The sequence below is a fragment of the Vibrio sp. ZF 223 genome, from assembly GCF_003050585.1.
Taxonomy (GTDB): domain Bacteria; phylum Pseudomonadota; class Gammaproteobacteria; order Enterobacterales; family Vibrionaceae; genus Vibrio; species Vibrio crassostreae.
The window spans coordinates 1-54,976 of sequence record NZ_PIGB01000014.1 but is presented as its reverse complement, the minus strand read 5'-3'; the positions used below and the strand labels follow the sequence as shown (position 1 = coordinate 54,976).

The 54,976-nt window shown below is 45.2% G+C and carries 68 protein-coding genes, 1 pseudogene and 1 riboswitch (1 of these 70 cut by a window edge); of the genes and pseudogenes, 24 read left to right on the top strand and 45 right to left on the bottom strand.

Annotation, left to right across the window (positions count from 1 at the left end; all coding sequences use genetic code 11):
• On the top strand, positions 1-505 hold the end of the coding sequence (mgtE, locus tag CWO13_RS21260) for a magnesium transporter (protein WP_048605905.1). It extends 851 nt beyond the left edge of the window; 505 of the gene's 1,356 nt are visible here — the last part of the coding sequence; its start codon lies off the left edge, out of view; its stop codon occupies positions 503-505.
• Between the two features lie 96 nt (positions 506-601).
• Here the strand turns inward: mgtE and pmbA are convergent, their stop codons facing one another.
• Positions 602-1,945 (bottom strand): metalloprotease PmbA, encoded by a 1,344-nt coding sequence (gene pmbA, locus CWO13_RS21255; protein ID WP_102432494.1) that lies wholly within the window; start codon positions 1,943-1,945, stop codon positions 602-604.
• Between the two features lie 118 nt (positions 1,946-2,063).
• Between pmbA and yjgA the strand changes: the two genes are divergently transcribed.
• The gene (yjgA, locus tag CWO13_RS21250) at positions 2,064-2,588 is read left to right on the top strand and encodes a ribosome biogenesis factor YjgA (protein ID WP_017058909.1); all 525 of its coding nucleotides are present in this window, start codon (positions 2,064-2,066) and stop codon (positions 2,586-2,588) included.
• 108 nt (positions 2,589-2,696) lie between these two features.
• Here yjgA and thiQ read toward each other — a convergent pair whose 3' ends face one another.
• From thiQ to mpl, 5 genes are all read right to left on the bottom strand, one after another.
• Positions 2,697-3,401, bottom strand: a complete 705-nt coding sequence (gene thiQ / locus CWO13_RS21245; protein ID WP_102432493.1) for a thiamine ABC transporter ATP-binding protein — start codon at positions 3,399-3,401, stop codon at positions 2,697-2,699.
• A 10-nt stretch (positions 3,402-3,411) separates the two neighbouring features.
• Positions 3,412-5,007, bottom strand: a complete 1,596-nt coding sequence (thiP, locus tag CWO13_RS21240) for a thiamine/thiamine pyrophosphate ABC transporter permease ThiP (RefSeq protein WP_170960880.1) — start codon at positions 5,005-5,007, stop codon at positions 3,412-3,414.
• Between the two features lie 82 nt (positions 5,008-5,089).
• Positions 5,090-6,082 carry a thiamine ABC transporter substrate binding subunit gene (thiB, locus tag CWO13_RS21235; RefSeq protein ID WP_108083453.1) on the bottom strand — a complete coding sequence of 331 codons (993 nt, stop codon included), beginning with the start codon at positions 6,080-6,082 and terminating at the stop codon, positions 5,090-5,092.
• A 53-nt stretch (positions 6,083-6,135) separates the two neighbouring features.
• Positions 6,136-6,255, bottom strand: a riboswitch (TPP riboswitch).
• 43 nt (positions 6,256-6,298) lie between these two features.
• A complete protein-coding gene (locus tag CWO13_RS21230) occupies positions 6,299-6,922 on the bottom strand; it encodes a flavin prenyltransferase UbiX (RefSeq protein ID WP_102432491.1) in 624 nt (207 codons plus the stop codon).
• Positions 6,923-6,960: 38 nt separating this feature from the next.
• Positions 6,961-8,319, bottom strand: a complete 1,359-nt coding sequence (gene mpl, locus CWO13_RS21225; protein WP_108083452.1) for a UDP-N-acetylmuramate:L-alanyl-gamma-D-glutamyl-meso-diaminopimelate ligase — start codon at positions 8,317-8,319, stop codon at positions 6,961-6,963.
• 270 nt (positions 8,320-8,589) lie between these two features.
• On the opposite strand from mpl, the gene fbp reads away from it, so the two are divergent.
• Positions 8,590-9,600, top strand: a complete 1,011-nt coding sequence (gene fbp / locus CWO13_RS21220) for a class 1 fructose-bisphosphatase (RefSeq protein ID WP_048659276.1) — start codon at positions 8,590-8,592, stop codon at positions 9,598-9,600.
• 92 nt (positions 9,601-9,692) lie between these two features.
• On the opposite strand, the gene CWO13_RS21215 is transcribed toward fbp, so the two are convergent.
• From CWO13_RS21215 to tamA, 4 genes are all read right to left on the bottom strand, one after another.
• Positions 9,693-10,049, bottom strand: coding sequence for a DUF2799 domain-containing protein (locus CWO13_RS21215; RefSeq protein ID WP_048659277.1), 357 nt, complete (start codon positions 10,047-10,049; stop codon positions 9,693-9,695).
• Positions 10,050-10,130: 81 nt separating this feature from the next.
• The gene (locus CWO13_RS21210; protein ID WP_048659278.1) at positions 10,131-10,487 is read right to left on the bottom strand and encodes a gamma-glutamylcyclotransferase family protein; all 357 of its coding nucleotides are present in this window, start codon (positions 10,485-10,487) and stop codon (positions 10,131-10,133) included.
• A 48-nt stretch (positions 10,488-10,535) separates the two neighbouring features.
• Positions 10,536-14,294: an autotransporter assembly complex protein TamB gene (tamB, locus tag CWO13_RS21205; protein WP_108083451.1), complete on the bottom strand. Its 3,759-nt coding sequence runs from the start codon at positions 14,292-14,294 to the stop codon at positions 10,536-10,538.
• Complete coding sequence (tamA, locus tag CWO13_RS21200; protein WP_048659280.1) at positions 14,291-16,003, bottom strand: autotransporter assembly complex protein TamA; 1,713 nt, start codon at positions 16,001-16,003, stop codon at positions 14,291-14,293. The genes tamB and tamA overlap by 4 nt, the downstream gene beginning before the upstream one ends.
• A gap of 195 nt (positions 16,004-16,198) precedes the next feature.
• Here tamA and msrA point away from each other — a divergent pair, with 195 nt between their 5' ends.
• Complete coding sequence (gene msrA / locus CWO13_RS21195; RefSeq protein WP_048662151.1) at positions 16,199-16,828, top strand: peptide-methionine (S)-S-oxide reductase MsrA; 630 nt, start codon at positions 16,199-16,201, stop codon at positions 16,826-16,828.
• A gap of 109 nt (positions 16,829-16,937) precedes the next feature.
• Here msrA and CWO13_RS21190 read toward each other — a convergent pair whose 3' ends face one another.
• On the bottom strand, positions 16,938-17,138 hold the full coding sequence (locus CWO13_RS21190) for a DUF1107 family protein (protein WP_019821424.1): 201 nt from the start codon (positions 17,136-17,138) through the stop codon (positions 16,938-16,940).
• A 252-nt stretch (positions 17,139-17,390) separates the two neighbouring features.
• Between CWO13_RS21190 and CWO13_RS21185 the strand changes: the two genes are divergently transcribed.
• The 7 genes from CWO13_RS21185 to CWO13_RS21155 all read left to right on the top strand — a co-directional run bounded on the left by CWO13_RS21185 (position 17,391) and on the right by CWO13_RS21155 (position 23,051).
• The gene (locus CWO13_RS21185; protein WP_048659282.1) at positions 17,391-17,942 is read left to right on the top strand and encodes a YtfJ family protein; all 552 of its coding nucleotides are present in this window, start codon (positions 17,391-17,393) and stop codon (positions 17,940-17,942) included.
• A 90-nt stretch (positions 17,943-18,032) separates the two neighbouring features.
• Positions 18,033-18,323: a DUF2607 family protein gene (locus tag CWO13_RS21180; RefSeq protein ID WP_102432487.1), complete on the top strand. Its 291-nt coding sequence runs from the start codon at positions 18,033-18,035 to the stop codon at positions 18,321-18,323.
• Positions 18,324-18,365: 42 nt separating this feature from the next.
• Positions 18,366-19,148, top strand: a complete 783-nt coding sequence (zrgA, locus tag CWO13_RS21175) for a zinc uptake protein ZrgA (protein WP_108083450.1) — start codon at positions 18,366-18,368, stop codon at positions 19,146-19,148.
• 140 nt (positions 19,149-19,288) lie between these two features.
• On the top strand, positions 19,289-20,005 hold the full coding sequence (locus CWO13_RS21170) for an ABC transporter ATP-binding protein (RefSeq protein WP_048659285.1): 717 nt from the start codon (positions 19,289-19,291) through the stop codon (positions 20,003-20,005).
• The gene (locus tag CWO13_RS21165; protein WP_048659286.1) at positions 20,002-21,261 is read left to right on the top strand and encodes an ABC transporter permease; all 1,260 of its coding nucleotides are present in this window, start codon (positions 20,002-20,004) and stop codon (positions 21,259-21,261) included. The genes CWO13_RS21170 and CWO13_RS21165 overlap by 4 nt, the downstream gene beginning before the upstream one ends.
• Before the next feature lie 14 nt (positions 21,262-21,275).
• Complete coding sequence (locus CWO13_RS21160) at positions 21,276-21,791, top strand: DUF3299 domain-containing protein (protein WP_017058892.1); 516 nt, start codon at positions 21,276-21,278, stop codon at positions 21,789-21,791.
• Between the two features lie 351 nt (positions 21,792-22,142).
• On the top strand, positions 22,143-23,051 hold the full coding sequence (locus tag CWO13_RS21155) for a TIGR03899 family protein (RefSeq protein ID WP_048659288.1): 909 nt from the start codon (positions 22,143-22,145) through the stop codon (positions 23,049-23,051).
• 164 nt (positions 23,052-23,215) lie between these two features.
• Here the strand turns inward: CWO13_RS21155 and cysC are convergent, their stop codons facing one another.
• The 4 genes from cysC to cysD all read right to left on the bottom strand — a co-directional run bounded on the left by cysC (position 23,216) and on the right by cysD (position 28,044).
• Positions 23,216-23,836, bottom strand: coding sequence for an adenylyl-sulfate kinase (gene cysC, locus CWO13_RS21150; protein WP_102433644.1), 621 nt, complete (start codon positions 23,834-23,836; stop codon positions 23,216-23,218).
• A gap of 24 nt (positions 23,837-23,860) precedes the next feature.
• Positions 23,861-25,585, bottom strand: a complete 1,725-nt coding sequence (locus CWO13_RS21145) for an SLC13 family permease (protein WP_048659290.1) — start codon at positions 25,583-25,585, stop codon at positions 23,861-23,863.
• A 65-nt stretch (positions 25,586-25,650) separates the two neighbouring features.
• Positions 25,651-27,081: a sulfate adenylyltransferase subunit CysN gene (gene cysN / locus CWO13_RS21140; protein ID WP_048662155.1), complete on the bottom strand. Its 1,431-nt coding sequence runs from the start codon at positions 27,079-27,081 to the stop codon at positions 25,651-25,653.
• Between the two features lie 18 nt (positions 27,082-27,099).
• Positions 27,100-28,044 carry a sulfate adenylyltransferase subunit CysD gene (cysD, locus tag CWO13_RS21135; protein ID WP_226088532.1) on the bottom strand — a complete coding sequence of 315 codons (945 nt, stop codon included), beginning with the start codon at positions 28,042-28,044 and terminating at the stop codon, positions 27,100-27,102.
• Between the two features lie 414 nt (positions 28,045-28,458).
• Between cysD and CWO13_RS21130 the strand changes: the two genes are divergently transcribed.
• The 11 genes from CWO13_RS21130 (at position 28,459) to CWO13_RS21080 (ending at position 38,419) form a co-directional block, all read left to right on the top strand.
• Positions 28,459-30,435 carry a bifunctional 2',3'-cyclic-nucleotide 2'-phosphodiesterase/3'-nucleotidase gene (locus CWO13_RS21130; protein ID WP_107899427.1) on the top strand — a complete coding sequence of 659 codons (1,977 nt, stop codon included), beginning with the start codon at positions 28,459-28,461 and terminating at the stop codon, positions 30,433-30,435.
• Between the two features lie 285 nt (positions 30,436-30,720).
• On the top strand, positions 30,721-31,308 hold the full coding sequence (locus CWO13_RS21125; protein ID WP_102433642.1) for a DedA family protein: 588 nt from the start codon (positions 30,721-30,723) through the stop codon (positions 31,306-31,308).
• A complete protein-coding gene (locus CWO13_RS21120; RefSeq protein WP_102433641.1) occupies positions 31,305-32,438 on the top strand; it encodes an ATP-grasp domain-containing protein in 1,134 nt (377 codons plus the stop codon). The genes CWO13_RS21125 and CWO13_RS21120 overlap by 4 nt, the downstream gene beginning before the upstream one ends.
• 19 nt (positions 32,439-32,457) lie before the next feature.
• A complete protein-coding gene (locus CWO13_RS21115) occupies positions 32,458-33,000 on the top strand; it encodes a hypothetical protein (RefSeq protein ID WP_102433640.1) in 543 nt (180 codons plus the stop codon).
• 2 nt (positions 33,001-33,002) lie between these two features.
• Positions 33,003-33,752: an NRDE family protein gene (locus CWO13_RS21110; RefSeq protein WP_102433639.1), complete on the top strand. Its 750-nt coding sequence runs from the start codon at positions 33,003-33,005 to the stop codon at positions 33,750-33,752.
• Between the two features lie 12 nt (positions 33,753-33,764).
• Positions 33,765-34,202, top strand: a complete 438-nt coding sequence (locus CWO13_RS21105) for a YHS domain-containing (seleno)protein (protein WP_102433638.1) — start codon at positions 33,765-33,767, stop codon at positions 34,200-34,202.
• Between the two features lie 10 nt (positions 34,203-34,212).
• Positions 34,213-34,656 (top strand): hypothetical protein, encoded by a 444-nt coding sequence (locus tag CWO13_RS21100; RefSeq protein ID WP_055319933.1) that lies wholly within the window; start codon positions 34,213-34,215, stop codon positions 34,654-34,656.
• A gap of 12 nt (positions 34,657-34,668) precedes the next feature.
• Positions 34,669-36,423, top strand: coding sequence for a lysophospholipid acyltransferase family protein (locus CWO13_RS21095; protein WP_102433637.1), 1,755 nt, complete (start codon positions 34,669-34,671; stop codon positions 36,421-36,423).
• Positions 36,424-36,494: 71 nt separating this feature from the next.
• Positions 36,495-37,061: a Crp/Fnr family transcriptional regulator gene (locus CWO13_RS21090; RefSeq protein WP_048659300.1), complete on the top strand. Its 567-nt coding sequence runs from the start codon at positions 36,495-36,497 to the stop codon at positions 37,059-37,061.
• A gap of 57 nt (positions 37,062-37,118) precedes the next feature.
• The gene (locus CWO13_RS21085; protein ID WP_048659301.1) at positions 37,119-37,571 is read left to right on the top strand and encodes a GNAT family N-acetyltransferase; all 453 of its coding nucleotides are present in this window, start codon (positions 37,119-37,121) and stop codon (positions 37,569-37,571) included.
• Positions 37,571-38,419: a DMT family transporter gene (locus tag CWO13_RS21080; RefSeq protein ID WP_102433636.1), complete on the top strand. Its 849-nt coding sequence runs from the start codon at positions 37,571-37,573 to the stop codon at positions 38,417-38,419. The genes CWO13_RS21085 and CWO13_RS21080 overlap by 1 nt, the downstream gene beginning before the upstream one ends.
• A 43-nt stretch (positions 38,420-38,462) precedes the next feature.
• Here the strand turns inward: CWO13_RS21080 and CWO13_RS21075 are convergent, their stop codons facing one another.
• Complete coding sequence (locus CWO13_RS21075) at positions 38,463-39,047, bottom strand: LysM-like peptidoglycan-binding domain-containing protein (protein ID WP_102433635.1); 585 nt, start codon at positions 39,045-39,047, stop codon at positions 38,463-38,465.
• A 213-nt stretch (positions 39,048-39,260) separates the two neighbouring features.
• Here CWO13_RS21075 and CWO13_RS21070 point away from each other — a divergent pair, with 213 nt between their 5' ends.
• Positions 39,261-39,881, top strand: coding sequence for an FKBP-type peptidyl-prolyl cis-trans isomerase (locus CWO13_RS21070; protein ID WP_008220519.1), 621 nt, complete (start codon positions 39,261-39,263; stop codon positions 39,879-39,881).
• Between the two features lie 134 nt (positions 39,882-40,015).
• Positions 40,016-40,510, top strand: a complete 495-nt coding sequence (locus CWO13_RS21065; protein ID WP_102433634.1) for a DUF2780 domain-containing protein — start codon at positions 40,016-40,018, stop codon at positions 40,508-40,510.
• A 273-nt stretch (positions 40,511-40,783) separates the two neighbouring features.
• Here the strand turns inward: CWO13_RS21065 and rplQ are convergent, their stop codons facing one another.
• From rplQ to CWO13_RS20920, 29 genes and pseudogenes are all read right to left on the bottom strand, one after another.
• Positions 40,784-41,164 (bottom strand): 50S ribosomal protein L17, encoded by a 381-nt coding sequence (gene rplQ / locus CWO13_RS21060; protein WP_004729812.1) that lies wholly within the window; start codon positions 41,162-41,164, stop codon positions 40,784-40,786.
• 24 nt (positions 41,165-41,188) lie between these two features.
• Positions 41,189-42,181: a DNA-directed RNA polymerase subunit alpha gene (locus CWO13_RS21055; RefSeq protein WP_004729813.1), complete on the bottom strand. Its 993-nt coding sequence runs from the start codon at positions 42,179-42,181 to the stop codon at positions 41,189-41,191.
• Positions 42,182-42,203: 22 nt separating this feature from the next.
• Positions 42,204-42,824 (bottom strand): 30S ribosomal protein S4, encoded by a 621-nt coding sequence (rpsD, locus tag CWO13_RS21050; protein ID WP_004738777.1) that lies wholly within the window; start codon positions 42,822-42,824, stop codon positions 42,204-42,206.
• A gap of 31 nt (positions 42,825-42,855) precedes the next feature.
• On the bottom strand, positions 42,856-43,245 hold the full coding sequence (rpsK, locus tag CWO13_RS21045; RefSeq protein ID WP_004738778.1) for a 30S ribosomal protein S11: 390 nt from the start codon (positions 43,243-43,245) through the stop codon (positions 42,856-42,858).
• Between the two features lie 19 nt (positions 43,246-43,264).
• Positions 43,265-43,621, bottom strand: a complete 357-nt coding sequence (rpsM, locus tag CWO13_RS21040; RefSeq protein ID WP_004738779.1) for a 30S ribosomal protein S13 — start codon at positions 43,619-43,621, stop codon at positions 43,265-43,267.
• Positions 43,622-43,769: 148 nt separating this feature from the next.
• Positions 43,770-43,883 (bottom strand): 50S ribosomal protein L36, encoded by a 114-nt coding sequence (rpmJ, locus tag CWO13_RS21035; protein ID WP_000868186.1) that lies wholly within the window; start codon positions 43,881-43,883, stop codon positions 43,770-43,772.
• Positions 43,884-43,924: 41 nt separating this feature from the next.
• Complete coding sequence (secY, locus tag CWO13_RS21030) at positions 43,925-45,259, bottom strand: preprotein translocase subunit SecY (protein WP_004738781.1); 1,335 nt, start codon at positions 45,257-45,259, stop codon at positions 43,925-43,927.
• A gap of 20 nt (positions 45,260-45,279) precedes the next feature.
• Positions 45,280-45,714, bottom strand: coding sequence for a 50S ribosomal protein L15 (rplO, locus tag CWO13_RS21025; protein ID WP_108083449.1), 435 nt, complete (start codon positions 45,712-45,714; stop codon positions 45,280-45,282).
• Between the two features lie 5 nt (positions 45,715-45,719).
• On the bottom strand, positions 45,720-45,896 hold the full coding sequence (gene rpmD / locus CWO13_RS21020; protein WP_004736756.1) for a 50S ribosomal protein L30: 177 nt from the start codon (positions 45,894-45,896) through the stop codon (positions 45,720-45,722).
• A gap of 7 nt (positions 45,897-45,903) precedes the next feature.
• The gene (gene rpsE / locus CWO13_RS21015; protein WP_017061307.1) at positions 45,904-46,404 is read right to left on the bottom strand and encodes a 30S ribosomal protein S5; all 501 of its coding nucleotides are present in this window, start codon (positions 46,402-46,404) and stop codon (positions 45,904-45,906) included.
• Between the two features lie 14 nt (positions 46,405-46,418).
• Positions 46,419-46,772 carry a 50S ribosomal protein L18 gene (rplR, locus tag CWO13_RS21010; protein WP_004738784.1) on the bottom strand — a complete coding sequence of 118 codons (354 nt, stop codon included), beginning with the start codon at positions 46,770-46,772 and terminating at the stop codon, positions 46,419-46,421.
• Positions 46,773-46,781: 9 nt separating this feature from the next.
• Positions 46,782-47,315: a 50S ribosomal protein L6 gene (gene rplF, locus CWO13_RS21005; protein WP_017061308.1), complete on the bottom strand. Its 534-nt coding sequence runs from the start codon at positions 47,313-47,315 to the stop codon at positions 46,782-46,784.
• A 10-nt stretch (positions 47,316-47,325) separates the two neighbouring features.
• Positions 47,326-47,718 (bottom strand): 30S ribosomal protein S8, encoded by a 393-nt coding sequence (rpsH, locus tag CWO13_RS21000; RefSeq protein WP_017061309.1) that lies wholly within the window; start codon positions 47,716-47,718, stop codon positions 47,326-47,328.
• Positions 47,719-47,747: 29 nt separating this feature from the next.
• Positions 47,748-48,053, bottom strand: a complete 306-nt coding sequence (rpsN, locus tag CWO13_RS20995; protein WP_004738789.1) for a 30S ribosomal protein S14 — start codon at positions 48,051-48,053, stop codon at positions 47,748-47,750.
• Positions 48,054-48,069: 16 nt separating this feature from the next.
• Entirely contained in the window at positions 48,070-48,609 is a 540-nt protein-coding gene (rplE, locus tag CWO13_RS20990; RefSeq protein WP_004738790.1) for a 50S ribosomal protein L5, read from the bottom strand.
• Between the two features lie 24 nt (positions 48,610-48,633).
• Positions 48,634-48,951 carry a 50S ribosomal protein L24 gene (rplX, locus tag CWO13_RS20985; protein WP_004738792.1) on the bottom strand — a complete coding sequence of 106 codons (318 nt, stop codon included), beginning with the start codon at positions 48,949-48,951 and terminating at the stop codon, positions 48,634-48,636.
• An 11-nt stretch (positions 48,952-48,962) separates the two neighbouring features.
• A complete protein-coding gene (gene rplN / locus CWO13_RS20980) occupies positions 48,963-49,334 on the bottom strand; it encodes a 50S ribosomal protein L14 (protein WP_004736740.1) in 372 nt (123 codons plus the stop codon).
• 162 nt (positions 49,335-49,496) lie between these two features.
• Entirely contained in the window at positions 49,497-49,751 is a 255-nt protein-coding gene (gene rpsQ, locus CWO13_RS20975; protein WP_004736739.1) for a 30S ribosomal protein S17, read from the bottom strand.
• Entirely contained in the window at positions 49,751-49,942 is a 192-nt protein-coding gene (gene rpmC / locus CWO13_RS20970; RefSeq protein WP_004736737.1) for a 50S ribosomal protein L29, read from the bottom strand. The genes rpsQ and rpmC overlap by 1 nt, the downstream gene beginning before the upstream one ends.
• Complete coding sequence (gene rplP / locus CWO13_RS20965; RefSeq protein ID WP_004736736.1) at positions 49,942-50,352, bottom strand: 50S ribosomal protein L16; 411 nt, start codon at positions 50,350-50,352, stop codon at positions 49,942-49,944. The genes rpmC and rplP overlap by 1 nt, the downstream gene beginning before the upstream one ends.
• An 11-nt stretch (positions 50,353-50,363) precedes the next feature.
• Positions 50,364-51,062 (bottom strand): 30S ribosomal protein S3, encoded by a 699-nt coding sequence (gene rpsC, locus CWO13_RS20960; RefSeq protein WP_004736734.1) that lies wholly within the window; start codon positions 51,060-51,062, stop codon positions 50,364-50,366.
• A gap of 18 nt (positions 51,063-51,080) precedes the next feature.
• Positions 51,081-51,413 carry a 50S ribosomal protein L22 gene (gene rplV / locus CWO13_RS20955; RefSeq protein WP_004736732.1) on the bottom strand — a complete coding sequence of 111 codons (333 nt, stop codon included), beginning with the start codon at positions 51,411-51,413 and terminating at the stop codon, positions 51,081-51,083.
• A 10-nt stretch (positions 51,414-51,423) separates the two neighbouring features.
• Positions 51,424-51,702 (bottom strand): 30S ribosomal protein S19, encoded by a 279-nt coding sequence (rpsS, locus tag CWO13_RS20950; RefSeq protein WP_004736729.1) that lies wholly within the window; start codon positions 51,700-51,702, stop codon positions 51,424-51,426.
• Positions 51,703-51,721: 19 nt separating this feature from the next.
• Positions 51,722-52,546 carry a 50S ribosomal protein L2 gene (gene rplB / locus CWO13_RS20945; protein ID WP_010435149.1) on the bottom strand — a complete coding sequence of 275 codons (825 nt, stop codon included), beginning with the start codon at positions 52,544-52,546 and terminating at the stop codon, positions 51,722-51,724.
• Positions 52,547-52,560: 14 nt separating this feature from the next.
• The gene (rplW, locus tag CWO13_RS20940; RefSeq protein WP_004736765.1) at positions 52,561-52,863 is read right to left on the bottom strand and encodes a 50S ribosomal protein L23; all 303 of its coding nucleotides are present in this window, start codon (positions 52,861-52,863) and stop codon (positions 52,561-52,563) included.
• Positions 52,860-53,462 (bottom strand): 50S ribosomal protein L4, encoded by a 603-nt coding sequence (gene rplD / locus CWO13_RS20935; RefSeq protein WP_004738803.1) that lies wholly within the window; start codon positions 53,460-53,462, stop codon positions 52,860-52,862. The genes rplW and rplD overlap by 4 nt, the downstream gene beginning before the upstream one ends.
• Positions 53,463-53,478: 16 nt before the next feature.
• Positions 53,479-54,108: a 50S ribosomal protein L3 gene (rplC, locus tag CWO13_RS20930; RefSeq protein WP_004736763.1), complete on the bottom strand. Its 630-nt coding sequence runs from the start codon at positions 54,106-54,108 to the stop codon at positions 53,479-53,481.
• Between the two features lie 14 nt (positions 54,109-54,122).
• Positions 54,123-54,434, bottom strand: a complete 312-nt coding sequence (gene rpsJ, locus CWO13_RS20925; RefSeq protein WP_004736761.1) for a 30S ribosomal protein S10 — start codon at positions 54,432-54,434, stop codon at positions 54,123-54,125.
• A 447-nt stretch (positions 54,435-54,881) separates the two neighbouring features.
• Positions 54,882-54,976 (bottom strand): annotated as a pseudogene (locus CWO13_RS20920) (elongation factor Tu); the annotation flags it as partial.

Here is a 54,976-nt window from a genome sequence, read left to right as displayed (position 1 = left end):
CGCTCGTCGTCGTAGTGTGTGGCTTGGTGCTAACGTACTCGCGGCACTTGCTGCAGCATCGGTATCGAATATGTTTGAAGCAACGCTCGACCAAATGGCAGCGATAGCAGTACTGATGACTATCGTACCTTCAATGGGTGGTGTTGCCGGTAACCAAACCGTTGCTTTAGTGATTCGTGGTTTGGCACTCGGTCATATCGGTGACAGTAACAAACGCGAACTGTTACTCAAAGAGGCGGCAATCGGCTTCCTAAACGGCGTTCTATGGGCCGTTATCATTGGCGGTATCGTGGTCGCTTGGAAAGGTAACTGGATACTGGGAGGCATCATCTCAGCAGCGATGATGACCAACTTGATAGTGGCTGGTATTGCCGGTGTAACCATCCCGGTGATGCTGAAGAAAATGAATATCGATCCAGCCCTTGCTGGCGGTATGGCACTGACCACCGTAACCGATGTTATTGGCCTATCTGTGTTCTTAGGCTTAGCCACCATACTGATCTAGTTAGCAGAAGCAGCTAGCCAATTTTTGGCGACATACAGAAAACAAAAAGGGAGCCATTGGCTCCCTTTTTTAATTCATCAATTAGTGTTAATTGAATTACTCACCTGCGACTTTCATTGACTCAAGCAAGATAGAACCCGTTTGAATCTGAGAACGTGTTTCTACGTCGTTGCCGACTGCAACAATCTGAGTAAACATGTCTTTTAGGTTACCCGCAATCGTCACTTCCGATACTGGGTATTGGATCTCTCCGTTCTCAACCCAGAAACCTGCAGCGCCACGTGAATAATCACCCGTTACGGTGTTTACGCCTTGGCCCATCACTTCAGTGACTAGGAAGCCAGTCCCTAACTCTTTTAGCATCTGCTCAAAGTTTTGGCCGGTCGATTTAACAAACCAGTTATGAATACCACCCGCATGGCCTGTTGGTGTCATGTCCATTTTACGTGCGGCATAGCTCGTTAGTAAGTAAGTAGCTAGCACACCGTCAGTGATGATTTCACGATCTTGAGTGAACACACCTTCGCTATCAAACGGGCTTGAAGCCAAACCTCGCAGGATATGTGGTCGCTCAGAAATATTAAACCAGTCCGGTAGGATTTTCTGACCTAGATGATCCAATAGGAATGACGACTTGCGGTAAAGGTTACCGCCACTGATCGCCATCACAAGGTGACCGATCAGGCCAGTAGCTACATCGTTAGCAAACATAATTGGGTATTGGCCTGTTGGTAGCTTTTTCGCATCCAAACGGCTAATGGTCTTTTCTGCTGCTTCTTGACCTACGCGCTCAGGCGTCCATAGCTCATCACGGTGACGTGCAACGGTGTAGCTGTAGTCTCGTTCCATTTCACCGTTAGCGCCTTCTCCAATCACACAGCAGCTCGTGCTATGGCGACTTGAAGCGTAGCTTGCTAGTAAGCCATGGCTGTTACCATAAACCTTAACGCCATAATGGCTGTCGTAGCTTGCGCCATCACTCTGCTTAATCTTGTCGCTATAAGCTAACGCTTGCTTCTCAGCAGCAATCGCAATCTCAGCAGCATAATCAGGGTTTGGTTCATCAGGGTGGAAAAGATCCAAATCTGGAATTTCTCTTACCATGTATTCTTTTGCTGCAGGACCTGCAAATGGGTCTTCAGAAGTGTACTGAGCGATATCAAGCGCAGCCGCTACTGTTTGAGCAATGGCCTTTTCACTCAGATCAGATGTAGATGCGCTGCCTTTTTTCTGGCCGCGATAAACAGTAATACCTAGCGCACCATCACTATTAAATTCAACGTTTTCCACTTCACACATACGTGTTGAAACACTTAAACCCGTTGACTTAGTAATAGCGACCTCAGCTGCGTCTGCACTCACTGATGCCATATCCAACGCTTTAGCTACTGCGGCTTCTAGCTCAACTCTTTGCTGGGCGACTTGCTGTTTTACATCCATATCTATTCTAATTTTTTAGGTCAATATTACGTAGGATAACAAGAATTTCGCTTTCTCCCCAAGATTCTTGCTAAAATAGGCAATATATTCGTTTGAGATAGTGACATAGGCAGAAAAGATGGCTCGCAAAAACCAAAAAGCCCCATGGGAACCAGAAGAAGAAATCATCTGGGTAAGTAAGACAGAAATGAAAACGGACATGGATGCCCTGCAAAAGCTGGGAGAAGAGCTTGTTGGTCTAAAGCCTTCTGTATTAGACAAATTTCCGCTGTCTGAAGATTTGGCACAAGCGATTAAAGATGCACAACGCTTTAAAAATGAAGCGAAGCGTCGTCAACTTCAATACATTGGTAAAGTAATGCGCAATGTCGATCCTGAGCCAATTCAAGCGGCTTTGGATAAAGTACGCAACAAACACTCACAAGCAACAGCTGAGCTACATAAGCTTGAGCAACTGCGTGACCGTGTTGTTGCTGAAGGTGATGCGGCTATTTCAGAAGTCATGGAAATGTACCCTGAAGCAGACCGCCAGCGTCTTCGTCAGCTAGCTCGCCAAGCTAACAAAGAGAAATCTGCGAACAAACCTGCGAAGTCTTCTCGTGAGATCTTCCAAATCTTAAAAGAGCTAAAGCTAGAAGACTAATCGTTATCTCGCTTTACTTATAGAGTGAATAAAAGACCTAGCGCATGCTAGGTCTTTTTGTTTTCTACGTACTCAATATTAAAGATATCCAACAAAAGTGATAAATCGTCACTCACCCGCTTTAACAAATGAGCTTAATTCTGGCTGTGGATGCTCCGCCGTCAGTACCTCTATCGAGTCTTCAACCAAAACCTTACCTAGCGCCACAAAAACAAACTTATTTGCAATGCTGCGTGCATCTCCTAAATGGTGTGTCACCATCAAGACGGTAATATTGCGCTCTGCCGCTAATCGCTTTACCAAGCTCAGCATCTCTTCCCGCAGCACAGGGTCAAGCGCAGAAAAAGGTTCATCAAGCAGCCAAATGTCGTGTGGTTGAACAAAACAACGCGCTAGTGCGACACGCTGGCGTTGACCGCCTGATAAGTGCTCAGGCAATCTATCCAAATACTCAGCAACACCCACTTGTGCTGCGGCTTGTTCCACAGATTGCTTTTGGGTTACGGTAAGCTTTAACCCTGGATGTAAGCCTAATCCAATATTTTCACGCACCGTGAGGTGAGAAAATAGGTTGTGTTCTTGGAACAACATCGCCAATGGGCGCTGATGTGCTTCTTTGCCAATAAGCGACTGGCCAGCCACTGAGATCTCACCCGATGTAGGCTCGATAAACCCAGCAACCAATGCGAGTAGCGTTGATTTACCCGCACCACTTGGCCCCATCAGAGCAACAATATCACCCTGCTCGGCTTGGAAATCAAAACTAAACAACTCTTGGTGATAGTGGTAATCCACATCTTTCATCACTAACATCATCGGTTCCTTAACTCTTTAGCTTTGAGCTTCGAGTAAACAAAAATTCAATCAGGCTAAAACTGCCCACACTCAACAACAGTAAACTCACTGACACCACAGCCGCCGCTTCCATTTGATAGCTGCCTAACAATTGGAATAGATACAAAGGCAGAGTTCTAAAATCTTGGCTACCAAACAAGGCAATCGCACTTAAGTCGCCCATCGCCAGCATAAAGCTGATTGAGAATGCTTGTGCCATAGGTTTACGTAATGCGCGCCACTCCACCAACCTAAAGCGAGTGAACCCTGTCATTCCTAAGCTTGCACACACATACTGGTACTGCTGAGACAAATGCAGCATAGGTTGAGCTAAGGTTTTAATTACGTAAGGCAGCGCCATCAAACTGTTTACGGCAATCACAATAAAGAAAGCTAAGCTGAACACATCGGTAAATGAACGTAGCAATAAGAAGAGGCCAGTACTAATCACCAAGCCCGGTGTCACCAAAATAATAGTGCCAATCAGCTCAATCTTATCCGCTCTAAAGTTCTTGTTCTGCAAACGCCATGCGCGACTGGTTAGAAGGATCGTGATACCAATACCAACAGCGATGATACTTGCGAGGGCAGCAACACGAACCGAGGTCATTAACGCAGCCCAAAATGGCTCGCTGCTCAGTACAGTGAGCGCCTGAGAGTTAATACCACTTAAAATAACCATCGCTAAGGGCGGCAATACCAGCATTGAGACTATGATGATCCAAAAGCTATCCCAAGCTTTTGACCACCAGCTGTCCTTGACCAAATACTTCTCTTCCGACAGCTGACTAGCCGTCACAGATATAGGCTTAGACAAACGCTGAATACTCACAGCTAATACGCCACACAACAGCATTTGCCATATCGCGAGCAACGCGCCAGCTTGCAGGTCAAAGTCGAATTTGATTGCTTGATAGATGGCTAGCTCAATGGTGGTTGATTTCGGACCACCACCCAACGCCATCACGGTAGCAAAGCTGGTGAAACACAACATGAAGACTAAGCCACACACATGAGGCAATTGCTGTCTTAGCCTCGGCCATTCAACCCATTTAAATTTATTCCAATGGCTCATGCCTAAGTGAGCACAGAGTTTATGCTGCTCGGCAGGCACGGTATCTAACGCTTGCAGAAGTAAACGGCTGGCATAAGGCAGGTTGAAGAAAACGTGCGCCAACAAAATACCATTCAAGCCATAAATCGAGAATGGTAGCTCAATGTCGAAGTTCGCCAAGAACTTAGCTAACCAACCACTGTTGCCGTAAATCGCCAGCAAGCCAAATACTCCGACCAACACAGGCAGAACCAAGGTCGACGCGAACAACCTTAATAACAAGGCTCGTCCAAAAAATTGTCTACGACACAAAGCATGCGCAATAGGTATAGCAAAACCAACACTCAGCACTGTTGAGAATGTCGCTTGATAAAAGCTGAATTTCGTTACATGCCAATAGTAAGGATCTGACCATACTTGGCTGATATCAAGAGAAGGGGCATTGCTAAGCAATGCCCCAACTGCTGAAACCACGAAGGCGGTAATGAGTATCGCAACCCAGATCCCGACCTTAGGTGTTTTCTTTATCATAGATTGATTTTTACCGTAAATGGCTCACTCAATTGATGTCGAATGAATCTTTAAATACAGAAAGCTAATTTTTAAAAGTACGTTAGAAAGTAAGTGCACTATGCCATTCACGAATCCAAGGCTTGCGCTTCTCGGCGATCTCTTCAGAGCTAAAGCTCAGCGCCTTCTGCGGTACAGTTAACTGCTCAAAACCTTTTGGTAGCTCGACACCCGTTACTGGATACATCCAGTTACCTGTAGGCATCGCCGATTGGAATTCATCACTTAGGATAAAGGCCATAAACTCATCAGCAAGCTTTTCGTTGTTACTGCCTTTAACCTTAGCGGCCACTTCAACTTGAGTGTAATGCCCTTCTTCGAAGCTCGCTGCTGCGTACTTAGAATCGCTCTCTGCAATGATATGGTAAGCCGGAGACGTTGTGTAAGACAGAACCAAGTCAGACTCACCTTCTAGGAACATAGAGTAAGCTTCAGACCAACCTTTGGTTACCGTAACGGTTTTCTGAGCTAGCTTCTTCCAAGCTGCCGTTGCTTCATCACCGTAAACAGATTTCATCCATAACATCATGCCTTGTCCAGGTGTTGAAGTACGTGGATCTTGGTAGATAACCTTCAGATCATCACGCTGCTCAACCAACTCTTTTAGGCTTTTAGGCGGGTTTGCGAGTTTCTCTGTGTTATATACAAAGGCAAAGTAACCAAAGTCATAAGGTACAAAGGTGCTGTCATCCCAACCATTAGGCAGTGTTACTGATGAAGTATCAACGTTGTGCTCAGCCAATAAACCCGTTGCTTTCGCTTCAGCCATTAGGTTGTTGTCTAGACCTAACACGATGTCAGCTTTGCTGTTACCGCCTTCAAGACGCAAACGGTTAAGAATAGACACGCCATCTTCAAGCGCGACAAAGTTCACATCACAACCACACTTCTCTTCAAATGCTTTTTCAACGGCAGGACGAGGGCCCCAATCCGCAGCAAAAGAGTCATAGGTATATACAGTCAAAGTGTTGTCTGCAGCGAAGGCAGAAAAAGAGATCGCTGTAGTTACAGCAAGGGTAGTTAATGTGATTTTCACTGGACGCTCTCCATGGTCTGAGCGGCACAGGTTTGAGGGAGGAGAACGGTAGAGGTTGTTCCTAACTCAATTCCTACGCCAGCATTATCTGGTTCAGGTTTACGGGTCCCAAGCGTATGCTTGATCTCAGCTCGCATTCATTATTTGAATGGTTCGCTCCCCGATGAGTGTTCAGAATTGTAATTCGAATTTTAACAATAAGCTATCAAGTTTGGATCAATTACGTTGATCGTAACCCCAACGTGGCACTAAACCTTGCTCGATACCAAGATGGTCCAGAATGCGCGCCACCATAAAATCGACCAGATCTTCGATCGACTTAGGTTGGTGATAAAAACCCGGAGCAGCAGGCATGATCGTCACGCCCATGGTTGAGAGTTTGTGCATGTTCTCTAAATGAAGCGTCGAAAATGGCGTCTCACGAACCACCAACAACAATTGGCCTCGCTCTTTCATGACCACATCTGCCGCTCGCTCAATCAAGTTATCCGACAAGCCATGTGCAATTGAAGCCAAGCTTCCTGCAGAACATGGACACACCACCATCTGCTTCGGCGCTGCTGATCCAGAGGCAACCGGCGAGAACCAGTCATCTTTGCCACACACCACCAGCTTTTCGGGGTCACACCCAAGATGTTTAACCAAAGCTTGTTTCGCCGCATCCGGCCCAGCAGGTAGCTTGAGTTCATGCTCGGCCGCCAATACCACTCGTGCTGCCGATGAAATCAGCAAGTAGACCTGATAATCGGCCGCCAAAAGGCATTCAAGTAAACGCAAGCCATAAGGCGCACCGGATGCGCCAGTAAAAGCAAGAGTTATCGCTTTATCGTGTTTTGTCATGTTCTCAATTACTTCAAATTATAAGGTCGTGAACGCCATTAGCCTTTGAGTGCCAACCCATCCAACAGTTTTTGGTGAATACCACCAAAACCGCCATTACTCATTACCAAGATTTGGTCGCCCGCTTGTGCCTCTGAGACAATTTTAGCAACGAATGCATCCATGTCACCACTCACGTGTGCCGGTTGGTGACAAGCGTCCGCAACATCTTGTACCGACCAACCAATGTTTTCCGGTTGGAATAAGTAGTTAGAATCCGCTTGCTTCAACGAATCAGCCAGGGTTTCTTTATGCACACCACGTTTCATGGTGGCAGAACGAGGCTCTAGCACGGCAATGATTTTCTTCGTGTCGACCTTATTACGTAAGCCGCCCAGCGTAAGTTCAATTGCCGTTGGGTGATGTGCAAAATCGTCATAGACAGAAACGCCTGCCACTTCGCCTTTAAACTCTAGACGACGTTTGGTGTTGATGAACTTCGCCAACGATTCACACGCTAAATCAGGTGTCACCCCTACATGTCGCGCAGCTGCAATCGCCATCAAAGCATTATTGACGTTATGGTCGCCAACCAAATCCCAGTCGACAGTTCCAACGCATTCGCCTTGGAAGTAAACCTCAAATTTAGAGCCGTCTTTAACCAGCTTCTTCGCATCCCAATCACCGAGTTCACCACTCGATTCAGTCTCACTCCAACAGCCACGAGATAGAACGTCTTGAATAGCCGTATCTTGCTTAGGTGAGAAAATACGGCCATTGCTTGGCACAGTGCGCACTAAGTGATGAAACTGACGTTTAATTGCCTCAAGATCATCGAAGATGTCCGCATGATCGAACTCTAGGTTATTCATCACCAAGGTTCTTGGGTGGTAATGGACGAACTTAGATCGTTTATCAAAAAAAGCACTGTCGTATTCGTCGGCTTCTACCACGAAGAACATGCTTTCACCAAGACGAGCAGAAATACCAAAGTTACCCAACACACCACCAACTAAAAAGCCTGGTGCATAGCCACAGTCCTCTAAGACCCAAGCCAGCATGCTCGATGTTGTTGTCTTGCCATGCGTACCCGATACCGCCAATACCCAACGGTCATGCAGTAAGAACTCTTGCAACCATTGCGGGCCTGAGGTGTATCTAAGGTTGTTATCCAATACATACTCAACACACGGGTTGCCACGACTCATCGCATTGCCAATCACCACGAGATCCGGCCTTGGTTCTAATTGGCTTGGGTCGAACCCTTCAATAATTTCAATCCCTTGAGATTCCAACAAAGTGCTCATTGGTGGGTACACATTCGCGTCACTACCGGTAACCTTGTGACCTAATTGACGAGCCAATACCGCAGCACCTCCCATGAAGGTGCCACAAATTCCTAAGATATGAATATGCATAAATTGCTTCCAAACGCTTGGCTAAATAAACGATGCCTAATTAAAACGGCTAGCACTCATTATCATTAAATGACGATTAAAAGCGAGTGACAATGCAAAACAAATTTAGTCGACATAGTAAGTGAGATCTGCGTCGCTTAGTTCATTACCATTAAAAAGATCTAGCCTTTAGAATTTAGGTAAGCGTCTAGATGAATAAAGCCCGTACAAGAGGCAAATTCAATAGTGCTCAAATCCCCCCTAATATTCAGAGAAGTTTAAGGAAATAACATGTCTGAGATGCGCACCCTTGGTGAGTTCATTGTTGCAAAACAAAATGACTTCCCCCATGCAAGCGGTGATCTATCATCCCTTTTGTCATCAATTCGCCTTGCTGCAAAAATTGTTAACCGCGAAATTAACAAAGCAGGTCTTGTCGACATTACTGGCGCTGTTGGTACAGACAACGTGCAAGGTGAAGAGCAACAAAAGCTAGACCTGTATGCTAACGACAAATTTAAAGCCGCACTTGAAGCTCGAGATCAAGTTTGTGGCGTCGCGAGTGAAGAAGAAGACGAAGCCGTTGCCTTCAATAAAGAGCTCAACAAAAACGCAAAATACGTTGTACTGATGGATCCACTTGATGGTTCTTCAAACATCGATGTGAATGTATCGGTTGGTACCATTTTCTCTATCTACCGTCGAGTATCACCGATTGGAACTCCACCAACGCAAGAAGACTTCCTACAACCTGGACATAAGCAGGTGGCCGCAGGTTACGTAATTTACGGTTCTTCAACCATGCTTGTATACACAACTGGTGCAGGCGTAAATGGCTTCACCTACGACCCATCATTGGGTACCTTCTGTCTGTCTCATGAAAATATGATGATCCCTGACGAAGGTAAAATTTACTCAATCAACGAAGGTAACTACATTCGTTTCCCTACAGGTGTTAAGAAGTACATAAAATACTGTCAGGAAAGCGAACCAAGTGATAATCGCCCTTACACTTCTCGCTACATTGGTTCTCTTGTATCTGATTTTCACCGTAACCTGCTTAAAGGCGGCATCTACCTGTACCCAAGTACAGAAAGCCACCCTCAAGGTAAGCTACGTTTATTGTATGAATGTAACCCAATAGCCTTCATCATGGAGCAGGCGGGTGGCATCGCATCCGATGGTGCCCAACGCATCATGGATATCAAACCAACAGAGCTACACCAACGCGTACCTTTCTTTGTCGGTTCGAAGAACATGGTGAAAAAAGTAGAAGAATTTCTTGAGCTTAACCCAGACTAAGCCATTCGTTTATTTATTAAATTAACGTCATTAAAAAAGCCAGCATTCACATGCTGGCTTTTTGTTGTTCGCTGCGTTAAACAATCACCGAATTATTGAACGCTATACTTTGATTCAGCACCACGTTCGTAGTTAAAACGGAACCATTTATCGACGTCGTCACAAATCCCAAGGTAAGTCTCACCACGGCGACCTAGCGCTCTCGGGTTTTGAGAACAATACTGAGTTTTACCCATTTCATAACCTTGACCATAAGCGGCATATAAGTCTGCATCAATGGATGGTGAAGACGCGGCTTCAGCCAAGCTTGCTTCAGTCTGCTTGGTTTTTCCTTTTAGCGCCATTTCTTCGCCAAAGCTCTGCCAATCGGCTGTGTTCATTGACGTTGGTGGCGGAGTTTGCGCACAACCAAATAACATTACTGATAGCACCAATAATAGATATTTCATAATTTCCTCCTAGTGGAAAAGACTAGCCTGTACATTGAGACTTTTAGCTATTGCGTCAGAATGCTTCCAGTAGTTCATTCACTATAGCGGGTTGTTCCGCTTACACCAGTTACCCGAAAGTATTTCTTTATTAGCTGTTAGATCAAGCTGATACAAATATACCCATGCTAATCCAAATATAGTCTCTATTTGCTCGCGACGATACTCAACAGGAACATCTTCTAGCCGATCGAGCGACTCTAAAATTTCGTCGTTAATGATATAGACCTCACCAGCGACACTTTTCTTTCCAAGAATCATCGCCGGATAGGCACCTAAATCAAAAAGTGCGTATTCCTCTGGTGTGTCAAACCTTCCTAAACACTCACACTGTTTTAAATAGTAGTGGTTCGATTGATCTTTTCTCAATGTCCCATAAACAAAAACGAGGTGCTGCATACCCACTCCCTAGTATTCGTCATCCGCTAGTCAATCCCGCTCAAAGTGTTACTCGAACTCAAATTGATAAAGAAGGTCTACTGCACTGTCTAGGCCAGATACAGCTTCGACATAGAGATCCTGCATCAATCGATAACGAACGGTAAACTCACCCAACGAGTTGAAGATACCCACACCATACTTCACCTGTAAGCCTGGCAAAATGTAACCACTTACCGTTACTTGTGAGTCATCACCAGAACCTGCGGTATCCAGTTGTAAATCCTGTACACCAAATGCCTCACCGATTTCGCCAACAACCTTACCGCTCTTCGCTAAACTCAAACCAATTAAGGTGGTTGTCATCGAACCGCTCGACTCACCGTCGATATCTTGGCCACGCAAAATATAAGACAGCGCATTGGCTTGCGGCATTGCAGGGTCAGAATAAATCTCTATCGTCGGCTCTGTCGCTGGGCCAGTCACTCGAATACCTGCTGTCACATCGTCCTGAGTATTATCAGGGTTACGTACCGCATTTATCGCGACGTATGGCTGGTCCGGAGGTCCGTTCATTAGAATCTTACCTTCTTCGATCAACAGGTCTTGCCCGAATGATTGGTAAGTACCATCGACGATGTTTACTTCGCCTGTAATAAAAGGACCTTGATCTTTTTGAGCCACGTTAAGCTTACCGACCAAATCACCTTCAAGACCAAAGGCAGACAATTTAAAGTCATCACCAATAGAAATATTAATATTAGTCATCACATTGAATGGAATCGCATCTTCGTTTTCTGGCTCTAGATCTTTATTCAAGATAACTTGATCAGAAGAGACACCTACCGCTGACGGTGGTAAGTCTTCTACAACAATTCGTCCCCATGGTAATGCAATATCACCGGTGATTTTCGCCAATTCTGGTGTGACATCAATGGTCATATCAGGCACGACCTTCACCTTGACCATCGGCGGAATATCAACCATCAACTCATCAGCAAACACTCTGACGTTAGAGTGCCATGCTTTAAGATCTTGCCAAACCCCGCCTCCCTCGATATCAAGGTGACCATCGGGCGTTTCAATATTCGCATCCAACTTTGCACTATAACCATCAAAGTCGAGAGCGATACGGCCATCTTTCACATCAACAGGCGTAACATCACCTTTGACTTGAATGCCATCAACAAAGAATTGACCAAATACTTGAGGGTGCATCAAAGAGCCTTTAACTTGAAGCTCACTCTCAAGGTCGGCTTTTAATAAACTATATTCACCTAGGAGTGGCTGTAAGAAATCAAGGTGGAACGTGGTCAGCTTAATTGCAGCATCGACCATTTTGTCTTCGACAAGAATATCCGGTAGCGACACCGTGCCAGACAGATCACCATTGTCGGAAACATCCAACTTAAAGTCGGCATCCAGTTTGTTGTCTTTTAGCTGGGCATTCAATGCAACGCTTTCCCACCCCAGTGTGATGGGCTCGCCAACTTGTTGAACAACCTGACCTTTCGGCATATCAACGCTTACCGTAACCTCAGGCTCACCTTGTTCAGACCACTTGGCATGAGCTTTAACATTCACTAAACCTTGCAGTTCCGTCTCTTTAGGAACAAAGGCTTTGATCTGATCGAAGTCGAACTGATTGATTGCAATCTTAGCCTCACCTGATTTTCCGGCGCGGATATCCTCATCCAGACAGACACTCGAACTAGATTGCTTCCAGCAGTGCGCTTGAACGTCGGCAAACTGCTTATCGACGTCCGCCTTTATCGCGACAGGCTGGTCTAATACCCAAGGCCCCTGCTGAGTGGTGATTTTGACTCTGTCTAACGAACCATCCCAAATAAGAGAAGGCTTCTGAATCAATTTTCCAGAGATAGCCAAGCTGGTCGACACGATGTCGGATATCACATCAAGTGTCACTGTGTGTTTCTTTTCGCCACCACTCACCGTAAGATCAATGCTTTCCACACTTTGATCTTGATAGGTTAGGTTCTTAGCTTTTAATACAAGATCGGCTTGAGCTTCAGGCAATGGTAGGGGAACCACCGAACCATTAAGCGATAGGGATTCTAGTGTTGCTTCGTTATTCCAATCGACCTTATCAACATTAAGTGCAAGATCGACTTCAGGCTCTTTCGTAGGGCCGCTAAGTTGGATGTTACCAATCACTTGTCCTTTCAAGTCTGGAACACTTTTCACCAGCTCAGGGAAGTAAATATCAACGCCCATGTCCCATTGCTTATCAAGCTGTCCCTGTGCCTTAATCGAGTTAACACCATGAGCCAAGCTCAAGCCGCTGGTTTGCAGTTTAGGCTCACCACTTGCACTACGATCCGACGCTGACAACTGACCTTCGATGTCCAACGGGTAATCACGCAAGATACCCTCGATATCAAGCTTAGGTAGCTCAATCGCCCAGCCACCAGCTTCGGTCAACTCCCCCGAAGTCACTAAACTACCGCTGATGTTACCTTCCGCTTCTGGCCATTGCAGACCAGGCTGAATGTCTTTTAGGGTCACATCCGCTTGCCAATTCACAAGCTTTTTCCAGTTCGCTTTAACGACACCATTGAGTTCACCGCCCAAGGTCTTCAGTTTCAGTCGCTCAAGCTCTATTTGTTCAGTGGTACCTTTACCCTTTAGGTCGATGGCTAGGGCAGGAATCTCCTTACCATCCGCTTCACCTTTAAGTAGAACATTGAAACGATCTAGTGAGCCATCAGCTTTGAATTGATCAATTGTCGCTTGGTAATCGCTTTTGCCTGTAAGAGGCCATTGCGCTTGGCCGCCCTCTAAAAGAAGGTCAAACGGTAGAGTTGGCTCTAGCGGTTGAATCTCCCCAGACAACTTTGCCTCAATCAGCTCAGAAAATTGGGAATCTAGGTTTAGTTTAGCCACGCTACCTTGCGCTTTCAGAGACAACTTCTGCCCAGCAAGGTCGGTTTCTTTCACCAAAGCATCTAAAGAAAGGTCTAGCGGGTAGCCACCTTTGAGCTCAACCTTAGTCGTTAGATTCGCGCTTGCTTGTGGCATGTCGAGCTCGAGAGATGAAACGTTCACAGAGTGCCCACCAGCTTGCGCCTCGAGTCCAAGATGGTTCACCACAATTGGCGTTTCTTGCTCTAAGGTAAAACGGTTGAGATCAAAACGCTCCAACATAATCTGTAAAGGAATCCAGACTTCCGGTAATTCGATAGCAGTTTTAGTAGCAGTCTCTGGCTCGACAGCTTCTGCTTGCGGTGCTTCTGTCGATTCCGCGAGTTTAACTTTCAGATCATTGAATAAGGTTGGCGATACCGTCAGCTTTTCGCCCTGCATACTCAAAGCCGTAGAGAACAGGCTCCATTCAATTTCATGACCTAGGATATTCAGTTTGATATCAGATAAAGCGATTCGATTGATCACGATTGGTAGTGGTGTTTTTACCGATGTTACGGGCGGAGTAGGCTCTGCTTCTTCTGTAGAAGCTGGCGGTAATTCAGTAAATGCGAAGTCCAACCCCTGAATAGCTAAACGATCGACACACAGCTTAGGATCGAGCAGGCAGCGAGGATTAATAGCCAAGTTCAGCTTTTGAACCTTGGTATCGATATACAGGCTGTCATCTTTAAACTGAACGTTATTAAGCGTAAAGCTTGGGAAAAGTGCCCCTTTGGTACTTTCCACTTTAAGTTGTGGCAACGCTTTCTCTGCGCCCCACAGCACAGTGTTCAACCCTGGATTGGTAAACAAAACAAAACCTAGCAGGGCTATCAACAACAGCAAAATAGACGTCAATGAAATCGACGTCCACTTGATGCACTTGCCCACTACTTTGATCATAATTCTGGTCCTAAACTAAAGTGCAGTTGGAACTCATCGCCTTTCTTCGCATCTAGACCCCAAGCAAAGTCTAAACTCACTGGGCCAACAGGAGAGGCCCACCGTACCCCGACTCCGGTACCGTGCTTCCAATCTGGCTTGTCATTGAATGCATCACCAATGTCGTAGAATGCCGCCCCCCACCAGTTTCCAACCAAACGGTATTGGTATTCAAACGAACTGGTTGCCATGAATTTTGCACCCGTTAGTGCGCCACTTTCATCGCGAGGAGAGATAGACTCATAACCATAACCACGGATACTGTTGTCACCACCGGCAAAGAACCTTAGCGAGGGAGACAGCTTCTCAAACTCGTCTGCAAAGTTACCGCCGAATTGAAGGCGAGTTAAACCACGATGGTTATTGCCAATACTTCGTATCCATGCCGTTCGCCCTTGAAAACGTACCACCTTGGTTTCAGATAACAATGTGTCATCAGCCGCCTCAAACATAATGGTTTGTTTATCGCCCCACATCGGCATCGAACCGCCTCGTGTTCGAGTTCGTGAGAACGAGATCCCCGGCAATACAAATTGTGCTAAATCGTCTTGTAAACCTTGCTCATAGTTTTCGACCAAGTACCGAATGAATACCGTGCGCTGCCAGCCATTATCCAGACGCCAATACCTTTCTAAGGCTAAATTTGATTCCAAACTTTTGGTATCTCGGTTATCTAAGTTCTTCATACCGTACTTAACTTGATAGTAGTCATTAAGTACGTCATCCAATGGGATTTTATACGCCGCCGTAATCGTCTGTTCAGGCTTAGAAATCGACAAGCTACTATTGAAGCTATGGCCTTTTTCGTTAACCCAAGGTTTTTTCCATTTAAGAGTGCCTTTCACACCAAGGTCTGTTGAGACACCGATACCCGTTTCGATTTGGTTACGAGCTTGTGGAGCAAGGCTAACCTTCATCGGAATCTCTCTGCCCTCACCCAACTGGCTTAAATCAGGCTCAACAAATACCGACGAGAACCAATCAGTATTAGATAGATTTTGGTTGTACTCACCAACTTTGGTAATGGAGTAAGGTTCGCCATCTTTAAATGGTTTGAGTGACTGCACCTTATCCTCTTCTATTTGGCTACCAGTAACCTGAGTGGTACCAAAGTGATAGCGAATACCACTGTTATAATGAAGACGAACATAAGCGCGGTTTAATTCAGGGGCGACTTCTAGCTTACTGAGGTCATATGCCCCATCAAAATAGCCTTTCGCTAATCCAAGATTACGTATCGACGATTTCAAAGAGTCATAATTACCATGGTTCAAGATTGAACCTTTAGACAGCTTACTCTTAGCGATCAACGCTAGAAAGTCTGGGTCATCTTTGGCTTCACCCGTCAGAACGATATCGGAAGCATAAATAATAACAGGCTCTCCCGACTCAACCGTAACGGTCAACTCGGTATCATCTTCGGAGTGAGTAAATGTGATAACAGGTTGGTAGTAGCCTAACGCATTCAGGGCTTCTTTAATCATAGATTCCAAGCGAGATTGGAACCTTAGTGAGATCGAATACTCTTCTTCAGGGATCGCACTCAGATAAGCATCAACATTATCCTCAAGCGCTCCATCCAGCCCTTTGATTTCGAGGGAAACGTCAGCGAAAGCGAGCGTCGATGACAGTAGAGTGCCAATCAGAACTGGTAAAGTTTTTCTTATCATGTTTAATTGGTGAAGAAGTTATCAATACGTTAATAAGTGAAAAGAAATAATACCGCTAAATAGGCATTGAGTCTGTAATAAATCCTGGAATAACACGGTCTAATTTAAAGACTTATTCAATATTGACCAACAGTTAATATGAACCCATGTTAAATAAAAGCCAGCGCGGTAAACGTATGCGAAAAGGAATATAACATGCTAAACAAACAACAACTGGTTTCTGCAGCAACCGCATTACCGGGAAATGCTGACCCAATTCGAATTACTGAGCGCCATTTCGTCAATCAAACTGACCTGCTCGATGCGCCTACGAGTTCTCAACAAGAAGTCCTACTTGGTATGGGATGCTTCTGGGGAGCTGAGCGCTTGTTTTGGCAATTGGATGGCGTTATTTCAACATCCGTTGGTTACGCTGGCGGATACACTGTTAACCCCACTTATGAACAAGTATGTACTGGACAAACTGGCCATACCGAAGTCGTTCGTGTCATTTTCGATAGCGAACAAACCTCTCTAGCTCGAATACTTGAAACCTTTTGGGAGCGTCATGACCCAACTCAAGGGATGCGCCAAGGCAACGATTTAGGGACTCAATACCGTTCCGCGATTTACACCTTCAGTGAAGAACAACAATCTATCGCTGAGCACTCTAAACGTGAATATCAACGAGCAATGACTGAATCATTAGGCAACGAGATCACGACGGAAGTTCTGCCTGCTGGAAAATATTTTTTCGCAGAAACCTACCACCAGCAATACCTAGCTAAAAACCCGAATGGTTATTGCGGGTTGGGTGGAACCGGTGTCTGCTTCCCTCCACAATAAAGTGCCGTTCGACATACCAGCGAGAACGACACGCATTAAAAAAGGGCTTCCATTAGGAAGCCCTCTTCATTGTTAATCTATTCGGTGCAAACAAATCGATAAAGCGCAGTTACACCGGCAACGCAGCAATCGTGCCGTTAACTTCTTTAAAAATAGTGAGCTTTTGTTTGTCTGAAACTTCAGGAAGAAGCACCTTGCCTTGGTCGAAGCGAAACTCTCCGACACCTTCGATAGCAAATTGGCCCTTGAACAGGACTTTAACGAAACGCGCCACCTGATGTGGACGGTAAGTAGAAAATTTTCTTAACATAATACAACCTCAATTCCATTTGAGTACTACAGTCACACACCTGAACACCACCGTATTCGAAGCACATTTAATCGCTAATTCCTTTAGCAAACAGCAAGATAATCTATTGTTCATCTTGATATTGATGCATTATACCTTTTGGTAACAAGCCTGCAACTTATTTCTACATCGTACGATAAAAAAGTTAAAGAGGCATTTTTCAAATTTCATATTATACTTCCAGTGCAAACCAATAAGCGGAACAAAAATATAATGAAAAACAAAACTCTACTGGCTTTTTTAGCCGCAGCCTCTCCACTCTTCGCCAATGCTCACAATCTATCTGTAGGTTCAACTCTGCCTGCTGTTGATGTTAGCAACTATGGTGAAATCGTTCTAAACGACGGTAATACCGGATATCAAACTTGGGCAACCAGCAACCTCCTAGGTAAAGTTCGCGTCGTTCAAGCTATCGCTGGCCGTAGCAGCTCTAAAGAGCTAAACGCACCATTGATGGCAGCCATTACCGCCTCGAAGTTCTCAGAAGACAGCTACCAAACCACCACCATCATCAACCAAGATGATGCTATCTGGGGTACGGGTTCTTTTGTTAAATCGTCAGCAGAAAGCAGCAAAGAAGAGTTTCCATGGTCTTCTATGGTGTTAGACGAAGATGGCACCGTCGCTTCATCTTGGGCTCTGAAAGAAGAGAGCTCAGCGATTATCGTTCAAGATAAACAAGGGAAAATCTTGTTTGTGAAAGAAGGCGCACTTAACGAATCAGAGGTCACGCAAGTCATTGAATTGATTAAAGCGAGTCTTTAATCAGATATTCACCTCTTTTTCGAGATCTTATCAAAGGATATTGTTATATTATAACAGTATCCTTTTTTTATTCTGTGGTTAATCATCCTGATGTGGCAAGACACACCCAACAATGTGAAACGCAAAACAGGCTTGTTGCTTGGGCTGATGCTCATGCTAAGCGTGTTAGCAGCAACACACATGGTGGACATTGACCCAGAGCACCACACTTCGCATCACTGTGAGCTGTTTTCAATAAATCAGTTCACTACGGCACACTCGCTGCCACAAGTTCCAGAGTTTCATTCAGAGTTTACTGCCGTTATCACAGAATCAGTAACTTCACTACAGCGGCTATACTTCGCTTACTTGGCACGCTCACCTCCTGTAAATATCGCTTAATTACCACTACTTTTTAATTAACCTTTATTCAGGAAACAAAACATGAAACCTTCTATTTTAGCCGTTGTTATCGGCATGACTGTCTCTACAAATGTTCTAGCTAACGAAGAATTCCGCTCTCATGATGCACACGTACATGGTCAAGTTGAAGTAAACATCGCGCAAGATGGGCAAGAACTGCTTGTTGAAGTAACAGCACCAGGCGCCGATGTGGTTGGCTTTGAACATGCACCAGAAAGCGCTGAGCAAAAGAAAGTGTTTGAACAAGCTATCGCACAACTGAACAAGCCAGACGAACTGTTTAGCTTTAACAATGCGAGCTGTACTCTGAAGTTTAAATCAGTGACTAACACGCTAGAAGGCGATCATGATGAGCATGAAGGCCATGATCACGCTGAACACGGTCATGAGGACCACAAAGACCACGCTGAGCACGATCATGACGACCACAAAGACCACGCTGAGCACGATCATGACGACCACAAAGACCATGACCATGCTGAACACGATCATGATGACCACAAAGACCATGACCATGACCATGCTGAACATGATCATGATCATGATCATGATCATGATGACCACAAAGACCATGAAGGTCACGAGCACCACGACCATGAAGGCCATGATCACTCACAAGGTGGCCACGGTGAGTTCACTGTTGAGTACCACTATGAATGTTCAGATGTTGCTAAGCTAGACACAGTTAGCACTCAGTGGTTCTCTAAGTTCAGCAACACTGAAAAAATGACGGTGAACCTACTAACAGACACAGCTCAAGTACAAGAAGTACTTAACGCAGAGCGTATTAGTTTCCGATTCTAATCACTCCCAGATCGGATTAAACGTAAATAAGCAGCCAAGTAAGTACCTACTTACTTGGCTGTTCAAATCGGTGTGCTCTAGGGAATTTATGCTTCTAATTGCTGTCCAGTAGATACACCGCTTTAATTATTGGAGCTCGCATGCCCTCTGACAGTTCATCACTTGTGGTCAAACTCGAAAATATTAGCTTTCGTTGGAAGCCTGAATTACCGCCAACGCTGGAGATCCCTTCTCTGCACATCCAAGCTCAAGAGCACCTTTTCATAAAAGGGCCAAGTGGTTGTGGGAAATCAACATTGTTAGGCCTGCTGACTGGAATCAACCAAGCCGAACAAGGTGAAGTCTCTATCTTAGGCCAAGACCTGACTCAGCTTACACCTCGTCAAAGAGACAAATTCAGAGCCGACCATATAGGTTATATCTTCCAACAATTTAACCTGCTCCCTTACTTATCAGTAATCGACAACGTGACGCTTCCTTGCCAGTTCTCAGCTATTCGCAAGCAACAAGTAACGGAAAGTAAGAACAGCCTGCAAGCAACCGCTCAAGATTTATTATTACGACTAAAGCTACCTCAAGCCTTAATGGATAAACCTGTTACTGAGCTGAGTATTGGCCAACAACAACGTGTTGCTGCCGCTCGTGCTTTGATCGGCCAACCCAAAATCATTATTGCCGACGAACCAACCTCGGCTTTAGATCATGACAACCGAGAAGCTTTTATCGAACTGTTGCTAGAACAGGCCAATCAAGCGGGCTCGACGCTTATCTTTGTGAGTCACGATCCAACACTCGAAAAGTTGTTCACTCGAACCATAGATTTAAAAACCGTTAACCAAGCTAAGGTTGTCGTATGAAAGTAATTACTCACTTAGCCTTAAAAAGCGTACTCAATCGTAAAGCCACGGCTATTCTGACTATTCTTACCGTGGCGGTGTCTGTCATTCTCTTGCTCGGTGTAGAGCGCGTAAGAACCGAAGCCAAGAGCAGCTTTGCGAATACCATTTCAGGTACAGACCTTATCGTCGGTGGCCGTTCTGGTCAGGTAAACCTACTGCTTTACTCAGTATTCAGAATCGGTAATGCGACCAACAACATCGACTGGAAAAGCTACCAAGAATTTAGCCAGCACAACGCAGTAAAGTGGGCGATCCCAATCTCATTGGGCGATTCACACAAAGGCTTCCGCGTGATGGGTACAAATCATAGTTACTTTGAAAACTATCGCTATGGAAGTAAGCAGTTACTTACTTTCCAACAAGGTAAAGAATTTGAACAGCTATTCGATGTAGTGATTGGTGCCGATGTCGCTAAGAAACTGGATTACAAAATCGGTGACCAGATCATTCTTGCACACGGTATCAGCGATGTGGCGTTCAGCCGTCACGATAATCTGCCCTTCAAGATTGTAGGAATACTTGCACCAACAGGAACGCCGGTAGACAAGACCGTGCATGTTTCGTTAGAGGCTATTGAAGCGATTCATGTTGGCTGGGAGTCAGGTGCTAACCTAGGACACACACCGGATGCCGAAACCTTAAAGACTTTTGATTTCCAACCGAAGCAGATTACCGCAATGATGCTCGGGCTGAATTCGAAGATCCAAACCTTCGCACTGCAAAGAGAAATCAATAACTACCGTCAAGAACCTTTGAGCGCCATTATGCCGGGCATTGCCCTTCACGAATTGTGGGGAATGATGGCTGTAGCAGAACAAGCATTGTTAATTGTTTCAGGATTTGTTGTTGTCGCCGGTTTATTGGGCATGCTCAGTAGCCTACTCACTAGTTTGCAAGAAAGGCGTCGCGAGATGGCCATCCTGCGTGCAATGGGCGCAAGACCTCGCCATGTGTTTGGTTTACTGATCAGTGAAGCCAGTGCGCTGACCTTCCTTGGCATTACATTAGGTGTTGCGGTGTTATTTGCGCTGATCGCAGTGGTTGCTCCTATTGTGCAACAAAGTTATGGTATCAACATATCGATATCCGCAATCACACCTCATGAGTGGAAACTGCTTATGCTGGTCCAAGTTGCCGGAATCATTATCGGCTTTATTCCCGCTTTCAGGGCTTACCGCCAGTCATTGTCTGATGGCATGACGATTCGAATCTAAAATAGGAACCTACGATGCAACGCAAATTCCTACTGATACTTGGGCTACTTCTGTTCCCATTTATCAGTACAGCTCACGCTGAAACCACTCAGAATGACGAATCGGTATTAACACTTGAATGGATTGATTTGATTCCAGAATCAGAGCGCGCTCAACTAGATTCATTTGGTATGCCAATGGTTGACCACAATAGTATGGACAAACCTCAACAATCGACACTTGGTGCTGTTCGCCCAGAGCTGAATGGCAGCACAGTGAAGATTCCAGGCTTTGTGATTCCATTGGAAGGTGATGAGAATATGATCACTGAGTTTCTGCTGGTACCGTACTTTGGCGCATGTATCCACGTGCCACCGCCGCCACCGAACCAAATCATCTACGTGAAGTTCCCGAAAGGTGCGCCAATACAGCAGTTATGGGATGTGATTTATTTAGTCGGTACGCTAAAAACTGAGTCGATCAGCCATGACTTAGCGCAAACAGGTTATCTTATTGAAGGTACTGCGATTGAAGAATATGACGACATGTAGTCATTAGAAGGGTGGTTCAAGGATGAGCTGCCGTCACTGAACGAGTGAGATCATTCAATAACAGTTTAATAACGATAATTTTCTTCTGAATTACGCGATGTAATTAGATAAGTAAGCTAGAACAGCAACATAAGTCGCGAGCAATAACCCTATACTGAGCTGTTTCTTCAGCTTGTTATCATTGACTTGATTCATAACTCCTCCTTGAGAATTACAACAAATTTAACATTTTATTATCATTAGCAAAAGTAAAATTTTGTTGAAACCTTCAACTCTGCACGCAAAATCTAGCCACCAATCAGATAAAGAGTTACATTTTAGACAGTTAAGTCGTTTCCTTAGGATACTCTTATGTCAGAAACCAAACAGCCAGTGATCATCGAGCATGCTAGCGATACACAGCACAAGCATGAGAAAAAGCCTCATATTGCCGACAGTGCCAGCAGAATGCTGCACATCGCACAAAGCTTCGGCCTCGATTCCTTAATTAGTCACAATGCAAAGCCAAACGATAAAGGTGAGAGTACCCTTATCGAACGGGCACTATTGCGAGAGAAAAAACGTAGAGAGCTTCGCCAAAAGAACCTAGAACAGATTCTAAAGTTGGCGCACTCTTCATGTAAGGATGAAGCGGCGGGCGACCCGGATCAGGACTGGCTGTACCGCTTTTTCGATATGGCACAAGAGATCCACAATACATCGATGCAAAGGCTATGGGCTCAAGTACTGAAACGAGAAGTCACTAACCCAGGCTCGACGTCGATGAAGGCGCTTCAGATCTTAAAAGACATGACGCCAAAGGAAGCACTGACCCTACAAAGAGCGGCATCACTGGGTTGTAGCTTTGGTAGCGATAACAGCAGAAAGCTCTTACTCGGCTTCAAATCTCATGCAGGGCTGTTCAGCTTTGGTAAAAGAGACACCACCAACACCATCAACCTTGGTGGGCATAACCTTCCCTACTCTAGCCTGCTCCATTTGATTGAACTCGGGATTATTCTCGGCACTGAGTTAGAGTCTGGAGAAATTGATTTCGATCCAGCTCTGCACCTAACCTATCAAGGTAAAAGTATGTCACTGGCACCGTTATCAAAAGGGGTGAAGCTGGTTTACTACCGATTCAGCCCAACAGGTAATGAGCTTTGTACCTTGCTTGGCAACAAGCCAAACACACAGTATTACGACCAGCTGATTGCACTATTGAGCCAGAAATTCACGGTTCAGACAGAAGTGAAAAGCAGCGTGAATTACACCGTCTAGATAATAGAGTTTAAGAAATAGACGGTGTAAAAAGTGAAGTGGATTGAGAAGAATAAAGAGAATATAGAGGATAGGTTTCTTGTCTCGGTAAACCAAGACTGTATTACTTGTCAGTTATGAACAAACCGATAAGCAAGTGGACAGCCTTAATCATACCAACGATCTCAATTGGCTAAAATATTTCGCTTCTCCAACGCATCAATACACAGTTCAACCAATTCATCGAGCGTCTTCTCACCTGCAGGTAGATCAATCTCAGGGTTCTGAGGCGCTTCGTACACTGAACTAATACCTGTAAAGTTCGGGATCTCTCCGGCACGTGCTTTCTTATACAGACCTTTAGGATCACGCTGTTCGCAAACCTCTAATGGCGTATTGACGAACACCTCCAGAAACTCACCTTCCGGCAGTAAGTCACGTACCAATTGTCTTTCTGCTTGGTGCGGAGAAATAAAGGCTGACAACACGATCAAGCCTGCATCCGCCATCAATTTAGCGAGCTCACCAATACGACGGATGTTCTCTCTACGATCCTGCTCAGAGAAGCCAAGGTCACTACATAATCCATGACGCACATTGTCGCCATCCAATAAGTAAGTATGGTAACCAAGCTGTGCCAAGCGATTTTCTAATGCGCCAGCGACTGTCGATTTACCAGAACCAGACAACCCCGTGAACCAGAGCACAGCTGGCTTTTGTGATTTCAGATCCGCGCGGAATCCTTTATCAATCGAGTGTTGATGCCACACAACATTCTCATCTTTGTGTTTGAGTACTGCGGTCATAAATAGTCCTTTAAATAAACAGCATTAAAATGGGAAAAAGTAAGGAATTAGGGTCAGTACCAAGCCCGAGTAAACAATCGAGATTGGAATACCAATACGTAGGTAATCCGTAAGATGGTAATTACCTACGCTATAAACTAGTAAGTTGGTTTGGTAGCCGTATGGAGAAATGAAACTAGCACTGGCACCAAATAGTACCGCCATGATAAACGGCATGGGATCGACGCCATAGCCTACCGCCATGCTGTAACCAATAGGAAATGAGAGTGCTGCAGCCGCATTATTGGTAACAAGCTCAGTCAGAACCAAAGTCATAAAGTAAGTCGCAACTAACGCGCCGAACACTCCCCAACCATTAAAGGCCTCCATGAACATCAACCCCATGCGCTCAGATAGTCCTGATGAAATCATCAGTTGAGCAATAGACAGCGCAGAGCCCACGATCACCACAATATCAACCGGAAAACGGCGACGAAGTTCACCAAGTTGTACCACGCCAAATGCCACCAGCAATAGTAAGAAACCAGCTAAGCCTTTGATAATAGGTACTACATCAACAAGAGCAAGGCCAATTACGCTAGCAAAGCCGAGCAACACAAACGTCGATTTATCGGCATCAAGCTTGGCACTCGAATCTAAGTCATTCATCAACACAAACTCTTTGTTGTGTTGTTGGCGCTGTTCTTCAAAGCGTTTACCGGGAACCAAAATCAAGGTATCACCAGCGGTCAATGTGATATTCCCTAACCCACCTTCAAGGCGTTCATGACCACGACGAATAGCAACCACAACTGCATCGAAACGGTCTCTAAACTGGCTGGTTTTCAGTGTTTTGTTACAAAAGCTTGCCGATGAACTCACCACAACTTCAACGAAGCTCTGACCGTTCAAATGGTGCTGACCAAACAGAGTCAGTCCTTGGATTTCTTGCAGTGTCGCCACGCTCTCGACATCACCACAAAACAGCAATCGGTCACGAGCTTGAAGAATAAAATCAGGGTCAATCGAAGCCGTGGTTTTACCGTCGCGAATCACTTCCGCTAAGAACAGTTTTCTCAATGCTCGGAGGTTATTTTCACTTACGCTGCGGCCGACTAACGGTGAGCCGGGCTCAACTCTCGCTTCTAGAAAGTAAGGCAGATCATCTTGGGAACCATCATCGTAGCTTGGTAAGAAGTAACTCAGAGGGATAAGGATCAACACACCGCCGACTAAAACCGCTAAACCGATCAAAGTGGGTGTAAAAAAGTTTAAGCTTGGCAGTCCGGCATCTTCAACAAAGCTATTGATGATCAAGTTGGTTGAGGTACCGATCAATGTCAGTGTTCCACCAAGAATAGCAGCGTATGACAAAGGAATAAGTAACTTAGATGGCGCATGCTGTTGATTACGTTTGATCGCTCCGATCAAAGAGACAACTACTGCCGTATTATTAGTAAAAGAAGAAAGTAACGCTGTGGAAATACCTAACTTCGCAACCACAGTACCTAGCCTACCTTCAGAGATATTGCGGCTAACCCAGCTGATTAAGCGAGTTTTCTCCAACGCACTTGATGCGAGGATCAGAAGAATTAAAGTCAGTAATGAGGAGTTAGTGAAATTATTGGCTAAGCTCGACAAGTCGATCATACCAGCCATAAAAGCAATAAACGCCGCACCAGCAAAAATAAAGCTTGGCTTAATACGGGTAACGAGCAGGCAAGTAATAATGCCGAGCAAAATCGCTAATACAAATCCTTGTTGCCACATATACCCGTCCTTTATGGCGGAAACGATCGGTTTCCGCCTGATTCAATAAGCTGTTACTTAGTCGTTTATGACTTCAGTAGTTGGCTTAAATCTTTGGCATCCCAATGAGGGAAATGCTTGCGAACCAATGCGTTGAACTCAAGTTCAAATGCAGAGAAGTTACCCACTTGCTGTTCAACAGAGTCCAAACGGTCTCGAATCAAACCTGCGCCAACCGTCACGTTAGTTAGACGGTCGATAACGATGAAGCCACCGGTATCGGCACTTTCACGGTATTTATCCAGCGCAACTGTCTCGTTCAATGACCATTCACACAAGCCAATGCCATTCAGTGGCAACTCATCAACGGCGTGAGTCGACAGGTTGTTGATGTCGTATTGGTGACGAACGGTTTCAACCTGACCGACGGTTTTCTTGCCTGCGATCTTGATGTCATAAGCTTTGCCCGGTTGTAGTGGTTGCTCTGTCATCCACACGATGTCAGCCAATACGTGGTTAGTAGATTCAATCTGAGCGTTTTCCAGCACAATCAAATCACCACGACTGATATCAATTTCATCTTCAAGAGTCAGTGTTACCGCCAAACCCGCTTGTGCAGATTCCAAATCACCATCAAAGGTCACGATACGTGCGACCTTAGACGTTTTGCCTGACGGCAGTGCTTTGATTTCGTCACCAACACTTACACGGCCAGAGGCCACTGTGCCTGCAAAGCCACGGAAATCTAAGTTCGGACGATTCACATACTGCACAGGGAAACGGAATTCTCCCGCAGAACGCTTTTGATCAATATCGACGTTCTCTAACACTTCCAGTAGAGATGGACCTTCGAACCATGCTAGCTCTTTACTTGGTGCAGCAACGTTGATGCCTTCAAGCGCCGAAACTGGCAGGATCTGAATGTTAGTTTCGCCTTCTAGGTTTTCAGCAAACTCTAGGTATTCATCGCGAATCTCTTCAAAACGATCTTGTGAATATTCCACGAGATCCATCTTGTTGACTGCAACGATGAAATGCTTCAAACCAAGCAAGTTAGAAATAAACGAGTGACGACGCGTTTGATCCAGTACGCCCTTACGAGCATCAATCAAGATCACCGCCAGATCACACGTTGAAGCGCCTGTAGCCATGTTGCGCGTGTACTGCTCATGCCCAGGGGTATCAGCAATAATGAATTTACGTTTTTGCGTCGAGAAGTAGCGGTAAGCGACATCGATCGTGATGCCTTGCTCACGTTCAGCCTGCAAGCCATCAACAAGCAGTGCCAAGTCAGGCTTCTCACCTGTAGTACCCACTCGTTGGCTATCCGAGTGAACTGCGGCTAGCTGATCTTCATAAATCTGTTTTGTATCATGGAGCAAGCGACCAATTAGCGTACTTTTACCGTCATCTACTGAGCCACAAGTTAAAAATCTAAGCATAGATTTATGCTGATGCTGACTTAGATAACCTTCAATCCCTAGTTCAGCCAATTCGGCTTCTACTGCACTATTCATTTTTCTTTCCTTAGATTCTTAGAAATAACCTTGGCGCTTTTTCAGCTCCATAGAGCCTGACTGATCATGGTCAATCGCTCGACCTTGACGCTCACTAGACGTAGCCACCAGCATCTCTTCAATAATGCCTGTTAGCGTATTCGCCTCAGATTCAACCGCTCCGGTTAGTGGGTAACAGCCTAAAGTACGAAAACGAACGCTTTTCTCTTCAATCACTTCACCTTCTTGCAGCTCCATGCGGTCATCATCAACCATGATAAGCATGCCATCACGCTCAACAACCGGGCGCTTGTCTGAAAGGTAAAGTGGAACAATATCGATGCTCTCTAGATAGATGTATTGCCAAATATCCAGTTCAGTCCAGTTTGATAATGGGAATACACGAATGCTTTCGCCCTTATTCACCTGACCGTTATAGGTGTGCCAAAGCTCAGGACGCTGGTTTTTTGGATCCCATGTATGGTTCTTGTCGCGGAAAGAATAAACACGCTCTTTCGCTCGAGATTTTTCTTCGTCACGACGCGCACCACCAAAAGCGGCATCGAACCCGTACTTGTTTAACGCCTGCTTAAGGCCTTGAGTTTTCATGATGTCAGTGTGCTTAGAAGAACCATGCACGAACGGGCTACATCCCATCTCAATACCTTCTGGGTTCTTATGTACTAAAAGGTCGAAGCCGTACTTTTTAGCCGTACGATCACGAAACTCAATCATCTCGCGGAATTTCCAATCCGTATCAACGTGTAGCAGTGGGAATGGAATCTTGCCTGGGTAAAACGCTTTGCGAGCTAAATGAAGCATCACAGAAGAATCTTTACCGATGGAGTACATCATTACTGGGTTATCAAACTCAGCCGCTACTTCACGGATAATATGAATACTTTCCGCTTCTAGCTGTTTTAGGTGGGTTAAACGTTCTTGGTCCATTTCAGTGCTTCCTTTAAGGCTCGCGTTACGAGCAATTCATTACTTGGTCTTGCCAAGCAAGGGATTTAACTCATCCACTTAAGTGAATGGGAGTATTGGCACTAGAAGAAAACAGAAGCTTCGTGTTGAGCTATCCTTGCTATTCATCTGCCTGATACGTCCTTGATATAGGCATTATGACGAGCCTCTCATATTACTGGAAATTCTAAAATTTCATTTTTTATTCGAAAAGCTGATAAGGGATTGAATTTATCGATAAGCAAGTGAAATGAATGGACTAATATAATTGATACCAATTGCGCATCGATTGAACAGCTTTGGGAGGCGTCTTGCAGAACACCATAAAGTAATCGATCTAAGTCACGAATTAACATTCGTTGTAATCATTGTTTCATTCCATTTTGTTACATTACGCAACGAATTTTCTACTATCCACTTTGGAGCTACAAAATGAAAGTTGCAATGAAACCTTTGTCATTGGCTGTACTTGCGGGTCTTGGTTTGACTCTAGCAGGCTGTACAACAACACCAGATACCGATGAAGTGATTAAACTACGTGTCGTAGAGACAACGGACATCCATACCAACCTAATGGATTACGATTACTACAAAGACAAGCCATCGAAAAAAATCGGCTTAGCACGTACTGCAACTTTAGTAAAAGAAGCTCAAAACGAAGTAACCAACAGCGTATTAGTTGATAACGGTGACTTGCTGCAAGGTAGCCCAATGGGTGATTACATGGCAGACAAAGGCATCGTTGCAGGTGAAGTTCACCCTGCATACAAAGCAATGAACCAACTAAGCTACGATGCAGCAAACATCGGTAATCACGAATTCAACTACGGTCTTGAGTTCCTAGAAGAGTCTATCAACGACGCTGATTTCCCATACATCAGTGCTAACGTTTACGACGCAGAAACGAAAGAGCACTACTTCACGCCTTACATCATCAAGACACACACGTTTGAAGATACAGCTGGCGTAGTGCATGAGATCAAAGTGGGTTACATCGGTTTCGTTCCACCACAAATCATGACGTGGGATAAGAAGAACCTTGAAGGTAAAGTTACTGCTCGCGACATCATTGAAACTGCTAACGAGTTAGTGCCTCAAATGAAGGCTGAAGGTGCAGACGTTATCGTTGCGATCCCTCACTCTGGCGTATCTCAAGACCCATACAAAGCAGGCGAAGAAAACTCTACGCTTTACCTTTCTGAAGTAGAAGGCATTGATGCTATCGCATTCGGTCACTCTCACGCGGTATTCCCTGGTAAAGGCTTCGACAACATCCAAGGTGTTGATAACGAAAACGGCACCATGAACGGTGTTGCGGCAGTCATGCCAGGCCGTTGGGGTAGCCACGTAGGTGTTATGGACCTAACACTGGCACAAAAAGACGGTAAGTGGGAAGTGGTTAAAGGCCAATCAGAAGCACGCCCTATCTACGACAAGATCGAGAAGAAGTCGCTTGCTGCTGCAGATGAAGGCATCGTAACAGCACTAGAAAAAGACCACGCAGGTACTCGTGAGTTTGTTAACCAGCCAATTGGTAAAGCAGACGATGTGATGTACAGCTTCCTGTCTCTAGTACAAGACGATCCAACAGTACAGATTGTTAACCTTGCACAGAAAGATTACGTTGAGCAATTCATCCAAGGTGACCCAGACCTAGATGGCACGCCAGTACTTTCAGCAGCTGCACCGTTCAAAGCGGGCGGCCGTAAGAATGACCCAGCAAACTTCACTGAAGTTGAATCTGGTCAACTGACATTCCGTAACGCAGCTGACTTGTACCTTTACCCGAACACGCTAGTTGCGATGAAGGTAACCGGTCACGAAGTAAAAGAGTGGCTTGAGTGTTCTGCTGGTCAATTCAACCAGATCGACGTGAACTCAACAGCACCACAACAACTGATCGAGTGGGATAACTTCCGTACTTACAACTTCGATGTTATCGACGGTGTTGATTACCAAATCGACGTAACTCAACCTGCGAAATACGATGCAAACTGTAAAGTCGTTAACCCTGACTCACAGCGTATTGTTGGCCTAACTTACCAAGGTAAGCCAATCGACATGAAGCAAGACTTCTTGATCGCGACCAACAACTACCGTGCATACAGTGCTAAGTTCCCAGGTACAGGTGAAGATTTCATCGCATTTGATGCACCAGATGAGAACCGTACTGTGCTTGCAAACTACATCTCTCGCGTAAGTAAAGAGCAAGGCCAAGTAAGCCCAACGGCTGACAACAACTGGTCATTCGCACCAATCAAAACAGATAAAAAGCTAGATATCCGCTTTGAAACGTCGCCAAGTGAGAAAGCGGCACAGTTCATCAAAGAGAAGGGTCAATACCCAATGAAACGTGTAGCGACTGACGATGTTGGTTTCGGCGTTTACCAAATTGACCTAACTAAATAGATTACTCTAGTAATCAATAGGTAACCTTTTAAAAGGCTGAGTTTAACAACTCAGCCTTTTTCTTTTCTTATCTAAATTCACAGTCTAAAGCCTTAACTTTCGAACCTTAAACACCTGCTCATTCTTCATCTAAATCGCACACCTCAAATCATCTATTAAATCAAATCAACGTAAAAAAGAAGCAATTCACTGTAAGTTTTTCTGAGCTCCTCCTGTCTATTTAATTTACTACACTCAATGAATGGCCAATAAGCCATTCATCTATAGGATAGATAAGGACATTTGATGGGCACCGTCGAGAGCATTCAAGCATGGTTAAATTCAGGGGAGGAGTCGCTGCTATGGCTGATGCTTGGCATTGTCGCGCTTTCTTACCTACTTGAAGATCTGGCCATCGTTACTGCGGCAGGTTTAGCGACTCAAGGGCTCATCCCACCTCAATATGCGTTACTTGCGATTTTTATCGGCATTGCCACAGGTGATCTTGGCCTCTATTACCTTGGGAAATCAGGCCGTTATTTCCGAGGCGTTCGTTACAAAGCCCTCACCAACCGATACTTTCTAGCGCTTCGCACCAAATTACGTCAAAACGCATTCAGCAGTCTTTTTGTCATCCGCTTTATACCGGGGCTTCGTACCGTTGGTTTTACCTTAAGTGGTTTTTTCGCCATACCACTGCCTACTTTCTTGTTTGCCGTTATTAGCGCAACAGCGATCTGGACTGGCGCTGTCTTCTCTACCATCTACTATTTAGGGACATCAGCGTGGCTGCAAGCCTCTGAATATCAATGGATCGTCATCCCGTGTGCCATCGCTTTGCTGCTAATCGGCAATCGATTAATGAATAAAACCTACTCTAGAGGATTATCATGAGTTCACCGCAAGATATTCACATCATTCCAGCACATCAAATTAATGCCGGCATGCCCCTGCTTGAAAAAGATACCGTGCGCAGTGTCTCTCCTTATGAATTTCTTCCGACGTGGTTCTTCTACACTCCAGTAGTGATTCAAAGCCTGATGCAAGGGTTACGGCACTGTGATTGGGCGCTACCACTCATCGCCAACCCGAGCATTAAACTCAGTGGTATGGTCGGCGAATCGAAACACGAGATACTGAGCCTTGCCGGATCGTCGAGCAAGCGTTGGATCTCTCCATTTATCACTTTAACCAAAACCGATCTTAGTAGTAAGAAACAAGCTGAAGATGCACGCAGCGCACTCATACAATCAGATCTTGATTTCCCTATCGTGGCAAAGCCGGATCTTGGCTGTCGAGGTGTTGGCGTAAAGCTGATCAACAACCAAGATCAACTTGAGCAATATATTGAATCTTTCCCAAATCATGCTCGCTTTCTTCTGCAAGAAAAGGCGCCTTATCAAGCCGAGGCTGGTGTTTTCTATATTCGTTACCCGAACAGAAAACAAGGCGAGATCATCTCGATCACTCTCAAATATTCGCCAATGGTGATTGGAGATGGAACCTCGACACTCAAACAGTTAATCGAGAACAGTCCGCGTGCAGGACAGCTCAGTCACCTATACCTGCCGAGGCATGAAGATAAGTTGGCTCAAGTGCTCGCAGAGGGCGAAGAGTTCCAACTTGCGTTCGCGGGTAGCCATAGCCGTGGCTGTATCTTCCGAGACGGCAATCAATACATTACTCAAGCTTTAACCGAACGTTTAGATGAGATATTCGACGACTTCGACGGTTTTCATTTTGGTCGACTCGACGTCAAGTTTAAGGACATGCACAGCCTAATGAGAGGTGAGGATTTCACGATCCTTGAGGTCAATGGTGCAAGCAGTGAAGCTGGGCACATCTGGGATCGCAACACACCACTGCGAGAGATATTTTCCACACTACTTCTTCAATACCGCATTCTTTTTGATATTGGCGCTCAACAGAAACAAAGAGGCCATCAACCTCCTTCTTTTAAGAGCCTGTTTAACGCGTGGCAAGAAGAGCGACGTCTTGTTCAACAATATCCGACCACCGATTAACTTTGTACGAGGATCATGAATGAACCCCACAGCCCAACCGAGCGCCCTCACTTCTTTCTCTCCTAGTATCAAGGGAGCGGTAGAAATATTGAATCAGGGTTTAGAGTTTCTATTAGCGATTTCTGACAGCGACTATCTGACACGAGCGAAGCCGCACGTCACAAGCTCTATTGGTGAGCACACTCGCCACACGCTCGATCTTTTTCATGCGCTGATTTTAAAAGAGAACGCGACCGTTGATTACAACACTCGTCGCCGTGGTCATCCGGTCGAATACGATCGTTCAATCGCAGTAAAAGAGATCCACTATGTGATCAACTGGCTTGAACGATTAGACCGCAACGATCTCGAAGCGCCTATCATGATCCAAACCGAGGTTTCGATGGATGTTCAAGTATTTGCAAGCCTACCTTCTACGCTAGAAAGAGAAGTGACTTTTGCGGCGCTGCATGCCAATCATCATTACGCGATGATCAAGGTGATCACCACCTTCCTAGACATTGAAACCTGCAACACCTTTGGTTATGCCCCAACCACCAGTAGCTATCTGAGGGAGCAATAACTATGTGTTCAGTATCTTGGTTGCTTGAAGAAAATGGCTATCAGGTCTTTTTTAATCGTGATGAGCAAAAGACCCGAGCATTAGCAATGCCACCTAAGCAGTACCGAGTTAACGGTGTCGATATCATCATGCCACTCGACCCAACTGGCGGTGGTAGCTGGATAAGCATTAATGAGTTCGGGCTTTCGCTATGCCTACTCAATAACTATCAAGGCCTTGTTCCAGTTGGTCCTTTGGTCAGCCGTGGTTTGTTACTTAAGAACCTATCCTCAAGTCGTAATATCAGTCAGCTCTCTGAAGCGTTTCATAAGCTCGACCTCCACTCTTTTGCCCCGTTTACCTTGCTGGCTTTCGCACCGAACCTAACTCAACACAATGGTTTGGTGATTGCCTACATGTGGGATGGCATTCAACAGAAAATAGTGGAAACCGACTCACCACTGTTCTCATCCGGGGTTGATTTAGAGCGAGTGCAAGCTTACCGACAAGCAAAATACGATCAGCTTATGGCAACAGGTAAGAATCAACAGAGCTTACTCAAGTTTCATTCTCACCATCACAGTGAACAGCCCCATTTAGCAACCTGTATGCATCGTGAAGATGCACACACAGTCAGCTTTACCCATTTACGTAATCTGCACGGTCAAGCCTCTATATTTTATGCACCCGGCTCACCTTGCGAACCAATAAACCCATGCCAGATAAATCAACAGCGCTTTACCTTCGATTTGTCACCCGCAATCAATCTATAGATGGAGTCCATCATGAGAAAACTAATCACCATGGTCATGCTACTTGTTAGCCCGTACGTATTTGCTGCCGATGAAATCTATACCGGCTTCTTTAGCAGTAAGGCACTCGATGGCTACGATACCGTCGCATACTTCACTTCTGGAAAGCCTGTTGAAGGGAGCAAGAAGTTCAGCACAGAGTACAAAGGCGCGGACTGGTATTTCTCTTCTGAAAAGAATCTGACTTTATTTGTTAATAATCCTGAAAAATATGCCCCTCAATATGGTGGTTATTGCGCATGGGCCGTTTCTGCCAAAAACGACTTCGCACCAGGCGATCCACAGTACTGGACCATAGTTGATGACAAACTTTATCTTAACTACGACCAAGAGATTCAAGCCACTTGGGAGCAAGACCGTGCACAGCATATTCAACAAGCCGATAAAGCTTGGCCGCAGCTGATTAAGTAAGGGAATAACCATGACATTCACTCCTGCTAAACATCTCCCAGCAGCATTTATCGCTTTTGTGTTTATTCAGTCGCTGTTCTTTAAGTTCACCGGCTCGTACGAGACAGAGCATATCTTTGGCACGCTAGCAACATGGTCAGGCTTAAGCTGGTTCGGTTCGTTTGGCGGCTACTTGATTGGATTCGCTGAATTAATAGCGGCCATTCTACTATTCACTCGTTGGCATGGCCTTGGCGCCATTATGAGTGTGGGGATCATGAGTGGCGCAATATTCTTCCACCTATTTACGCCATTAGGTATTCAAATGCCTGAGTTCAATGCAGCGGGTGAAATTGTCGGTTACGACGGCGGGTTATTGTTTGGCATGGCATGCCTAGTTTGGTTATGCGGTGCGTTTTTAAGTGTGAAAGATTTCAAGAATCAAGACGGTTTCCTAAACAACTTTAGTCAATAAGGTAGCTTCATTATGATTGATAGTCCTTTTCGTTTACCACGTTACACGCCTTTTGGTTTAGGTGAGTCTGTTGTCGAGTGGGCAACTGGGCTATCTAAGCTAGATCGACTCTACCAAGATCGAAAAAACGAGTTATCTAGCTTTGAATTCATGAATTACACCCTATCGGCGCTCAATATCGACTACTCGGTTGCATCGGGAAGCACGGAATACATCCCGGAAGAAGGACCAGTCGTGATTGTGGCGAACCACCCACTTGGCGCCATTGAAGGTGTGATCCTTGCTGATCTCGTAGGATCGGTAAGAAAGGATGTGAAAGTATTAGCGAATGAGTTACTCAAGCGACTGCCTGAACTGGATGACCTTTTCATAGGTGTTGATGTCTTTAATAGTAAAGAATCGAAGCGCACCAATGCCAAAGCCATTCGTGATGCCAATCGTCACCTAGCCGACGGCGGGCTATTGATCGTGTTCCCTGCAGGGGAAGTCTCAAGTTACCGCAAAGGGGCTAAAACACTAACTGATATCGAATGGAGCAAATCAGTCGCGAAGTTCGTCAAACGTCATCAAGCCACTACGGTTCCTATCTTTATCAATGGAAAAAACAGTGAGCTTTTCTACCAAGCGGGTCGTGTACATCCACTGTTGAGAACCGCTCTACTCGGGCGTGAACTTCTTAATAAACAAGCGACAACTATCTCTATCTCGATTGGCTCATCGATTCCGTATTCAGAGATAAAATCATTTGAAAAAGAGATGGATATCGTCAACTACCTACGACTTAATACCTACCTAATGAGTCAACAAGATAGTACGAATACACCAATCCACGCGCCCTCTTTCGATACTCAAGTGATAGCGCCAATATCACCAGAAGTATTGGCAATAGAGGTAGGCTCACTCCCTGAAGAGATGAAGCTGCTCGAACAAGGCGACTTCGAGGTCTACTGCACGCCAAGCCAATCTATTCCAAACTTAATGCGTGAGATTGGTCGAGTCAGAGAAGAGAGCTTCCGTGAAGTTGGAGAAGGCAGTGGGCTTGCTTGTGATTTAGATGAGTACGACCTTTACTACCACCAACTGTTTGTGTGGAACAAAACTAAGGCAGAATTGGTCGGCGCTTATCGACTGGGTATGGTCGACAAGTTAATCGCAGAGCACGGGTTGGACCAACTCTATTCCCGCAGTCTGTTTAACTATAACCAAGAGTTTATCGATACGTTAGACAACAGCATTGAACTTGGCCGTTCTGTCGTGAGCAAGCCTTACCAAAAGAGCCTTAACTCACTGTTATTGCTATGGAAAGGTATCGCAACCTTTGTGTCTCGTCATCCTCAATACACCCACCTATTTGGCCCGGTCAGTATCAGTAATGATTACAGCCACAATGCACGCCTGTTGATCGCGACCACTTTATCAATTCACCACTACGATGAAGAAAAAGCGAATCTGGTTTCCCCTTCTTCACCACTCAATACCAGTAGTCATGTGTTCTGGCAAAATCATCTATTGTCGTCACTGGCGAGTGTGCCCCTACTTTCAAAAGTATTAGCACGGATGGAACAAGGAAAAGGCTTACCGGTATTATTGCGCCAATACCTAGGGATGAACGGGAAACTGGTTTGCTTTAACGTCGACCCATCATTTAATGATGCCTTAGATGGTTTGATTGTCGTGAACCTTAAGAAGGTACCTTTGAAGACCTTAGGTAAATACATGGGTAGAGAACTCGCTCAAAACTACCTAGAGCAACACGCTCGACGCTGATTTAGCCCGAACTGTACCTACACTCAAATAAGTGCGATGATTTCGGCACTTATTTGGGTTAGGTTATTTTCATGCACACCTCTTTTATCGAACAACTGCAAAGCTTCGACTTCTCAGAAAGTCAGATTGAATCTCTAGTCGCTGTCGCCAAGCCACTTGAGCTACCGACCAGACACATCCTTATTAACCAAGGTGAGATGGCTGGCTCAATCTACTTCGTACTTGAAGGCTTGTGCCATGCTTGCTACCTCACTGATGATGGTAAGCAATACAGCAAAGAGTTCTACTGGGAACAAGATTGGATCATCGGTTTTGAGAGTCTGATAAAAAACCAAGCTTCCCCGTATCTGCTTGAAACACTAACACCCATCACAATGTTAGAACTGCCAATGAATGCGGTAATCGAGTGGCGTGCATCGAATAACCCTTTGTATTTAAAGCTGTTAGAAACACAACTGATGCATAAGGAAAACAAAGAACGCTTCATGCTGCTTTATACCCCTGAGCAACGTTACCAGCTTTTCTGCGAACACTATCCAGACCTTGAACAGCGCCTCAACGACAATCAAATTGCCGCTTATTTAGGAATAACCGCGATAAGCTTGAGCAGAATTAAAGGTCGAATTAACAATAGTTAATGCCAACATTCATCGCGCATAGTACATTCAGAGCATCGATAATCTCTGGACGTAAACATGATCACTTGGCACTCAATTCCTTTCTCTGAACTTTCAACACATCAGCTTTATCAACTACTTAAACTGCGAGTAGATGTATTTGTGGTTGAGCAAACCTGCCCTTATCCAGAACTTGACGGTAAAGACACACTCGCTGGTGTTCACCACCTTCTTGGTTACGCAGATGAGGAGTTAGTGGCGTGTGCGCGATTGTTGCCGCCAGGCACGAGTTATGACAACACCAGCATCGGCCGAGTGGCAACTAAGCAATCAGCAAGAGGCGATGGTTTAGGGCATCAATTGATCAAAGAGGCGTTAGCACACTGTGAGTCTCTTTGGCCGAGTACGACTATTGATATTGGGGCGCAGCAGCACCTAGAGAAGTTCTATGCGAGCCACGGCTTCAAGACCATCTCGCATATGTACCTCGAAGATGACATTCCTCATGTAGATATGAGATTAGAAAAATAATGACGAATATCACTGCCGGTATTCTATTGTTGGTTGCAGGTAATTTGTTTGCCTCGCTTTCCGATGTAGCAGTAAAGCTATTGAATGGCGAGGTACCGCCTCTTCAATATATTTTTTTCCGACAGTTGATATCTCTTCTGATCATCACCCCACTGTGGTTACAGCAGAAAAAAGAACAACGACGCTTACAGCAAGCCAAAGTAACCTTCATTCGAGGTCAATTAATTCTAATTGGTAGTGGGTGTATGCTGGTCGCGATCACTCACTTGTCTTTGGCAACCGCCAACGCTGTATTTTATGTCGCGCCTTTATTGATGTTGCCGCTCTCTATGTTGTTATTGAAAGAGCAACCAGCACTCGGCAAGGTCATCGCCACGACCATAGGTTTCATCGGTGCCCTTATTGTCTTAAGGCCATCACAATTTCATTGGGCAGCACTGTTTGCTTTGGGTACAGCGCTGACACTCGCACTATTCAATGTATTGGTACGAAAACTCCCTAGTGAGCAATCTGTAGTCACGACACTGTGGTGGACAACCTTATTCTCTATTCCTGCATCATTTATACTGTGCTTCTTATACTGGCAACCTGTGTCTGTCGAGCACTTGGGGTACATAGCACTAAGTGCAACGTTAATCTTAAGCTATAACGGCCTTGCGGTTTCTGCCTACCAAAAAGCACACTCAAGCCAAATCGCCTTGGCAGAATATTCAGGCTTGGTGTTTGTCGCGCTAATTGGCGCCATTTGGTTCGATGAGATTCCAGATACATTAACCTTTATCGGTATTATGCTGATCATCTTGCCACTCGCCCCTTTCAAGCGACCAAAAAAAAGAGCCAATGCTTAGCTCTTTTCTATCATGCTGTTGAGTTCATAACTCAAGCAGGCACTTATTTACTACGGCCAAAGCCGCCATCAGACAAGCGGAAGAACATCACCGAAGTGTTGCCTTTTTCTAACTGAAGAATGTCTAGCTGCCCGGTCTCGGCCAGTTTGAATCGAACTAACTGGCCTTTACGAATCTGACTTAGTGGTTTGTCTGAGCCTTCAATACGCACTAGCGCATTCAAGTCTGACAACGGTAAGTCGTTGTTTCGAAAAACCTGTGCTAACGTATCCCCTTGCTTTACGAGGTACTCCTGCCAGTTGTTGTTGCTCGTTTCTGATGAACTGCTCTTGGCATTTTGCTGTTCGCTTAAGCCAACGGTGTTTATCTCTAGCTCAACGCGCGATGTTGTTGGTGCAACGTCTACTTTAGGTTCTGGTAGCGGCACAAAAAGTAATATCAGTACGATCGGAGAAATAACCATCAACAGTCTTTGGTGTAACTTCGGCAATGAGCCCCAAGTTTGCGCTGTCGAGGTTTTCATTTTCTTCACATCGATCGAACTCAATTTCTCTTTGACCTGATTCAGTCGATCCTTGAATTCTGCTAAGTGGTCAACTTTCTGTTTTTTCTTTTGACGACGATTCATACCACTGCGTCCTATACATTGAATAACTACAGTATAAAAACCAAAGTACCAACAGTATAGATCTTTCCGTCACAACAAGGCTCAAAGCGAGAAAATTGACATGGCTGTGATTTGGGCACGGTAAAGCGCAAGTGATCAGAGGCTAGCCGTTTCTTCACGCTGCTAATACTGGTATTCTTACCCTTTTCGTACTGACAAAAAGAGTGACTTTTCATGTCTGAAGTAAAATTTGAAACTGTAGAGCAAAAAGCTAGCTACGGTATCGGTCTACAAATGGGCCAACAACTTGCTGGTTCTGGTCTTGAAGGCCTAAACGTTGACGCAATCGCTGCTGGTATCGCAACAGCTCTAGTTGGCGACATGCCAGCTATCGAAGTTGACGAAATCAACAACGCACTACAAGAGCTACACACTCGTGGTGAAGCTGCACGTCAAGAACTAGCTAAAGCTGCTGCTGCTGACGGCGAAGCTTTCCTAGCTGACAACGCTCTTCGTTCAGAAGTAACGGTTCTTGAGTCTGGTCTTCAGTACGAAGTACTAACTGAAGGTACTGGCGAAATCCCAACTGCAGACAAGCAAGTACGTGTTCACTACCACGGCGAACTAACTGACGGTACTGTTTTCGACAGCTCTGTATCTCGCGGTCAACCTGCTGAGTTCCCAGTAACTGGCGTAATTCAAGGTTGGGTACAAGCTCTACAAATGATGCCTGTTGGTTCTAAGTGGAAGCTATACATCCCTCAAGATCTAGCATACGGTGAGCGTGGCGCAGGTGCTGCAATCCCACCATTTGCTGCTCTAGTATTTGAAGTAGAACTTCTAGCAATTCTTTAATTTTTATAAAAACCTATAGTAAAACAAAATACTATAGGCAAATAAAATTGAAATAATCCAACGGCGATGTGACTACATCGCCGTTTTTCGTTTATAGTGAAAGAGTAAATTACTTTATTACTTAAGGACGAATAATGAAGAAAGTACTCATCACAGTTTTAAGCAGCCTTGCTGTTGTCTCTTGCGCTAGCACTAGTGACTCTGAACAAACCAGTTCATCATCAGATACTAACTATTCCCAACTATCCCAAACTGCACTAATGGCAGCAGTGAATATGTGGTCTCAACAAAACGAAACAACGCCGCTTGCAGATACCGTTGCCGACCAAGCTTCTGTTACCAGCGATCAAGCTATTGGCGGTATCGGTTCAATGTTGGCTCTTGCTCAAAACTCTCTTGGCACTGCTGACAACAAAGAACTTACAACGCTGATTCCTGGCATGTCGACTCTTGAGTCTACGGGGCTATCAACACTACTAAACTCACAAGGCGGAGTTGAAAGTGCCTTTTCTAGTTTAGGTATGGATCCATCGATGGTATCAACGTTTGCACCAATCATTCTGCAAACACTGCAATCTCAAGGCGCAACAAGCGGCTTGATGGATTCACTTGCAGCTATATGGCAATAACCGTTAGTTATTAATAACTAGCTTAAGAATTTGATAAGGGCACTTCGGTGCTCTTTTTTATGCGTGGAAGAAAAGATATTTGAGATGAGATGAGATGAGATGAGATGAGATGAGATGAGATGAGATGAGATGAGATATTGTTGAAAAATGGAGCAGATAAGACAAGCAAAAATGCCAAACATCATGGTGCAATTTCTATTATCTATTCCTTATTCGACAGATACAAAAAAGCCGAGCTAATGCTCGGCTTTTGTATTAAGAATCTAGTATAGATTACTCAGCAGCTTCTTCAGCAGCTGGGCGGTCTACAAGCTCAATGTAAGCCATTGGAGCTTTATCACCAGTACGGAAACCACATTTAAGAATGCGAGTGTAACCACCTTGGCGAGCCGCGAAACGCGGGCCTAGTTCATTAAATAGTTTTGCTACAACTTCGTTATCACGAGTGCGAGCAAATGCAAGACGACGGTTAGCAACACTGTCTGTCTTAGCTAGGGTAATCAATGGCTCAATTACGCGACGTAGTTCTTTTGCTTTAGGCACGGTAGTTTTAATAACTTCGTGACGAACAAGAGAGCTAGCCATGTTGCTGAACATCGCTTTGCGATGACTGCTGTTGCGGTTGAGTTGACGACCACTTTTACGATGGCGCATGACCTAATCCTTCTAACTTTTCGATTAATCTTCAGCGATTGACGCTGGTGGCCAGTTTTCTAGACGCATGCCTAGAGAAAGACCACGTGAAGCAAGCACATCTTTAATCTCTGTAAGAGATTTCTTACCAAGGTTTGGCGTTTTAAGTAGCTCAACCTCAGTGCGCTGTACAAGATCACCGATGTAGTGAATCGCTTCTGCTTTCAAACAGTTAGCAGAGCGAACTGTTAGTTCAAGATCGTCTACAGGACGTAGTAGGATAGGATCGAATTCTGGCTTCTCTTCCTTCTCCTCAGGTACACGTACATCACGAAGATCTACGAACGCATCCAATTGTTCAGCTAAAATAGTAGCTGCACGACGGATTGCTTCCTCAGGTTCTAGAGTACCGTTCGTTTCCATATCGATAACAAGCTTGTCTAGATCAGTACGTTGCTCTACACGTGCCGCTTCTACAGCGTAAGCGATTTTATCAACCGGGCTGTAAGTAGCGTCAACTAGTAGACGACCGATAGGACGCTCATCTTCTTCAGTATGGATACGAGCTGAAGCTGGAACGTAACCACGACCACGTTCTACTTTGATACGCATAGCGATCTCAGCATTGTCATCCGTTAGGTGACAAATTACGTGCTCAGGGTTAGCGATCTCTACATCACCATCGTGGGTGATGTCACCTGCAACAACAGGGCCTGAGCCTGATTTGTTCAGTGTAATAAACACTTCATCTTTGCCTTCAGCAACGCGTACAGCCAAACCTTTAAGGTTTAGAAGGATTTCCAGGATATCTTCCTGAACGCCTTCTTTAGTGCTGTATTCGTGTAGCACACCTTCAATTTCAACTTCTGTTACGGCACAACCCGGCATAGAAGATAGAAGAATGCGGCGAAGAGCATTACCTAGAGTGTGGCCGAAACCGCGCTCTAATGGCTCAAGAGTTACTTTCGCGTGTGTCGTATTGATCTGTTCAATGTCAACAAGACGCGGCTTAAGAAATTCTGTTACAGAACCCTGCATTGTGTCCTCTCTTTTTTTAACCTTACTTAGAGTAAAGTTCGACGATCAAGTGTTCATTGATGTCAGCTGATAGGTCAGAACGCTCAGGCATACGCTTGAATGTACCTTCCATTTTGCCAGCATCTACTTCAATCCAAGTTGGCTTTTCACGTTGTTCAGCAACTTCTAGAGCCGCTTTAATACGAGATTGCTGTTTAGCTTTCTCGCGGATAGAAACAACGTCGTTTGCCGCTACTTTGAAAGAAGGAACGTTTACAACTTTACCGTTAACTAGGATAGACTTGTGGCTAACTAGTTGACGAGATTCAGCACGAGTAGCGCCAAAGCCCATACGGTAAACTACGTTATCAAGACGACCTTCAAGAAGCTGAAGCAGGTTTGCACCTGTGTTGCCTTTAAGACGTGCAGCTTCTTTGTAGTAGTTGCGGAATTGTTTTTCTAGAACGCCGTAGATACGACGAACTTTTTGCTTCTCACGAAGCTGAACGCCATACTCAGATAGACGACCGCGACGAGCGCCGTGTACACCTGGTGCGTTATCAATTTTACACTTGGTATCGATCGCACGGACACCAGACTTAAGGAATAAGTCAGTACCTTCGCGACGGCTAAGCTTCAGCTTAGGACCCAAATATCTTGCCATGATCTTTCTCCAATATTCCTAGAAACGAAACTTAAACGCGACGTTTCTTAGGTGGACGACAACCGTTATGAGGGATTGGTGTCGCATCAACAATGTTAGTGATACGGAAACCAGCAGCGTTCAGTGCACGAACAGTAGATTCGCGACCTGGACCTGGACCCTTAACCATAACTTCCAAGTTCTTTAGGCCATATTCTTTAGCCATTTCACCACAACGCTCAGCTGCAACTTGTGCTGCGAACGGAGTAGATTTACGAGAACCACGGAAACCTGAACCACCTGCTGTAGCCCATGCAAGAGCGTTGCCTTGACGGTCAGTGATAGTTACGATTGTGTTGTTGAAAGAAGCATGAATGTGCGCTACGCCATCAGCTACTTGCTTGCGTACGCGCTTACGCGCGCGAGTTGGTTGTTTTGCCATTGTACTCTACCTTATCCGACTATTTCTTGATCGGCTTGCGCGGACCCTTACGGGTGCGAGCGTTGGTTTTAGTACGCTGTCCACGTAGTGGTAGACTGCGACGATGACGAAGACCGCGGTAACAGCCAAGGTCCATAAGACGCTTGATGTTCATCGATACTTCACGACGTAGATCACCTTCTACAGTGTACTTAGCTACACCATCACGCAGTTGATCGATCTGCTCTTCAGTTAGTTCACTGATCTTAGCATCTTCAGCAATACCCACTTCAGCTAGAATAGCTTGAGAGCGAGTTTTACCGATACCGTAGATTGCAGTAAGTGCAATTACAGAATGCTTATGATCAGGAATGTTAATGCCGGCTATACGGGCCATTATTCACTCCTAAGGGGTTCATAAAAGAATTATCCGCAGCAAAGCCCGTTATGGATACGCTGCGGCATACTACTTCTTTTGCACGCAAAAGGTAGGCCGAGGAATATACTCGACTCTACCTTGTATTTCAAGTAAAAATTTCTGCTAATTAGCCTTGGCGTTGCTTATGCTTTGGCTCACTGCAAATCACGCGAACGACACCGTTACGCTTGATAACTTTACAGTTACGGCAGATTTTTTTAACGGAAGCACGAACTTTCATTGCTAAACTCCGTAAATGGAATCGAAATAATTACCACCGAATTAACGGCCGTAACCTTTCAGATTCGCTTTCTTTAACACAGAATCATACTGTTGTGACATCAGATGAGTCTGTACCTGTGCCATGAAATCCATGATAACTACCACTACGATTAGTAGTGATGTGCCGCCGAAGTAGAAACGAACGTTCCACGCGACCATCATGAACTCAGGAATCAGACATATAAAAGTAATGTATAGAGCGCCCGCAAGGGTTAGTCTAGTCATCACTTTATCGATATATTTCGCTGTCTGCTCACCTGGGCGGATACCGGGTACGAATGCACCAGACTTCTTCAAGTTATCAGCTGTTTCACGTGGGTTAAACACCAACGCTGTATAGAAGAAACAGAAGAAGATTATAGCTGCTGCATAAAGCATTACATACAAAGGTTGACCTGGGCTAAGAGCTAATGACACGTCAGTTAACCAACCGAACGCGCTGCTTTCACCATTTTGACCAAACCACTGTGCTAATGTTCCTGGGAACAAAATAATACTCGATGCAAAAATCGCTGGAATAACACCTGCCATATTAATCTTAAGAGGCAAGTGAGAGCTTTGTGCTGCAAAAACTTTACGACCTTGTTGACGTTTCGCATAGTTAACGACGATACGACGTTGACCACGCTCCATGAAAACTACGAAGTAAATAACAGCAAAAGACAATACAGCAATCAACAGCAGAAGAAGCACATGCAATTCACCTTGACGCGCTTGCTCGATTGTTTGACCGATTGCAGAAGGCAATCCAGCAACAATACCTGCAAAAATCAGAATGGAAATACCATTACCGATTCCTCGCTCAGTGATTTGTTCACCTAACCACATTAAGAACATGGTACCAGTTACTAAACTCACGGTAGCAATAAGCGTAAACATGGTTTGGTTGATAACAACCAGATTGTCGACCATGTTTGGTAAGCCTGTTGCGATACCAATAGCTTGGAATGTTGCAAGTACAAGCGTGCCGTAGCGTGTATATTGGCTTATCTTACGACGGCCTGCTTCACCCTCTTTCTTGAGTTCCGCTAACGCTGGATGAACTACAGTTAGCAATTGGACTACGATCGATGCCGAAATGTACGGCATGATACCCAATGCTAATATAGATGCACGCTCAAGAGCACCACCGGAGAACATGTTAAACATTTCAACGATGGTACCTTTTTGCTGATCGAACAAATCGGCAAGTACAGCTGCGTCAATACCAGGGATCGGCACAAAAGAGCCGGCTCGGAATACTAAAAGTGCACCAATTACGAATAATAAGCGCGACTTTAGTTCACTTAAGCCGCTCTGAGCACTACGAAAATCTTGTCCTGGTTTCTTAGCCATCTGTACCTCGTTCCTCGAGATTATTCCTCGATTTTACCGCCTGCAGCTTCGATTGCAGCTTTAGCGCCTTTAGTCACGCGTAGACCTTTAACAATCACAGCTTTGCTTAGGTCACCAGAAAGAACGATCTTAACAAATTCGATGTTCTTAGTGATAACGTTAGCAGCTTTAAGGCTGTTAAGATCAACTACGTCACCTGTTACTTTCGCTAGCTCAGCTAGACGAACTTCAGCAGACACTAGGCTCTTACGAGAAGTGAAACCGAATTTAGGTAGACGTTGTTTTAGAGGCATTTGACCGCCTTCAAAACCTGGACGAACAGAGCCGCCAGAACGTGACTTTTGACCTTTGTGACCGCGGCCACCTGTTTTACCAAGGCCAGAACCGATACCACGACCTACACGCTTCTTAGAAGGTTTAGAGCCAGCAGCCGGTGATAGAGTATTCAAACGCATTCTGATTACTCCTCAATCTTAACCATGTAGTAAACCTTGTTGATCATACCGCGTACGCACGGAGTATCTTCAAGTTCTACTGTATGGTTGATGCGACGAAGACCTAGACCTTTAAGACACGCTTTGTGCTTAGGTAGGCGACCAATTGAGCTTTTAGTTTGAGTTACTTTAATAGTTGCCATCGTGTGCTTACTCCGAAATAGATTCAACAGTTAGACCACGTTTAGCAGCAACCATTTCTGGTGACTTAACGTCTACTAGAGCACCAATCGTTGCACGAACGATGTTGATCGGGTTCGTTGAACCGTATGCTTTAGAAAGTACGTTATGTACGCCCGCAACTTCAAGTACAGCACGCATTGCACCACCGGCAATAACACCTGTACCTTCTGCAGCTGGCTGCATGTAAACTTTAGAGCCCGAATGACGACCTTTCACCGGGTGGTGAAGAGTGCCTTCGTTAAGCGATACTGTAACCATGTTACGGCGCGCTTTTTCCATTGCTTTTTGAATCGCAGCAGGTACTTCACGAGCTTTGCCGTAACCGAAACCTACGCGACCGTTACCGTCACCAACTACTGTTAGTGCAGTAAAGCTCATGATTCGACCACCTTTAACCGTCTTAGATACACGGTTAACTGCGATCAGCTTTTCTTGCAAATCATTAGCTTGTTGTTGTTCTTTAGCCATCTTCCAACCCTACCTTAGAATTTCAGACCAGCTTCGCGAGCAGATTCTGCTAGCGCCGCTACTCGACCGTGGTATTGGAAACCAGAACGATCAAATGCAACTGAAGCTACGCCTTTTTCAAGAGCGCGCTCAGCAACAGCTTTACCAACTGCTTTAGCTGCATCAACGTTACCAGTGTTCTTAACTTGCTCACGGATCGCTTTTTCTACAGTAGAAGCAGCTGCGATAACCTCAGAGCCGTTTGCCGCGATAACTTGTGCGTAAACATGGCGAGGAGTACGGTGTACTACCAGGCGAGTTGCACCAAGTTCTGCAATCTTACGACGTGCACGTGTAGCACGACGGATGCGAGATGCTTTCTTATCCATAGTGATACCTTACTTCTTCTTAGCTTCTTTAGTACGCACATTTTCATCTGCGTAACGAACACCTTTGCCTTTGTAAGGCTCAGGAGCACGGTAAGAACGAATGTCAGCCGCAACTTGACCTACTACTTGCTTATCGCAACCAGTAATGATGATCTCAGTTTGGCTAGGGCACTCAGCTTTAATACCTTCAGGTAGAGCGTGCTCTACTGGGTGAGAAAAACCAAGAGTTAGAGCTACAGAGTTGCCTTTCATAGCAGCACGGTAACCAACACCCTTAAGAGTTAGCTTCTTAGTGAAGCCCTCAGTAACACCCATAACCATGTTATTAACTAGAGCGCGAGCTGTACCAGCTTGTGCCCATGCGTTAGTAACACCTTCTTTCGGACCGAAAGTTAGGTTGGTTTCTTCCTGTGCAATAACTACGGCGCTGTTAAGAACGCGAGTAAGCTCACCTTTGCTACCTTTTACAGTAACTTCTTGGCCGTTTAGTTTCACCTCTACGCCAGCTGGAATAGCGACAGGTGCTTTAGCAACACGAGACATAATCTACTCCTTAAGCTACGTAACAGATGATTTCACCGCCAAGACCTGCTTTACGAGCAGCACGGTCAGACATCAGACCCTTGGAAGTAGAAACAACTGCAATACCAAGACCACCCATCACTGTAGGTAAAGAGTCTTTATTTTTATAAACTCTTAGACCAGGACGTGATACACGCTTGATTTGCTCGATTACAGGTTTAGCTTGGAAGTACTTAAGAGTAACTTCTAGCTCAGGTTTTGCTTCGCTGTTAACAGCGAAGTCTACGATGTAACCTTCAGCTTTAAGTAATGCAGCAATTGCAACTTTAAGCTTTGAAGAAGGCATTTTTACAGCAACTTTGTTTGCTGCCTGACCGTTACGAACTCGGGTCAGCATATCCGAAATCGGATCTTGCATGCTCATAAGATTTACTCCAAATGATTAAGTGGCAATTACCAGCTAGCCTTACGAAGACCCGGAATCTCGCCTTTCATGCAAGCTTCACGAACCTTAATGCGGCTTAGACCGAATTTACGTAGGTAACCGTGTGGACGACCAGTTTGGTTGCAACGGTTGCGCTGACGTGATGCACTTGAATCACGTGGAAGAGATTGCAGTTTAAGAACCGCATTCCAACGATCTTCTTCAGATGCGTTTACATCGCTAATGATAACTTTTAGCGCAGAACGCTTTTCAGCGAACTTAGCTACTAGTTTTGCACGTTTAGCTTCACGTGCTTTCATTGATTGTTTAGCCATAACAGTAACCCTACCCTTACTTACGGAATGGGAAGTTAAAGGCAGCCAGCAGAGCTCGGCCTTCCTCATCGGAACCCGCAGAAGTCGTGATAGTAATATCAAGACCGCGGACACGATCGACTTTATCGTAGTCGATTTCCGGAAAGATGATTTGCTCGCGAACGCCCATGCTGTAGTTACCGCGACCGTCAAAAGACTTAGCGCTAACACCACGGAAATCACGTACACGTGGAAGTGCGATAGAGATTAAACGCTCTAAAAATTCCCACATGCGCTCACCACGCAAGGTTACTTTACAACCAATTGGGTAGCCTTCACGAATTTTGAAACCAGCTACAGATTTACGCGCTTTAGTGATAAGTGGCTTTTGACCAGAGATCGTTGCCATATCAGCTGCTGCGTTTTCTAGCAGTTTCTTATCGTTGATTGCTTCACCAACGCCCATGTTTAGGGTGATTTTCTCAATCCTAGGGACTTGCATGACGCTTGTGTAGCTGAACTCTTTGGTAAGCTCAGCGACTACAGACGACTTGTAGTAATCATGCAGTTTCGCCATAGTAGAACTCCAAATTACTTCTAATTAGTTAGAAACAGTTTCGCCGTTAGATTTGAAGAAACGAACTTTCTTGCCATCTTCGATACGGAAACCGATACGGTCTGCTTTACCAGTAGCCGCGTTAAAAACAGCAACGTTAGAAGCATCAATAGCTGCTTCTTGTTCAACGATGCCACCTTGTTGACCTAGAGCCGGAACCGGCTTTTGGTGTTTCTTAACAAGGTTGATGCCTTCAACGATAACTTTACCAGTTGTCAGAACCTTAGTTACTTTACCTTTCTTGCCTTTATCTTTACCAGCAAGAATGATTACTTCGTCATTACGACGGATTTTAGCTGCCATATTGCCGCTCCTTACAGAACTTCAGGTGCTAGTGATACAATCTTCATGAATTTCGCGTTACGAAGTTCACGAGTCACAGGACCAAAGATACGTGTGCCGACTGGTTGCTCAGTAGTGTCATTTAACAATACACAAGCATTACTGTCGAAGCGAATGACAGAACCGTCTGGGCGACGAACGCCTTTACGGGTGCGCACTACTACCGCCTTCAGAACATCACCTTTTTTTACTTTACCGCGAGGAATCGCTTCCTTCACTGTAACCTTGATGACGTCACCGATATGTGCATAACGGCGGTGAGAGCCACCCAGAACCTTAATACACATTACCTTGCGCGCGCCAGAGTTATCTGCTGCGTCAAGTGTACTTTGCATCTGGATCATTGTTAGTGCTCCGCTAAATATTAAAACTAGACCCTCTCGGGTCGGGCTGCCTCTTTAAAAGGGACGCGAATTGTACCACCCTTTTTTTAAATTGGGTAGACAAAAAACAAGCGGCTCCAAAAAATTATTTGGAGCCGCTTATAAGTTATAGAATTACAAAGATTAAATCTTCGCTTTTTCTAGAACTTTAACCAATGTCCAAGACTTAGTCTTAGACAGAGGACGACACTCAGCGATTTCAACTTTGTCGCCTAGGCCACAAGTGTTGTCTTCGTCGTGTGCGTGTACTTTAGTCGTGCGTTTGATGAACTTACCGTAAATTGGGTGTTTTACAGTGCGTTCAATAGCAACAACGATAGACTTGTCCATCTTGTCGCTTACTACACGGCCTTGCTGGATGCGGTTAGTTTCGCTCATTATGCGCCTGCCTTTTCAGTCAAAACAGTTTTCACACGTGCGATGTCACGGCGTACAGCTTTTAGAGTATGAGTTTGCTGTAGTTGACCAGTTGCAGCTTGCATGCGCAAGTTGAACTGTTCACGTAGCAAATTCAATAGCTCAGCGTTAAGCTCTTCAACGTTCTTTTCGCGTAGATCTTGTGCTTTCATCACATCACCTGCTTAGTTACAAAAGTAGTTTTAACAGGCAGTTTACGTGCCGCTAGGCGGAACGCTTCACGTGCCAACTCTTCAGGTACGCCATTCATCTCGTACATAACTTTGCCTGGTTGGATTTGAGCAACCCAGTACGCAACTGAACCTTTACCTTTACCTTGACGAACTTCAAGAGGCTTTTCAGTAATCGGCTTGTCTGGGAATACACGGATCCAGATTTGACCTTGACGCTTAATGTGACGTGTCATAGCACGACGTGCCGCTTCGATTTGACGTGCAGTCAGACGACCACGGCCAACAGCTTTAAGACCGAATTCGCCGAAGCTTACTTCAGTACCTTTAGCTAGACCACGGTTACGACCAGTCATAACCTTGCGGAACTTAGTACGTTTTGGTTGTAGCATCGTTCGACTCCTTACTTACGGCCTTTACGCTGCTTCTTAGGCTTATCGCCTTTTGGCTCTACTGCGTTAGCAGCTGGCATACCGCCTAGAATCTCACCTTTGAAGATCCAAACTTTAATGCCGATCACACCGTATTGAGTGTGAGCCGAAGAAGTTGCGTAATCAATGTCTGCACGTAGAGTGTGTAGAGGCACACGGCCTTCACGGTACCACTCAGAACGTGCGATTTCAGCACCGCCAAGACGGCCGCCTACTTGTACTTTGATGCCTTTAGCGCCTAGACGCATAGCATTTTGTACCGCACGCTTCATTGCACGACGGAACATAACACGACGCTCTAGTTGAGACGCGATGCTATCAGCTACAAGCTGACCATCTAGCTCAGGCTTACGTACTTCAGCGATGTTAATTTGCGCTGGTACACCTGCGATTTTAGCTACAGCTGCGCGTAGCTTCTCTACGTCTTCACCTTTCTTACCGATAACAACGCCAGGACGAGCAGTGTGAATAGTCACACGGATGCTCTTAGCTGGACGCTCGATAACGATACGAGATAATGATGCTTTTTGTAGTTCCTTTGTAAGGAACTGACGTACCTTGAAGTCGCCGTCTAGGTTGTCAGCGAATTCGTTGGTATTAGCAAACCATGTAGCATTCCAAGGCTTAACGATGCCAAGACGAATACCATTAGGATGTACTTTCTGACCCATTGCTTACTCTCCTAGTCTTTAGCGATCTGCTACAACAATAGTGATGTGGCTTGAACGCTTCAAGATACGATCCGCACGACCTTTAGCACGAGGCATAATACGCTTCATGATAGGGCCCTCATCTACGAAGATTTTTGCGACATTTAGATCGTCGATATCTGCACCTTCGTTATGTTCCGCGTTAGCGATAGCTGACTCAAGAACCTTCTTAACTAATACAGCAGCTTTTTTGTTGCTGAAAGTTAGAATTTCTAGAGCTTGGTCTACCGACTTACCGCGAATTTGGTCTGCAACTAAGCGAGCTTTCTGTGGAGAAATACGAGCAAAGTTATGTTTAGCTAAAGCTTCCATCATCTACTCCTTATTTCTTCTTAGCTTTCTTATCTGCAGCATGACCGCGATAAGTACGAGTTGGTGCAAATTCGCCCAGTTTGTGACCGATCATTTCTTCGGTAACGAAAACTGGAACGTGCTGACGACCATTATGGACAGCGATGGTCAAACCAATCATTGTTGGGATGATCATTGAGCGACGGGACCAAGTCTTAATAGGCTTTTTGTCTCCGCTTTCCACCGCTTTCTCTACCTTCTTCAGCAAGTGTAGGTCAATAAAAGGACCTTTCTTGAGAGAACGTGGCATGGCGATTCCTCTTTATAAATTATTTAGTGCGACGACGTACGATGTACTTGTCAGTGCGCTTGTTCTTACGAGTCTTGAAGCCCTTAGTAGGAACGCCCCAAGGAGAAACTGGGTGACGACCACCAGATGTGCGGCCTTCACCACCACCATGTGGGTGATCCACCGGGTTCATTACTACACCACGTACGGTTGGACGTACGCCGCGCCAGCGTGAAGCACCAGCTTTACCAAGTTCACGTAGCATATGCTCAGAGTTACCAACTTCACCGATCGTTGCACGACCTTCAGAAAGTACTTTGCGCATCTCACCAGAACGTAGACGGATAGTTACGTATGCACCATCGCGAGCGATGATTTGAGCATAAGCACCAGCCGAACGAGCTAGTTGAGCACCTTTACCAGGCTTAAGTTCAACACAGTGTACAGTAGAACCTACTGGGATGTTGCGCATCGGCAGAGTGTTACCTGCTTTGATTGCAGCATCTACGCCAGATTGAATCTGGTCGCCTGCGTTAACACCTTTAGGTGCAATGATGTAACGACGCTCACCGTCTGCGTACAGAACTAGAGCGATGTTAGCACTACGGTTTGGATCGTATTCTAGACGCTCAACTTTCGCTGGGATGCCATCTTTAGTACGTTTGAAGTCAATTACACGGTAATGGTGCTTATGACCACCACCGATGTGACGTACTGTAATACGACCGTTGTTGTTACGACCACCGTTCTTAGAGTTTTTCTCTAGAAGTGGTGCGTATGGCTTACCCTTGTGTAGGTCAGCGTTAACAACTTTAACGACGTGACGACGACCAGGGGAAGTCGGCTTACATTTAACAATAGCCATTTTTACTACTCCTGTTATTCCGCGCCGCCAACGAAGTCAAGATCTTGACCTTCTTTCAAAGTAACGTAGGCTTTTTTCACGTCTGAACGACGGCCTTCACGCATACCTTGACGTTTGGTCTTACCCTTTAATACAAGAGTATTTACAGACTTAACTTCAACTTCAAATAGCTTTTCTACAGCTGCTTTGATCTCTTTCTTAGTTGCATCTTTAGCTACTTTGAAAACGATAGTGTTCGCTTTCTCAGCTGCCATAGTTGCTTTTTCAGAGATGTGCGGAGCACGTAGAACTTTTAAGATACGCTCTTCAGTGATCATGCTAGCATCTCCTCAACTTGCTTAACTGCGTCAGCAGTCATTAGAACCTTGTCGAAAGCGATTAGTGATACTGGATCAACACCAGCAACATCACGTGCATCTACTTTGTATAGGTTACGAGCAGCTAAGAATAGATTTTCATCTACTTCGCCAGTCACAATCAGAACGTCGCTTAGCTCAAGCTCTTTAAGCTTAGCTACAAGTTCTTTTGTTTTTGGTGCTTCTACAGAGAAGTTATCAACAACGATTAAACGCTCTTGACGAACTAGCTCAGAAAGAATGCTCTTCATAGCACCGCGGTACATTTTTTTGTTTACTTTTTGGCTGTGATCTTGTGGTTTCGCAGCAAAAGTAACACCACCTGTACGCCAGATTGGGCTACGAATTGTACCAGCACGTGCGCGGCCAGTACCTTTTTGACGCCATGGCTTAGCGCCACCGCCAGATACTTCAGAACGAGTCTTTTGAGCACGAGTACCTTGACGAGCACCTGCTGCATATGCAACAACTACTTGGTGTACAAGAGCTTCGTTGAAGTCACGTCCGAAAGTAGTCTCGGAAACAGTTAGTGCATCAGCACCTTTAACCATCAATTCCATTACTTACTCCTAGACGTTATGCTTTAACAGCAGGTTTTACGATCACGTTTCCGCCTGTTGAGCCCGGTACTGCACCTTTAATAAGGAGTAGATTGCGCTCAGCGTCAACACGTACGATCTCTAGGTTTTGAGTCGTTACACGCTCAGCACCCATGTGACCTGCCATTTTCTTGCCTTTAAACACGCGGCCTGGAGTTTGACATTGGCCAATTGAACCCGGTGCGCGGTGAGACAAAGAGTTACCGTGAGTCATATCTTGAGTAGAGAAGTTCCAACGCTTGATAGCGCCTTGGAAGCCTTTACCTTTAGATGTACCAGTAACGTCTACTTTTTTAATTTCGTTGAAAAGTTCTACGTTTAGCTCAGCGCCAACTTCAAACTCTTCGCCGTTTTCTAAACGGAATTCCCAAAGACCGCGACCTGCTTCTACACCCGCTTTCGCGAAGTGACCAGCTTCAGGTTTAGTTACACGGTTAGCTTTCTTAGCACCAGTAGTTACTTGGATTGCTGCGTAGCCGTCTGTCTCAAGAGTTTTAACTTGAGAAATACGGTTCGCTTCAACCTCAACAACAGTTACTGGGATAGAAACGCCTTCTTCAGTAAATACGCGGGTCATACCCACTTTACGTCCGACTAGACCAATCATTATTCTTATCTCCCTTAACCTAGGCTGATTTGAACATCAACGCCAGCTGCAAGATCAAGACGCATTAGAGCATCAACAGTTTTATCTGTTGGCTCAACGATGTCGATCAAACGCTTGTGAGTACGGATTTCGTACTGATCACGTGCATCTTTGTTGACGTGTGGAGAGGTAAGAACAGTGAAACGCTCTTTACGAGTAGGAAGTGGAATAGGACCACGAACCTGTGCGCCAGTACGTTTTGCTGTTTCAACGATTTCCGCAGTTGAAGCATCGATTAGCTTGTAATCAAACGCTTTAAGGCGGATACGAATACGTTGGTTCTGCATGAGACAGAGCTCCAATTATTAAAAATTACACAAACAATATCGCCACTCAAACCCGATAAAACGAGAGAATGCCGATTGATTTATGTGAAACCGTAGCATCCAAAATTAGGACGCATTGTCAGTTAACTTTTGAAGCAAACAAAAAGTTCACTATTTTTATTAACCGCGAACATAAGCTGAGTATACATTACTAGGTAAGACCTACTCCTCAGTGCTCATTGGTTCACAACCAGCGTTAGCCAGTGCGATGCATTATACAGATCACACTTTAGTATGCAAGTAGTGTTGGAAAAATAATCGGAATTTATTGGAAGTTGGTTTTGTATCGAGAGAGAAGAAGATAGATGGAAGGTGATATTTCTTTAGAGAAAACAAAAGGGAAGCCGAAGCTCCCCTTTTTCAGATGCGTGCTCTTCTAATGAAGAGTGTGCAAAAATCTAAATGCTATTAAGCGAAGATTTTAGCTACAACACCAGCACCAACTGTACGGCCACCTTCGCGGATTGCGAAACGTAGACCTTCGTCCATTGCGATTGGAGCGA

Excerpts from the sequence above, each read along its gene's own strand:
- pmbA (WP_102432494.1), bottom strand. The coding sequence starts at position 1,945 with ATGGATGTAAAACAGCAAGTCGCCCAGCAAAGAGTTGAGCTAGAAGCC.
- yjgA (WP_017058909.1), top strand. The coding sequence starts at position 2,064 with ATGGCTCGCAAAAACCAAAAAGCCCCATGGGAACCAGAAGAAGAAATC.
- thiQ (WP_102432493.1), bottom strand. The coding sequence starts at position 3,401 with ATGTTAGTGATGAAAGATGTGGATTACCACTATCACCAAGAGTTGTTT.
- thiP (WP_170960880.1), bottom strand. The coding sequence starts at position 5,007 with ATGATAAAGAAAACACCTAAGGTCGGGATCTGGGTTGCGATACTCATT.
- CWO13_RS21230 (WP_102432491.1), bottom strand. The coding sequence starts at position 6,922 with ATGACAAAACACGATAAAGCGATAACTCTTGCTTTTACTGGCGCATCC.
- mpl (WP_108083452.1), bottom strand. The coding sequence starts at position 8,319 with ATGCATATTCATATCTTAGGAATTTGTGGCACCTTCATGGGAGGTGCT.
- fbp (WP_048659276.1), top strand. The coding sequence starts at position 8,590 with ATGTCTGAGATGCGCACCCTTGGTGAGTTCATTGTTGCAAAACAAAAT.
- CWO13_RS21215 (WP_048659277.1), bottom strand. The coding sequence starts at position 10,049 with ATGAAATATCTATTATTGGTGCTATCAGTAATGTTATTTGGTTGTGCG.
- CWO13_RS21210 (WP_048659278.1), bottom strand. The coding sequence starts at position 10,487 with ATGCAGCACCTCGTTTTTGTTTATGGGACATTGAGAAAAGATCAATCG.
- tamB (WP_108083451.1), bottom strand. The coding sequence starts at position 14,294 with ATGATCAAAGTAGTGGGCAAGTGCATCAAGTGGACGTCGATTTCATTG.
- tamA (WP_048659280.1), bottom strand. The coding sequence starts at position 16,003 with ATGATAAGAAAAACTTTACCAGTTCTGATTGGCACTCTACTGTCATCG.
- msrA (WP_048662151.1), top strand. The coding sequence starts at position 16,199 with ATGCTAAACAAACAACAACTGGTTTCTGCAGCAACCGCATTACCGGGA.
- CWO13_RS21190 (WP_019821424.1), bottom strand. The coding sequence starts at position 17,138 with ATGTTAAGAAAATTTTCTACTTACCGTCCACATCAGGTGGCGCGTTTC.
- CWO13_RS21185 (WP_048659282.1), top strand. The coding sequence starts at position 17,391 with ATGAAAAACAAAACTCTACTGGCTTTTTTAGCCGCAGCCTCTCCACTC.
- CWO13_RS21180 (WP_102432487.1), top strand. The coding sequence starts at position 18,033 with ATGTGGCAAGACACACCCAACAATGTGAAACGCAAAACAGGCTTGTTG.
- zrgA (WP_108083450.1), top strand. The coding sequence starts at position 18,366 with ATGAAACCTTCTATTTTAGCCGTTGTTATCGGCATGACTGTCTCTACA.
- CWO13_RS21170 (WP_048659285.1), top strand. The coding sequence starts at position 19,289 with ATGCCCTCTGACAGTTCATCACTTGTGGTCAAACTCGAAAATATTAGC.
- CWO13_RS21165 (WP_048659286.1), top strand. The coding sequence starts at position 20,002 with ATGAAAGTAATTACTCACTTAGCCTTAAAAAGCGTACTCAATCGTAAA.
- CWO13_RS21160 (WP_017058892.1), top strand. The coding sequence starts at position 21,276 with ATGCAACGCAAATTCCTACTGATACTTGGGCTACTTCTGTTCCCATTT.
- CWO13_RS21155 (WP_048659288.1), top strand. The coding sequence starts at position 22,143 with ATGTCAGAAACCAAACAGCCAGTGATCATCGAGCATGCTAGCGATACA.
- cysC (WP_102433644.1), bottom strand. The coding sequence starts at position 23,836 with ATGACCGCAGTACTCAAACACAAAGATGAGAATGTTGTGTGGCATCAA.
- CWO13_RS21145 (WP_048659290.1), bottom strand. The coding sequence starts at position 25,585 with ATGTGGCAACAAGGATTTGTATTAGCGATTTTGCTCGGCATTATTACT.
- cysN (WP_048662155.1), bottom strand. The coding sequence starts at position 27,081 with ATGAATAGTGCAGTAGAAGCCGAATTGGCTGAACTAGGGATTGAAGGT.
- CWO13_RS21130 (WP_107899427.1), top strand. The coding sequence starts at position 28,459 with ATGAAAGTTGCAATGAAACCTTTGTCATTGGCTGTACTTGCGGGTCTT.
- CWO13_RS21125 (WP_102433642.1), top strand. The coding sequence starts at position 30,721 with ATGGGCACCGTCGAGAGCATTCAAGCATGGTTAAATTCAGGGGAGGAG.
- CWO13_RS21120 (WP_102433641.1), top strand. The coding sequence starts at position 31,305 with ATGAGTTCACCGCAAGATATTCACATCATTCCAGCACATCAAATTAAT.
- CWO13_RS21115 (WP_102433640.1), top strand. The coding sequence starts at position 32,458 with ATGAACCCCACAGCCCAACCGAGCGCCCTCACTTCTTTCTCTCCTAGT.
- CWO13_RS21110 (WP_102433639.1), top strand. The coding sequence starts at position 33,003 with ATGTGTTCAGTATCTTGGTTGCTTGAAGAAAATGGCTATCAGGTCTTT.
- CWO13_RS21105 (WP_102433638.1), top strand. The coding sequence starts at position 33,765 with ATGAGAAAACTAATCACCATGGTCATGCTACTTGTTAGCCCGTACGTA.
- CWO13_RS21100 (WP_055319933.1), top strand. The coding sequence starts at position 34,213 with ATGACATTCACTCCTGCTAAACATCTCCCAGCAGCATTTATCGCTTTT.
- CWO13_RS21095 (WP_102433637.1), top strand. The coding sequence starts at position 34,669 with ATGATTGATAGTCCTTTTCGTTTACCACGTTACACGCCTTTTGGTTTA.
- CWO13_RS21090 (WP_048659300.1), top strand. The coding sequence starts at position 36,495 with ATGCACACCTCTTTTATCGAACAACTGCAAAGCTTCGACTTCTCAGAA.
- CWO13_RS21085 (WP_048659301.1), top strand. The coding sequence starts at position 37,119 with ATGATCACTTGGCACTCAATTCCTTTCTCTGAACTTTCAACACATCAG.
- CWO13_RS21080 (WP_102433636.1), top strand. The coding sequence starts at position 37,571 with ATGACGAATATCACTGCCGGTATTCTATTGTTGGTTGCAGGTAATTTG.
- CWO13_RS21075 (WP_102433635.1), bottom strand. The coding sequence starts at position 39,047 with ATGAATCGTCGTCAAAAGAAAAAACAGAAAGTTGACCACTTAGCAGAA.
- CWO13_RS21070 (WP_008220519.1), top strand. The coding sequence starts at position 39,261 with ATGTCTGAAGTAAAATTTGAAACTGTAGAGCAAAAAGCTAGCTACGGT.
- CWO13_RS21065 (WP_102433634.1), top strand. The coding sequence starts at position 40,016 with ATGAAGAAAGTACTCATCACAGTTTTAAGCAGCCTTGCTGTTGTCTCT.
- rplQ (WP_004729812.1), bottom strand. The coding sequence starts at position 41,164 with ATGCGCCATCGTAAAAGTGGTCGTCAACTCAACCGCAACAGCAGTCAT.
- CWO13_RS21055 (WP_004729813.1), bottom strand. The coding sequence starts at position 42,181 with ATGCAGGGTTCTGTAACAGAATTTCTTAAGCCGCGTCTTGTTGACATT.
- rpsD (WP_004738777.1), bottom strand. The coding sequence starts at position 42,824 with ATGGCAAGATATTTGGGTCCTAAGCTGAAGCTTAGCCGTCGCGAAGGT.
- rpsK (WP_004738778.1), bottom strand. The coding sequence starts at position 43,245 with ATGGCAAAACAACCAACTCGCGCGCGTAAGCGCGTACGCAAGCAAGTA.
- rpsM (WP_004738779.1), bottom strand. The coding sequence starts at position 43,621 with ATGGCCCGTATAGCCGGCATTAACATTCCTGATCATAAGCATTCTGTA.
- rpmJ (WP_000868186.1), bottom strand. The coding sequence starts at position 43,883 with ATGAAAGTTCGTGCTTCCGTTAAAAAAATCTGCCGTAACTGTAAAGTT.
- secY (WP_004738781.1), bottom strand. The coding sequence starts at position 45,259 with ATGGCTAAGAAACCAGGACAAGATTTTCGTAGTGCTCAGAGCGGCTTA.
- rplO (WP_108083449.1), bottom strand. The coding sequence starts at position 45,714 with ATGCGTTTGAATACTCTATCACCGGCTGCTGGCTCTAAACCTTCTAAG.
- rpmD (WP_004736756.1), bottom strand. The coding sequence starts at position 45,896 with ATGGCAACTATTAAAGTAACTCAAACTAAAAGCTCAATTGGTCGCCTA.
- rpsE (WP_017061307.1), bottom strand. The coding sequence starts at position 46,404 with ATGGCTAAAGAACAACAACAAGCTAATGATTTGCAAGAAAAGCTGATC.
- rplR (WP_004738784.1), bottom strand. The coding sequence starts at position 46,772 with ATGGATAAGAAAGCATCTCGCATCCGTCGTGCTACACGTGCACGTCGT.
- rplF (WP_017061308.1), bottom strand. The coding sequence starts at position 47,315 with ATGTCTCGTGTTGCTAAAGCACCTGTCGCTATTCCAGCTGGCGTAGAG.
- rpsH (WP_017061309.1), bottom strand. The coding sequence starts at position 47,718 with ATGAGCATGCAAGATCCGATTTCGGATATGCTGACCCGAGTTCGTAAC.
- rpsN (WP_004738789.1), bottom strand. The coding sequence starts at position 48,053 with ATGGCTAAACAATCAATGAAAGCACGTGAAGCTAAACGTGCAAAACTA.
- rplE (WP_004738790.1), bottom strand. The coding sequence starts at position 48,609 with ATGGCGAAACTGCATGATTACTACAAGTCGTCTGTAGTCGCTGAGCTT.
- rplX (WP_004738792.1), bottom strand. The coding sequence starts at position 48,951 with ATGGCAGCTAAAATCCGTCGTAATGACGAAGTAATCATTCTTGCTGGT.
- rplN (WP_004736740.1), bottom strand. The coding sequence starts at position 49,334 with ATGATCCAGATGCAAAGTACACTTGACGCAGCAGATAACTCTGGCGCG.
- rpsQ (WP_004736739.1), bottom strand. The coding sequence starts at position 49,751 with ATGAGCGAAACTAACCGCATCCAGCAAGGCCGTGTAGTAAGCGACAAG.
- rpmC (WP_004736737.1), bottom strand. The coding sequence starts at position 49,942 with ATGAAAGCACAAGATCTACGCGAAAAGAACGTTGAAGAGCTTAACGCT.
- rplP (WP_004736736.1), bottom strand. The coding sequence starts at position 50,352 with ATGCTACAACCAAAACGTACTAAGTTCCGCAAGGTTATGACTGGTCGT.
- rpsC (WP_004736734.1), bottom strand. The coding sequence starts at position 51,062 with ATGGGTCAGAAAGTACATCCTAATGGTATTCGTCTTGGCATCGTTAAG.
- rplV (WP_004736732.1), bottom strand. The coding sequence starts at position 51,413 with ATGGAAGCTTTAGCTAAACATAACTTTGCTCGTATTTCTCCACAGAAA.
- rpsS (WP_004736729.1), bottom strand. The coding sequence starts at position 51,702 with ATGCCACGTTCTCTCAAGAAAGGTCCTTTTATTGACCTACACTTGCTG.
- rplB (WP_010435149.1), bottom strand. The coding sequence starts at position 52,546 with ATGGCTATTGTTAAATGTAAGCCGACTTCCCCTGGTCGTCGTCACGTC.
- rplW (WP_004736765.1), bottom strand. The coding sequence starts at position 52,863 with ATGATCACTGAAGAGCGTATCTTAAAAGTTCTACGTGCTCCGCACATC.
- rplD (WP_004738803.1), bottom strand. The coding sequence starts at position 53,462 with ATGGAATTGATGGTTAAAGGTGCTGATGCACTAACTGTTTCCGAGACT.
- rplC (WP_004736763.1), bottom strand. The coding sequence starts at position 54,108 with ATGATTGGTCTAGTCGGACGTAAAGTGGGTATGACCCGCGTATTTACT.
- rpsJ (WP_004736761.1), bottom strand. The coding sequence starts at position 54,434 with ATGCAGAACCAACGTATTCGTATCCGCCTTAAAGCGTTTGATTACAAG.